The sequence below is a fragment of the Bacillus sp. FSL K6-0042 genome (assembly GCF_038006685.1).
In the GTDB taxonomy this organism is placed as follows: domain Bacteria; phylum Bacillota; class Bacilli; order Bacillales; family Bacillaceae_G; genus Bacillus_A; species Bacillus_A pseudomycoides.
On record NZ_JBBOVS010000001.1, the window covers coordinates 461,371 to 519,041 of the forward strand.

Genomic DNA, 57,671 nt, shown 5'->3' on the forward strand with positions numbered 1-57,671 from the left:
TTTTATTAAGAAAGGAGACCGTATGTTCTGATTTGTAATTAGATATGAGTTTTTGTACTCTTTTGTTTAAATAACTTATCCATGTATTGTTTTAAATTCTCAATATAAAATTCTTGTTTTTCTACATCATTCACTCCAACAATTGGAGAAGGAAGTTGATATTTTTTTCCAGAAAGATGGACAACAACATCAAAAATATCAAATAGACGAATGAAGCAGAATAGGCCATCTTTGTCACTTAATAAGATAAAGTAGTGATTATCACTAGTTGTATTAAGGGTATTCCACAATGAACTTTTACTTAAATCACGAACAATACTTCGTTCTTTTAATTCGATAAAGTCAACATTAGATATAATAGTAGAAATATCAATCGCATCTGGATCATTAAAATAACCGTCAATTGTATGTACTGCGAATGTATAAGCCATTTTTAAGATACTCATTTTATATTTACGGTTATCTAAAAGTAATTCACGTTGAATTGAGCTTGCTACTTTTGTTACGCGCTCTTCTTTCCAAATTTCATTATGTAATGAAATATCATGTTTTTTACATAGTTTCATAATTAACGCATTAGAATAATATACTTCGTCGTTTGTTTCAACTTCTTCAGTTTCCGCTGCAGCTAATTCTTGACCATATTCATTCGTATAAAGAGGGGAATCAATTTGTCGCTTCATTTGTTCGATTTTATATTGAATCAGTTTATGCCGAATTAATGGTCGATCCACGTTTGTTGTGAGATGTTCATAACAAGTATCACAAATTGAATTTGTAAAATAATGTCCACATAAAATCTCTGGGATAACATGTTGTTCACTAAGTTCTTTCGTTTCTTTTCTGCAAATAATACATTGCGTCATATTTATCACCTTTTACCCTGCAAATTTGTATGTAATCTCATTGTAGTGTATTTATTCGCATTTTGGAACATTGAAGGTGAAAATAGCATGTAAAATTCATGGATGTTTTGATACAATATAGGGAAGTGCTAGTTTAAAGGAGGACGTTTTTTTGAAATCGAAAGTGCACTTTTGGACATTAGAAGTGCTAATGGTTGTAGGAATTATATTTATTTGCACAAAAATATCATTTTTATTTCAACCGATTGGCATATTCATTTCCACTTTATTTTTCCCAATTTTAATCGCTTTGTTTTTATATTTCATCTTTAATCCAGTGTTAGTGTTTTTAGAGGCGAAAAAAGTTCCTAGAAGTTTAGCGATATTGTTGTTATATGTTTTTATCATTACACTGACAGCAGTTGCAATTGGTGTAGTCGTTCCAACGATTTCACAGCAGCTAATGGACCTAGTGAAAAACATGCCAACATATATTAAAGAGGGGAAAGTATACATACAAGAATTATCTCATCATAGGCTATTTGAATGGCTGGCTACACAAGATTATGTATCAATTGAAACGATTGAAAAAAACGCAATTGAGTATTTAAAAGAGATACCAAATACAATAACGTCGAGTGCAACGGCTTTATTCGGTATTATTACAAACGTTGCATTAGTCGTATTTACAGTACCATTTATCTTGTTTTACATGTTTAAAGATGGTCATGCATTTCCAGGAAAAGCTGTTAGTTTTTTACCAGAATCGTATCGTGAAGAAGGACTGCGTATTATAAAAGAAACAGGCGAAACGTTGTCTGCCTATATTCAGGGACAAGCGCTCGTTTGTTTATTCGTCGGTGCATTTACATTTATCGGATATGTCATCATTGATTTGCCATATGCTTTTGTTTTAGGTATTATAGCGGCATTTACAAATATTATCCCGAATTTAGGACCTTTTATTGGGGCAGCACCAGCTGTAATTGTTGGATTATTTGTATCTCCAATGCAAGCATTTTGGGTAATTGTTATCGTAACAATTGTACAACAATTTGAGAGTAACATCATTTCACCGCGTATTATGAGTTCGAAATTAAATATCCATCCTTTAACAATTATTGTGTTAATTCTTGGTGTAGGTAATTTCGCGGGTATTGTTGGGATGATTTTAGCAGTACCAGCTTACGCTGTGACAAAAACAGTTGTTTCAAACTTGGTGAGATTATTTAAGATGAAAAGAAATAATCGGAAATAAAAGTATCAAAAAAGATACATTGCTTTTTAAGTGATGTATCTTTTTTTAATGTGTAATTTTTACTTGTTTTTCAAAGAAACTAGTGCTTTAAAACATCACACATTGGACTATGATGAGAAAGTGATAGCTTTTGTTCATTCCTGATCAAAATGGGAAGATCAAGAAGAAAAATATTTTCTGCATGATGACGCCAGTATTCATAATTTTTTGTTTCATCATGAAGTGTTGAATGGAATTATTGATCCTTCGCCGATGGTGGGGTCATTATTTTATGATTTTACATACGCATTTTGTTCCTCACCAAATAATCTAGACACAGAGACGTTATTTACGGCATTTTCGCAATTGAACGATTTGAAGGTCGAAAACTCAAGATTAATAGAAGGGGTAATTGTACAATTATATACCCGCATTGGGGTGGGATCTGTGCGAAAGTTCATCCGCATGATTTAAAAGATTACTTGAAGACGTGGGAATACTAGAGAAAATTACTACCTTGTTATAAATGAGGATGAAAGTTAACTTTAGGTATCACAATAAAAACACCTAGTTTTAAATGGAAATTAGGCGTTTTTATTGTGTGATTTTTTCGTGTTTATTTGAAAAAAATAGCCTTTTAAAATATCATACATTGGACTATGTGGAATCCCTCTCAATAATCCAAATCATTTCTTTGCAACGCGCCATTAACATCTTAATCCTCTCCTCTCATAAGATTTAAATTGCATCATTATAGATGTGTATAATATTTGCTTCTACGATCTCGAATGTCATCCATAATCTTTTTATATTGCTGTTCTTGCACAATTTCAGCTTCAGATAATCGCATCTTTTGAATGGTAATCGTTAAAAAGAAAACATGAAATTTCATAAATGAATTCCTCCTTTTGTAAAGGAATTATAGGTGACTACAATAAGGGACTTGACGTTCTTTCACTTCATCCATAGCATTTTTAATGTGTTGATCGTGTAACATTTCGAACTCAGAAAATTTGTTTTTGTGAATTGTAATCGTTAAAAAGAAAACTTGGAATTTCATAAGGTGATTGCTCCTTTTTATATAAATTTTTAGTACATATGGTTGTAATAAGAAACTTGACGTTCTTTCACTTCATCCATCATTTTTTTGATTTGCTGTTCTTGTAAAATTTCAGTTTCAGAGACTTTACTTTTGTGAACAGTAATGGTTAAAAAGAATACTCGAAATTTCATCAGAAGATTGCTCCTTTTATAAATTAATTTTTAATACATTTGATTATAATAAGAACTCTTGCGATCTTTTACTTCGTCCGTAATCGCTTTTAATTGTTGTTTACGTAAAATCTCAGTTTCAGATAAAGATTTTTTCTGAAGAGCAAACGTAAAAAAGAAAATATGAATCGTCATAAATGAATTCCTCCTTTCGTAAAGGAATTATAGGTGACTACTGTAAGGACATTGACGCTCCTTTATGTCATTCATAGTCTTTTGAATGTGTTGATCGTGTAACATTTCAACTTCAGATAATTGCTTTCGTTGGATTGTAATACTGAAAAAAAGTACGTGAAAAGTCATTGAATATTTGCTCCTTCCGAAAAGAAATAGTGTTAGAGATTAAAAAATCGCACAAAAAAGCCACAGGAAGATATAATTCTCCTGTGACAGGCATGAAAAAGCCACAGGAAAGTATACGACCTCCTGTGGCGAATTTGCTAATTAAAGAAAATACCGAACGATTTTCAATTCTCCATTAGGGTGGTCGAATTCATATTTAATTGTAAAATAGATGCAACATGTAATTGTAATTTCATCATTTTATTCGACCTCCTTTTAGAATTTTTTTCTTACGTTAGTAAGTATATACAATTAATGGATAATTGTAAACTAAAAAAGTGAAAATTTTTAATTTTTATTAAAATGTGTATATTTTGGAAGGGAATTTTGATAAGGCGATGTATTAGTTATAGGGGAATTGAATGGAGGATAAAGATGGAACTATTTTATAAGATTGCCTATCACCGAATGTATGACCACTATTTACCTAAATTACTGCAAACAATTGGGTATTTAAATGAAGAAGAGTTGTGGAAATCAGACAGGACAGTAAATTCAATTGGCAGCATTGTATTACATATTTGTGAGCATATAAAAAGAAATAGCAGTCGTTATTCGAATCCGAATATACATTTTGAAAACGGGATTGAAGAATATTTTCCAATTATGCATTTGAGTCCAGCAATGTTATCTGAAACTGTACAAGGAACATTTGATGAATGGAAAAAAGAGTATGTTAAAGCTTGTAATGAAAATACTCGTATAGACATACATTGCTTGTTTCATTTAGTTGAGCATACAAGTTATCATCTAGGACAGGTAGTAGATCGAACAAAATTATTAAAGGGAAAGAAGTTTGATTTTTGTCAAAATGGTTTGAATGAAAAGAACTTGAGGTTCAGTATAGAAAATACAACGGTTTTATAAAGAAGTATCATTCTTTAAGGTATGATACTTCTTTTTTGCGAAAAAATTATGGGAAAATATTGAATGGAAATATATTCTTGTGATATGGTTAATTACATAAGTAATGAACCTATGAACCTAAGGGGGAAGGTATGAAACAATCTCTTGAACAAAATAAGTTAATATACATACAAATTGCAGAAACCATTGAGTCGGATATTTTAAAGGGAATACTGCTTGAAGAAGAAAAGGTTCCGTCAACAAATCAATTTGCAAAATTGCTGCAAATCAATCCGGCGACAGCGGCGAAAGGAGTAAATTTGTTAGTCGATGAAGGTATTTTATATAAAAAGAGAGGGATTGGGATGTTTGTTGCAAAGGGAGCGAAGGAAGTGGTACTAAAGAAGCGACAAAGTGCTTTTAGGAATGAATTTTTGCCTAAAGTGTGGAAGGAAGCGGAGGTACTTGAAATCTCTAAAGAAGAGCTAATCAAAATGATTCAAATGGTTACAAAGGAGGGAAAAGAATGACAATTGTAGTGAAAACTGAAGAATTGACAAAACAATATAAGAAAAAGATGGCTATAAATGGATTAACCTTTTCATTGGAAGAGCATAAAATATATGGTTTGCTTGGTAGAAATGGAGCGGGGAAAACAACGCTACTTCACCTTCTTACTGGACAAATCGTTTCAAGTAAAGGTAGTGTATCTATATTTAATGAAAATGTGTATGAAAATAGTCATGCATTACAAAATATTTGTTTTGTAAAAGTGAAAGAAGAGATTTATTCGAATTATAAAGTGAAAGAAATTTTTAAGTTATGTAACATGTTTTATAAAAATTGGGATCAGAAGTTTGCGGAGGAACTTGCAGTAAAGTTTCAAATAGATGTAAACCAAAAGTACGATAAATTATCACATGGCATGCAGACTGTTGTCGGAATCATTAAAGGATTAGCAAGTAGGGCACCTATTACCATTTTTGATGAGCCGACTACCGGTTTGGATGCAGCGCACCGAGAATTATTTTACAGTATGTTGTTAGAAGACTATGGCAATCATCCCCGAACAATTATTTTATCAACGCATTTAGTAGAAGAGGTAGCGCATTTAGTAGAAGATGTGCTGATTTTGAAAGAAGGAGAAGTAGTTGTTCAATCAGCAGTTGAAGATTTATTACAGCAAGGCCATTACATATCAGGGCGAAAAGATAAAGTGGATGAATTTATGATAAATAAAAATGTTGTATACCGAGAATTGTTTGGAAATAAAGGGATTGGTGTTATATGGGGAGAGCTTTCTAAAGAAGACTATAAATATCTTGAAAGTGAAGAGTTAGAAATTGAGGGAGTGTCGCTTCAGAAATTATTTATTTATATAACGGATGGTGACGTGAAGTGAAGATGCTAATGAATCAGTTAAAATTACACATTAATTATCATTATAAAGCTATTTTAATATTTTGGATTGTAGCGTTAATCATAAAAGGTTCAACGAGTTTAATAGATATAAAAGATATACGAGTTGGCTTTTTACAAGATGTTTTCAACAATCCTTCTATTGCCATTATGTTTTTTATTGTAGTGAGTACTTTCTTTATACAGCTAGATGTATTTCGCTTAGCTGTTTCGTTTGGGACAACAAGGTTACAGTTTTTCATTGGATCAGTTTGTTATATTGCTTTACAATCAGCGTTTTTTTCACTGTTTCAAGTTCTTTTCTTACAGGACTTATTTTATCGTGTGGAAAGTGCTAGTTTGTTAGGAGGTTCAATTGAGCAGTTTTTTGTACAGTTTTTACTTTATGTTACTATAGCGAGTCTTTTTCAAGGAATTGTTATTTTTCAGCAGAGATTTAATTGGGTTGGATGTGGAGTTGGTTCAATCTTTTTTATAGGCTTAACAAGCGTATGTTATGACAGCGGGCTAAAATTGACCCTTACAAAAACTGAAGTTTTGATGAATATACCTTCGTTCATAATCATTTCCAGTGGGCTAATTGTGTTTTACTTTGTGATTAGTGGCATATGTATTCGAAAAATTTCTTTAGAACAAACGGTTTAATAAATTGTATAGCAGTGTTAGATAAAATATTTTAGGAGAGAAGGAAAACATATGGGAGATACATCTTCGTTAATAACGATGTTTTTATGTATTGCATTATTGATTTTATGGCGGCGTTACCGCTCTATGCATAGACCGATAAAGGGAAATGGTAAACGAATTTTATTACCACTGCTTTTTTTATCACCAGGAATTTTAATGTTTTTTGGTCCTATTCATCCGGCCGCAGTATACATTGACTTTGCGATGTTATTTGGAATTCTTTTCGCGATTCCACTTATTATACTTACAAATTATGAGAGAAGAGAAGATGGGAATATCTATACGAAGAAAAGTGTAGCTTTTCTCATTACTTTTATCGGGATTGTAATTTTAAGGTATGGTTCTAGGCAATATATAATTGATTTGGATCAGCAAACGATAGGGTTATTGTTTTATGTTGTTGCTATTTCTTATATTGTTCCATGGAGAATTGCTTGTTATATGAAGTTTAGAAAAGTTTTTCGTACAGTTTCATAGAGCTGAGTTTTTTTGTTTCGTTGGAGGGAGGTTGGAATATGCGTACTATTTTACTTTTTTTAGGTGAGGCACAAATAGATGAAATTGAAGCAATTAGAAAAAAGCATGATCCTTTATTTGGATTCATTCAACCACATATTACACTTGTTTTTCCTTTTGAAAGTGCACTTTCTAATGATGAACTAAGAGCGCATATAGCCCGGAAATTGGAAGGGGTTCATCCAATAGAAGTTGAGCTTATCGATTGTATAAGTCATGAAGGTGATTATTTGTTCTTACGCATTGAAAAAGGAAGGGAACAGATAAGGAAGTTGCATGATGAGTTATACAAAGGGCCTTTGGCGAAATTTTTGCGAAGTGATATACCCTATATACCACATGTTACAATTGGACGAAAAGAAAATGAAAAACGGGCAATAGAAATCGCAGAGAAGATGCCGAGATTAAGTACGCGATTGCAATGTATACTTGAAAAAGTAAGTGTTGAATGTATTGGAGAAGGTGGAGAATCAATAATAGAATTTGAAGTGGAACTTTCAAAATAAAAAGGAGATACAAATTTGTATCTCCTTTTTATTGTTTTTTCATATATATATGTGTTAAAATGGAAAAACGCTCACTGTTTATTTTTATAAAACTCAATAATTACCCAATTTAATTATAACAAATTAAATGCTTGTTTGTCAAACTTTTTATTGAATTTATTATAGCATCAAACAATGAGAATCAGAACGATTAGTTGATAAGGAGTGGCGATATGGAGAAAACAGATCAAGAGTGGAAACAGGAACAACATCGTGTGAAAGAAGTAGTTGGAAAGATTGAAAAACATATTGATACATTAGAGCAATATACAAGTGCAGCAACAAAAGATGTTGTCCAGATTCGAAAACATTTTTGGGACGATGTAACTGTGAATGTTGATAATACAGAAGAGGCTATCGAAACGGCAGCAAGTATCAAACAACAAGCGGAGTTATTATCTGAACGAGAGCAAAGTCACCGCCATGCTTACAAGCAACTAAAAGGATTACAAAGATTACAGCAATCACCATACTTTGGAAGGGTAGATTTTTTAGAAGACGGTGAAAAAAGTGAGGATGCTATTTATCTTGGTATTCACTCATTCTACGATGAACAGACAGAACAATTTCTTGTGTATGACTGGCGAGCCCCTATATCAAGTTTGTATTATGACTATTCTGTAGGAAGAGCTAAATACGAAGCACCTAATGATACGATTTCGGGTGAAATGACCTTAAAAAGGCAATATGTTATTCGGAATGGTCGAATTGTAAGTATGTTTGATACAGGAGTGACGATTGGCGATAAATTGCTACAAGAAGTATTAGGAAATAACGCCAATACACAAATGAAAAGCATTGTTTCAACAATTCAAAAGGAACAAAACCAAATTATCCGGAATGAAAAGAGTCGTTTACTTGTTGTTCAAGGAGCTGCGGGGAGCGGTAAAACATCGGCAGCACTTCAGCGCGTTGCATATTTATTATATCGTTATCGAGAGACATTACATGCAGATCAAATCGTTCTCTTTTCTCCAAACTCGATGTTTAATAGCTATGTATCTACAGTATTGCCGGAACTTGGTGAAGACAATATGAAGCAAACGACATTCCAAGAATACTTAGAGCGTCATATTGATAAGAAATTTGAATTAGAAGATCCATTTACACAAATGGAATATGTACTGACAAGAATGGAAGAAAAGAGTTATGAAACACGATTAGAAGGGATTAGATATAAAGCAAGTTCTGATTTTATTGAAGTAGTAGATCAGTATGTATCTTATTTAAAACGAGAAGGTATGTTATTTAAAGATATAAAATTTAGAGGGGAAGTATTAATCTCTAAAGAACAAATGAAAGAACAATTTTATAAATTTGATCCTTCAATACGGATTCCGAATCGAATAAAGTTAATTTCTGAGTGGTTGTTAAAAGAGTTAAGAAAACAAGAAAAAATAGAGAGAAAAGAGTTATGGGTGGAAGAAGAAATACAGTTATTAGATAAAGAAACATATGCGAAAGTGTATCATCAATTGCAACGAGAGGAAGAACATTCAAATGGTGCATTTGATGATTTTGAGCGGGAACAGAAGATGCTAGCAGCGATTGTTGTAAAAGAGCATTTTAAACCGCTTAAAAGACGTGTGAAAAAATTACAATTTATGCATACACCAGCACTCTATATGCAGTTATTTAAAGATCCGCAGTTTGCTAAGCAACTTGTAGAAGAAAATGAATTACCGCAAAGATGGAATGAAATATGCAAAGAAACTATAGAAAAAATACAAGATTTTTATATGTCATATGAAGATGCAACGCCTTATTTATACATGAAAGACCAACTAGAAGAATTACAAAGAAATACTTCTGTGCAGCACATATTTATTGACGAAGCACAGGATTATTCCGCATTTCAATATGCATTTTTGAAACGAGTATTCCCGCATACAAAAATGACGATACTAGGCGATTTTAATCAGACTATTTATGAACATGCGTCAGAGAATGAATTTTCACAGTTAAGTACGCTGTACGGGGAAGAACTGAGTGAAAGAATCGTTCTTACACGTAGCTATCGCTCCGCAAAACAAATTATTGAATTTACGAAGCAGTTAATTACAGATGGGCATGAAATTGAACCGTTTCAGCGTGAAGGCAAACAACCAATTATAACGGAAGTGAAAGAAGGGAAAGTGCATCATAAAAAGATTGTGGATCAAATCGAACAGTTGCAGCAAAGTGGTCATAAGACAATTGCAGTTATTTGTAAAACAGCGGAAGAAAGTGAAGAAGCTTATCTTGCATTACAAACATCATTACAAGTTCGTCTTATTAAGAAAGAAACGAGTTCGTTTGATGCTGGTATTTTGATTATCCCGTCATATTTATCGAAAGGGGTAGAGTTTGATGCAGTTATCATTTATGATGCATCAAAGAAAAAATATAGTAGAGAAAGTGAACGGAAATTATTTTATACTGCTTGTACGCGTGCAATGCATGAGTTATATATTTATTCTGTAGGGGAGATGAATGAATTTTTACAGTCTGTTTCTCCAAAAACGTATTGTTACAAGAAAATGTAGAAGCGGAATAAAAGAGGGTGTTACATGTTAATGTACCTAAGTTTTCTTTAAAGGGGCGGATTACATGGAATTGATAAATATTAATGGGGATACTTATAAAATGGAATGTATACCTTTTGAAGACAAGAGTGAACAGGATGAAGAGGGATATTATGAATATTATTATAAGGGAATATATATATTGTTTCATTCGGACAAAGATATAATAAAAGCTAAAATTTATGATGGAGAAAAAACAATCTCGTTTTTGAAAAACCCTATTCCTTATTTTGGTGAAGGGATTGAAGCGATAAAATTATATGTAACGAAAGAGTTTGGTGTAACTGACTTTCAGTATCTCGGTGGAGAAAAAGGGTATGTAGAGTTATAGTTCATAAAAAAAGCTGGTTTATACCAGCTTTTTATTGTGTGAAAATTTTACGAAAATATCCAATTGAATATTGTATATAATCCAATGCAGGCAGTTATAATCAATATTAGCAAGATAGAAATACAACCAATTGTAACTAGGGTATCCTTCCAAGTTTCTTCAGGTCCTTGGACAATCTGGCTTATGACACGATGTTGTATATTAGAGCTAGTATAGTTTAATGATAATTTATTAATTATTGCAGAATCACCTTTAAATTTTAAAGCTCTTACAATCTCATTAGGACTGTTGCCCATCGATTTTTCAAATCGTTGGCATGCTTGAAGCATTTCAGGTGTTTTGTTTTCTTCAAGATACCAATAGCGTCCGGCCATTGTTGGATATTGTAACTTGAAATAAATATCACCTAATTTTTTGCGAAGTGAAAGGTCCTCAGGGTAAGCCTGAATTAAGCCATGAAGTCGATCTCTTGCTTTTCCTAAGTCGTGATTTTCGATATCTTTTTCAATTTTGATTAATGTTTTCTCTTTCACAAAAGTCCCCTTTTTGTGATGAATTTATTTTACCGCACTCAATAAAGCCCCAATAGCCCCGCTAAAACCGTGATCTTCTAAGAAGATAGGTTTTTTATTTTGATACAAAGTATAACTACCTATAATTTCTTGTAGATGTGTATTATTTGATAGTGTAGATCCAATATAAACGATATGATCCATATCTTTTGCTTCTGCAAATTGAAGGCTTAATGCAGTAACTACTTCACCAACAAGACCTTGAAGGGTGGCGAGTAAATCGGGTTTGTTATAATCAGCTTCACTAATAGCAGCTTTCCCGAAATTACTAGCTGTTAAATTACTATCAATAGGAGATAGAATTCCGCTATAAATATCTCCAACTGTTATATCGAGATTCTGCCTAGAACCTAGTTTTGTCTGCTGGATTACTTCTTCAAAACGATCTATATTCGCTAATAGTTTCGACAAGCCCATGATAGTGCCTCCACCAATACCAGTTCCTCCAGCACGAATATAATTTTTATTATGGACATAATGAATGGATGTTCCTGTACCGATATTTGTTAAAACAAAGTTATTTATGGAATCATTTCCGTTGTTAATAAGATAGTGAACGCCTGCAAGTGTGGCATCGAATTCTGCAACATACTCTATAGTGTACTTTTCTAAAAATAATGTTTGTAACTGTTCAGCTTTACCACCAGTCAGAGACAATCTATTTATATACTTATTTTTATTTAACCACTTTTGAATTTTGTTTTGTTCATGAGAGTAAAATTTTTTAAAATGTAATTCATTGTCTTCATTAAAATAAGCAATTTTTGTTAGTGTTCCTCCAGCATCAATACCGACGGCGCTCTTCATTTTTGTACTCCTTATCATTATGTAGTTATCATAACGGATATCTATAATTAAATCTTTATTTAGTGATGTAAACTAATAACTTTTCAACTATAACAATTGGTTTACCATTTACAGAAGCGATTCCTTTGCCGAGAATAAATCCTCGTTTGTTCCGTAGAACTTCATATTGTAAATCTAGCTTATCACCAGGAGTAGCAGTTCCATTAAATGTTACGCCGTCTAATGAGGAGAGAAATCCTAATCCATTAGACTTGCTTGTTCCCACGAATGCTCCAAGCTGCGCAAGTGCCTCTACAATTAGCATGTGAGGCATACTGTTTTGATTCTCATTTATAAACCATTCGTTAGTTGTTATTAATTTATATCCTTTTACGGATTTTTCATTTTCAATTTCTGTAATTCTATCAATCATTAAAAATGGGTGACGATGGGGAAGTGTATCGTTAATAGCTGTGATATTCATATGTACCTCCTAATTTCTAAATGAAAAGTGAATATAAAATAATAACCCCTGCTAAAAGGAAGCAGGGGATTTGTAATTAATTCTTGACTAATGCATTTGCTTTTTCAAGAGAGAAAATACCGCTATTTTTAATGTTTTCAACAACTTGTTGTAATACTTCTTTATCTTGGACAAGTGCGATGCGAACAAAACCTTCACCATGTGGTCCAAAAGCATGACCAGGGGTTACAACAACATGCGCACGATCCATTAATGCATAAGCAAATTTTAATGAAGTCCAGCCTTTTGGTATTTCAGCCCATATGAACATACTGCCGGCTGGTTTATCAACATGCCATCCGAAAGAAGCAAATCCATCAACTAAAGTATCTCTACGTTCTTGGTAGATGATGCGGTTTTTTTCACAGAAATCGGCCCCTTTACGTAAGGCAACTGATGCGGCCTTTTGAATTGGCAAGAACACGCCGTAGTCTGTGTTTGATTTAAATTGTGTAAGTGCACCTACAATTTCTTCATTTCCAATCATATAACCAATGCGGCTACCAGCTAAGCTATAGCTTTTGGATAGGGAATTAATTTCAACACCAACTTCTTTGGCGCCAGGAACAGATAAGAAACTGATTGGTTTCTTTCCATCATAATAAAATTCTGCATATGCGAAATCATGTACCACAATGATATTGTGTTGTTTTGCGAAGATGATAACTTCTTTGAAGAAATCTTCATGTGCCATTGCTGGAACTGGATTTCCAGGGAAGTTTAATATCATCATTTTTGCTTGTTTAGCAATTTCTTCAGGAACGTCTTGTAAATTAGGTAAAAAATCATTTTCCTTCTTTAAAGGCATGAAGTAAGGCTTTGCACCTGCCATTTGAATACCCGTCTCATATGCTGTATATCCAGGATCAGGTACTAAAATAAGATCACCTGGATTTGCAAAAACCATAGGTAAGTGAACAAGTCCATCTTGGGAACCCATTAATAATAAAACTTCATTGTTTGGATCTAATTTAACATTGTGATTGTTATCGTAATATTCAGTTACTGACTCGTGAAATTCTTGAATACCTGTTAAAGTATAACCGTAATTTTCTTTTCCGCTTGCTGTATGTACCATAGCTTCTCTTACAATATCAGCAGGAGGCATATCTGGATTGCCAATACTTAAATCGATCATTTTGTGACCTGCTGCAATTTTTTCCTTTTTATAAGCTGCTAATTCACTGAATATAGAAGATTGAAATGCTTTCATTCTAGCTGCTAACGTATAAGTCATCAAAACCCCTCCTAAAAAACTGTGCTTTCATTTTTCTAACTTTTATATTCTTTTATTATTCTGAAAACACATAATTGTATTTTATCACTTTTGAGCCAGAATTCAAAACACAGTTGTGTAAAAAGAAAAAGAAGGGAAGGCTAAAGAGTATGAATACTACCACATAATGAAGAGGTGTTAAAGGTGAAACAAATTCCAATTGGTGTATCAAATCGGCATATTCATCTGACAAACGAAGGGTTAGAAAAGCTTTTTGGAGAAGGATATGAACTCCTGGTTGCAAAAGAGCTTTCACAACCGGGAGAATTTGCAGCGAAAGAAACAGTAACAATCAAGACCGAAAAAGCAGAAATCTCAAAGGTCCGTATCCTTGGTCCTATTCGAAAGTTTACACAGGTTGAAATTTCAAAAACAGATGCACGTAAATTAGGAGTGGATGCTCCGATTCGAGCATCAGGCAATATTGATGGAACACCAGGGATTACTCTTATTGGTCCAAAGGGTTCTTTAAAAATTGAAAAAGGTGTAATCATCGCTGAGCGCCATATCCATATGACACCTCAAGATGCTGAAAGATTTCAAGTGAAAGATGGACAATATGTAAGTGTGAAAGTAGAAGGAAACAGAGGATTGATTTTTAATCAAGTGTTAATTCGTGTAAAAGATACATACGCCTTAGATATGCATATTGATACAGATGAAGCAAATAGTGGGAATATAACAACAGGAGACTTAGGTCATCTCTTACAATAAGAGAAAAATCCATCTCAATTTGGAGATGGATTTTACATGTTCGATACTTGGGAAGTGTTTTTACTTGCCTGCTTGTGCTTTGATAACGACATAAAAATAATTAATAATGAAATAGCGCCAAAAATAAGAACCATATATCGTAACCCAATTGTGTCTAAGAAGAACCCAGTTCCAAGTAAGACAATTTGGAACATTACCCTTTCAAACATATTACGGAATGAGAAAAGACGTCCATGATAACTTTTTTTAACTTTCGTTTGGAAAATTGTTGACATGATAGGGAAGAAACAACCAACGCTAAATCCAAACAGACCAAATGATACAAGTGCCATCCATTTCACATCACTAAAGAACAATGAGAGATGTGCAAAAGCAGTACAGAAGGCGAAGAAATAAAGTAATTTATCAGGTGGGAAATGATCAGATAAACGCTTAATTACGAAAGCTCCTAACATAAAAGCCACACCTTCAATGGTATAAATAAACCCTTTAATTGTCGGATCATGTTGCATTTCGCTAATATTAATAACCATTAAATTGAAACCAGCGATGAATAAAAGGGGAATAATACTTAAAATAAGTGCCCGAAATGCAACCGGGATTCCTCTTAAAATCCGAAATACTTCCATAAAGCTATTATCTTTTGCTGCTTTTTTACTTGATGTATTTGATTTTTGATCTTCAAATTGTAGGAAAAAGGTCGACAGGAATAATAAAGCGTATGCTGCCATTGAGAACGCGTACATGTACTGTAAACTCATAGCGACAAGAAGAACACCACCTAGTGAGGTTCCAGCAATACGAGCGATTGTTCCGATATTCATATGGACACCATTCATCTGTAATAGTTCATGTTCACGAACAATAAGCGGAATAACAGACTGCAATGCAGGGAAATAAAAAGCCGCTGAAATTTGAAGGGCAATCATAAAGGCAATCATAAAGGCGATACTTTCATATTGAATAGCGAAGAACATAAAAATAACACTGATAACACGGCCGAAACCAGCATAAAGAAGGACTTTCTTTTTTTCGTATTGATCGATAACACGACCAGCCATCGGACCAACAAGAACACCGGCTAATAATCCAATAAATAAAATAACCGACTTCATAAAATCAGAAGGTACATACTTCTGCATAAATTCTAGATTGCCAAGAATCCCAAGCCACAAACCAAGCCCAGCGATAAACTCACCGATTAGAACAATCCAGACATTTTTATTACGCCACATAACAAAACCTCTCAGTCTTATAAAATAGGAAAAATCGTATATAAATCCTCCTTTTTATTCATACATTTGAATCATTATTTTTTAGAGTCAGAGTCTATATTACGTGTTTGATAATGGAAATTCAATCTTTTTGATTTGGATAAAACTTTGTTTTTATAGAGCCGAAAAATCAAATTTACATATTAGAAAATAAATTGGAATAAATTTAAAATGTATGAGGGAGGGATACTTATGATTCAACAATTTTTTAAAAAATTGTTCGACCAGTTCTTACAGGAGCAGGAAGAGGAAATAATAGCAAAGCTTTGTTTTTGGATTGTCTATTATTACATATCAGTCCCAAAATATATGGTGAACTCTAGTGGTATTTTAGTACATATGAATCAAACACATGAAGGCTATACGTATGATACAATTGGAGATTTTTTACGGGAGTATAGTGGGAAAACAAGAGGAGCGTTCTATTTTGAAAGTAGAATATACCATATTAAATTTGAGGAAATGATTAGGGAGAAGTGCCGTGAAATGATTTATGCTTATTACTTTCCACGCTTTATTGATGAACATTCGTTATTATGTAAAGAGTTATTAAGAGAAATAGGTGTAGGTAAAACAGAAATTGAATGCGAAAGTTTCTATACGTTGATTTTTAATTATTGTGCAGAAACAAAGGATTGGGTTGATGAATACGAAGAGAATGTGTTAAAAGAACTATTTGTATTGTCACTTCCCTTCATTGTACAAGCATATGGTATAAATGTATGTAAATATATAAAACAAGAAGGAAATCGGAAGGAAATAGAGTGCCTAGTTCATTGAATAAAGAGGATATTTATATATTCTTGCTGAAAAAGAATATGTAAATATATGTAGAAAGAAGATGATTGAAATGAGTAACGAAGAACTTGTGAAAACACAATTTGGTAGTAATGCTGAAAAGTATGTGAATAGTCAAATTCATGCAAAAGGGCCAGATTTACAGTATGTCGTTCAACAAGTGAAAAATCGTAAAAATATTCGTCTTCTTGATATTGCTACAGGTGGCGGTCATGTTGCTAATTTATTAGCCCCGATATTTAAAGAGGTTGTTGCGCTCGATTTAACAGAAAAAATGTTAGAAAAAGCGAAAGCATTTATCCAGACAAACGGACATGAAAATGTATCATTTGTAGTAGGAAATGCAGAGGATTTACCATTTTCTAATCAATCGTTTGATACGATTATTTGTCGCATTGCAGCGCATCATTTTTCAAACCCTTCTCAATTTATTTTTGAAGTACATCGAAAGTTAGAAGAGAACGGATTATTTATATTAATTGATAATGTCTCCCCAGAAAACCTAGAATATGATACATTTTATAATTTTATTGAGAAAAAGCGAGATCCAAGTCACAGGAGAGCGCTTAGAAAAACAGAGTGGATTTCATTATTAGAAAAGCAAGGTTTACAAATGCAATCATGTTTCACATTTGAAAAACAATTTAATTTTGATTGGTGGTGTAACATGATGGATGTCCCATCGCCAACACGCTCCAAGTTAACGGATTGTATGATGAAAGCGTCAAATGAAATGAAGGAGTTCTTCAACATACAATTTAACAATAATAAAGTAGAATCATTTTATACGGAGATGGCACTGTTTGTATGTCATAAAAGTTCAACGCTAAAAAGATAATTTTCTTGCAGTCTTTTCTCAGTACGCTATACTTAGTACAGAGAAATAGAGAATTGAGGAGTAATAACAATGATTCGTGTACGCGTTGAGGGAACTGAAAAAGAGATTGTTGAATTTTTGGAGAAAATGCCTGAAATTCCTGGGTTTGAAAAGACACATGTTAGAGAGCCGAAAAAAGGAAACAATCCTAAATATGATACAAGTAAGAATGTATTAGCATATTTGTCGTATAAAAAGATGGAAAATGCTGTTCACAAATAATAAAGTCCTTTAAAAACAATAAAATTGTTTAATGAAAGAGAGCCGAAACGACACAAAATACAGTGTCGTTTTTTCTATTCATGTATAATAGAAATATAAAAAGTTCCTTTAATTAACAGGGAATGTTTTTTAGTGAAAGGTATATTTTGAATATTTAGACCGATCTTATATAATTTGTTAATCTGTATAAAAAAATAACTTAATGAAATGATTTTTATTTATAACTACATATATTAAATTAGCATACAGAGGGTCTGTTTTTATGTGCTTTTTTACTGTAGAGAGTGAGAATGTGATCCTGAAGTATCTAATTGTTATATTCTTCTTTTGACCAGTTATTGTGTGAAAACGACCGATTATCGAAAATCCATTTACAGTAACTTAAATAGCTTTTATATTTAGAGCGAGTGAAAGGGAAGTGGTGAAGTGAAGTTTGAAGTGTCGATTGATCCATCTTATAAAGAGCCGAAAATTATCATTCTAACGGATAAAATGACAGATGAGATATCTGATATTATGAAGCGACTATCGGAGACTCATATGGATTCATTAGCTGTATTTTCAGAAAGAGGTGTTGAAATTGTTGAATGTAAAGATATCATTAGAATCTATACAGAGAAACAGAAGGTATTTCTCCAAACCGCTGCTGGTATTTATCCCGTTCGCTCAAGGTTATATGAACTGGAAGAGAAATTAAATAGTCAATTTTTCGTTCGTATTTCAAATTCAGAGTTTGTTAATATTAAAATGATTACGAATATGGATATTAGTATGACAGGAACAATTGGCGTGTCATTAACAGGGAATATCAAAACGTATGCTTCTCGACGCTATGTTTCAAAAATTAAGAAACTGTTCGGAATATGAGGTGGGAATATCTTGAAAAATATAATTAGTCGAGTTGTTGGTGGTTTTGTTATTGGTGTGATTATTGGACAAATCGTACAACTCCTTATTTCGCTCACATTAGGTCAAGGAGAATATATGCCAGTTGTGGAACAGTTTCGCTCTTTATTTGTTAGTGAGATGTCAGCTGTCATGGTACAAATACTGTTAACAGGGCTGATTGGGGTCACATTCGCTACAAGTTCGCTTGTTTTTGACATAGTGAAGTGGAGTCTACTAAAACAGTACATCGTACATTTTTGTATAACAGCACTAGTATGGGGGCCGATTGTAACGCTACTGTGGATGCCTAAAACATCTATAGGCACACTGATTTTTTTTATTGGCTTTTTAGGTACGTATGTCATCACATGGACTATTCAATACATGATTTCAAAGAATGATATAAAAAAAATTAATGCTGCGATTCAATCAAGGCAATTTGAAGGGAAAAGTGATGAATAATGGCCATAATTATAAAAAATCTAACGAAAAAATTTAAAGAGCGCACAGCTGTTGACAATCTTTCACTGACGATTAAGAAGGGAGAATTCTTCGCACTTTTAGGGCAAAATGCTGCTGGAAAAACAACAACGATTAAAATGCTTAGTTGCTTACTTACACCTACAAGTGGCGATGCACTGATGTTAGGAGATAGTATCATCAAAAAACCTACCGCAGTAAAACAAAAAATAAACATTTCTCCGCAAGAAACTGCGGTAGCTCCGAATCTTTCTGTAAAGGAAAATTTAGAATTCATCGCGAGTATCTATGGAAGTAATAAGCAAGAGGCTAAGCAAAAAGCGGTGGAAATGATGACAAAGTTTGGACTTTCGGAGCGAGCAAAAAATAAAGCAAAAACATTATCAGGTGGATTGCAGCGCCGGCTAAGCATTGCGATGGCACTTATTTCGTCTCCCAAAATCATTTTTTTAGATGAGCCAACACTAGGACTTGATATTCGTGCTAGACATGATCTGTGGAAGACTCTACTTGAATTAAAGGGTAAAATCACGATTATTTTAACGACGCACTATCTAGAAGAAGTAGAAGCACTTGCTGATCGCGTCGGTATTATGCATGGTGGTAAATTGCATGCACTTGGAACGATTGATGAGTTAAAAGAAAATACGGGACAATCTTCTTTAGAGGATATTTTCCTTACACTAACTGAAGAGGGGGACGGACTATGAGATATTTAGCATTTGCTTCACGTAATCGTAAGGAGATTTTACGAGATCCTCTGACGCTTCTTTTTGGGATTGTGCTTCCGGTTATTATTATGTGTCTTTTTTCAATCATGCAGAAAAATATGCCTTTGGACCTTTATCATATAGAAAACTTAACACCAGGTGTAATCGTTTTCAGCTTTTCTTTTATTACGTTATTTTCAGGGATGCTGATTGGTAAGGATAAAAGCAGTTCGTTTTTAATGCGGATTTTTGCTTCTCCTATGTCTGCCTCTGATTATATTACTGGGTACGCTCTTCCACTATTACCGGTTGCCATTCTTCAAATTGTTATTTGCTTTATTTCAGCATTCTTCTTAGGTCTATCATTTAATGCGAATGTATTAGGTGCCACTATTCTACTCATTATCATTGCAATGCTTTATATTGGATTTGGTCTACTACTTGGTACGTATTTTACGGATAAGCAAGTTGGTGGGATTTTTGCGATTTTTGTTAATCTCACAACATGGTTAAGTGGCACTTGGTTTAAGTTAGATATGATTGGTGGTACGTTTAAAACAATCGGTTATGCATTGCCATTTGCTCATGCGGTTGATGCTACACGATTTGCTTTATCTGGTGAATATGGTGATCTTGTTGTACCTTTATTATGGATAGTTGGTTATATAATCATTATCTTCGTAATCGCTGTTTTGGGCTTTAAGAGGAAAATGAAAAGTTAAATAAATTGTATTCATATTAAAAAATACACGATAGTTGAATAAAATATAAACAATTTTATTATCTCCATATAACCGCCAGTAAATAGGCGTTTTTTTATTTGATACTGTTTCACCGCCTTGTCTTTTTCGCATAATAATAATAGTAGAAAATGATGAAGAGGAGTGAGAGGAGTTAATAAAAAAATAAACTTTTTTGGAGATTTTGGTATCAATGATGCATTTGCTTTAATTTATGCCGATAAAACATGCAACATTATTTCTTTTGTATCCAGATGTAATGGACCAAGTATGCGCTTATTATATAATGGGTGGCACATTTTTATTTCCAGGTAACGTTACTCCTGTTTCAGAAGCTAACTTTTACCCCGCATTAACGGGCAGTAAGACCCCCACCTCAAAGTTCAGCGAAAGCAAAGAAGTTAGGTGGGGGATCAACTGCCCATAAAAGCCCGATTCGTTCAACTAATAATCAGAGGAGGATGAAGAAAACCCCCACTGATTAAAGTTTCACTTTATGGAGATCCAATTGCAACTAATATTGTCATGAAATATGCCAAGAATGTTAGTGTTTATCCGTTAAATGTAACGCAGCAGGCACTTATTACTCCTGAAATGGAAACATTATTAATGAAAAGGGAACAGGGCTAGCAAAACTAATTAAGCCAATGATTGATTTTTATTATGAGAACTTTTATAAAAAAGAATACCTTGGAATTGGTGGAAGTCCCATTCATGATTTATTACCGTTTATTTCATTAATGAATGATAATATCTTTGAATATAAAAAGTCTGCTGTATGGATAAGTACAACAAATGACGAAACTCCAGGACAAAGTGTAGCTGATTTTAGAAAGATTGCTGAACCCATAAGATTTGATAATCGGTCTGTACAAAGAATGGCCATTGATTTTAACTATCAAACGTTTTAAAAAAATTTATGAGAACAATGTTGAAACCAGATTGTTCTTAGGGAATAAGGCTATGAGATCATCGAGGAATAATATGGTTTGGAAAAATAATTTATTTTGAATGGATACAAAACTGTATTAATTCAATTGTATAAAAAGCTATACGTGGCATTTAAGGTATAACTTATCAAAAATAGTAGCATAACTAATGGTAAGCAATAATTTATAGGTATTATTTTTGTTTTGTAAAATTAAGGAGGTATAGTGATATGGCATTTATATGGTCTTTAATTGTTGGTGGTATTTTAGGATGGCTAGCAAGTTTAATCGTTGGTAAAGATGTACCTGGTGGTGTGATTGGAAATATTATTGCTGGGATAATCGGTTCTTGGCTTGGCACATTGTTATTGGGTACGTTTGGACCGGTTATCGGAGGGTATGCAATTATTCCAGCATTAATTGGTGCCATTGTTTTAATTTTTATTGTCAGCTTATTACTGCGTGCAATGCGAAAATGAAATTAGGTGGATCGCTGAAAATTGTCAGCGATCCATTTTTGTATTATTTGTCCTAATCTGTTATGCTACTGTTATACAATCAGGAGGTGTAAGCATTGAAATCATTTACAGTAAACTTTCATCAAGAAGACAATGCAAAAGCAACAACAGTACATAAGTTAAGTGAAGAGGACTTCAATAAAGTAACAGAAAACGGTACTCGTCATCTATTTGATCTAGATACAAATGTTGGTTTCTTTGTATTCTTTGATGCAGAAGATGCAGAAGGCAATGAACAATACTTAATGTTGCAATATGAAGGAGATCATGAAGAGCCAAGTGCTTGCTACGGATTTGATTTGAAATTATTCTATCAATTTTTAGCACTTTACTTAAATGACCTTGAATTCCAAGGTGAAACAGATGAAGAAGAGGAAGAATATGGTCCAATTCATCATTTAGCTCATTTACTTTACCACATCGTTGAAGATGGAAAAAGTATTGAAGTATAAATACATAGCTAAAGCTGCCTTTAATAGGGCGGCTTTTTTATTTTGGATAAATTTCATAAAAATGGTTATGCAAATTGTTAGCAGAAATCTAAAAAAATAACAATTTATGAATAAAGAATATATACATGTAGAGTTTTACCCAGAGGATAGTGTTAATAATATGGCAGGGTAGTTGATATAAGAAAAAGAGCTGTTCTGTTATAAGGACAGCTCTTTTGATTTATTACGCTCTACTGAATATACAAAGTAAGTTTGAACAATTCCTCCGATTATTAACAAGCAGGCACAAATATAAAATAGAGTGCCGCCGCTTACATGACTTAATATAACTGCACCTATAGCAGGGCCGCACGTTCGAGAAATATCCCAGTGTATGCCGTAGATAGAAAAATATAATCCCCGCTTGTGACTTGGTGCTATTCTGGAAACAAATCGTAGTAAGTGATTTAAAGCAATACTTTCACCAATTGTCAGGAAAAGCAATGTGAAGAAGAGTGACCATAATGTTGTAGAATAACCATAACCAATAGCAGCGAATGTATAACAAATATATGAAATTACAATTATTTTAGGCATTGAAAATCGTTCAGACCATTTGACAAGACCAACTTGCAGGATGATTTCCATTACAGCTTTACAAGTTGAGATAAATGCGAGAACGAATAAGAAATTTGGAAAGATATTTTCTGCAAATACACGATAATTCGTTTCAGTTTGGGCATAGAAAAAGCTAATCGGAAGAGTAGATATCATGAGTCCAAATATAGCATAATGCTTAAAAATAAACTGTGTACGTGTTGTTACTTGTGCTGATCTTTCATTAGTTTGAAGAATTGGAGCTGTTTCTGGCAGTTGTGTCCAGACGAGAATGGCATACAGCAGGAGAGTTACAGCTTGAATGATAAATAAGTATTCAGGGTGACTATTGTAAAAAAAGGCACCGATGAATGGACCAATCACAGCACCGATAGCTCCTACTGTTTGAAGAACAGCGAATATTTCTGCTTGTTTTTCTTGCTTTGTTAAATCTGCAATTTGTGCACGTTGAGCAGGAATATATAAGGAGCGGCCAATACCATTCATCACATATAACAAAGCAAAGAATAGGACTGATTCAGCAAAAACAAATCCGCCTATTGCAATTGCCTGCACGAATAACCCGAGTAACATAATTTTCTTTCTACCGTAGCGATCTGTTACACCTCCAGCAATGATTGTGAACACAATATCAGAAAGTGGCTGCAATCCAAACAGAAGCATTGTCAGAATCACATTACCTTCCAAAGCTTTATTGACATGTACAATAAAAATAATCGCTAACATCGCTTCAGTTGTTCTTGTTAACAATTCACCTAGTAATCGAATCCAAATAGGTTTGCTATAACGTTTTATAAGATGATTCATTCTTCATTTCCTCCTTTCTATATGGAAATCTTAAGATAGAAGCAAGAAATGAAAAAGGGTAGAATGAAAGAGTGGGATTTTTCACCTTTTAGGGGGATGGATATGGTTATTTTGGATCAGTATGTTCAGCTGTGGCTCCGGTATGGAAAAGGGAGAACAGAGGGAGAAAAAATAGAAATATCATTACAAAATATATCAGAAACAGTGTTTTGTACGGATCGTAATAGTAAATTTATTATAAAAAAATTAGAAGAGCTAACTTGGATTTGTTGGTTTCCAGGACGCGGGAGAGGGAATCTGTCAAAGTTATCGTTTCAAAAAGATCCTGCTTCCTTAATTTTAGAAAAGGGGAAAGAAATAACGAAACAGGGGGATGTAAAGGGTGGAAAAGCATTTGTTGAGCAATATAGCTCATATTTCTCCGTATTAGAAAAACAATTCCAAGCTTGGATAGATTCGATATTTGGTTATCAAATTGAAATGACTTCTCGAGGAAGACAAGATGTACTGCGTTTACAAGTTGAAATGAACCTGAAAATTTCTTTAGATCCTGTATATGCTACAATGCGTTCGGAGTGTCATATGGTAAAACATCTATATGACACGCTTATTTATGTTAATGAGAGCACAAATACAATAGAGCCGAGACTCGCTTTTCATTGGGAATATAATGACAATCTAAAACTATGGACTTTTTATTTACGAAAGGGGGTTCGATTTCATAATGGAAAACGATTTACAGCTCATGATGTTGTATATACATTTGGTAGGTTTATGAATAAAGAGGATAATCCGTATTCATGGATGCTTCAACATGTTGAAAGTGTTCGTATTGTAAATGAATATATTGTAGAAATGCACGTGCATACGGAAAATCAGTTATTGTTACATGCTTTAAGCTCAGAACAGTGTTCTATTGTAATAGAAGATGAGGAAGACAACCTAATTGGAACAGGACCGTTTAAACTGTGTGAAAATGATGAGTCTATTTTTGTATTAGAAGCGCATGATTTGTATTTTCGTGAACGGCCCTTTCTCGATCGGATTGAATTATGGAATGTGCCACAAAGTATAGATACATATGATGTGTTGGTGAAGGCGCAACATAAAGAATTAGAAAAGTATCATAAGGAACTTTCTATATTGGAATCCAATGTAACATATATAACGTTAAACACTGAGAAACAAGGACCTATGCAAGATGTTACATTTCGAAAAGCATTGTATAAAATTATTCATAGTAACAAAATAATAGATGAGTTAGAGGGAGAGCGTGGCGAGGTAGCAGAGGAATTAGTATTAACGAATAGCTCTGTCCCGGGAATTGAGGAGGATATTCATACCCTTATTGGAAATAGCAAATACAATGATGAAACATTATATTTATATACATTTAAAGAGAAGGATCATGTAGAGGATTCATATTGGATCCAAAAAGAATGCGCCAAATATGGAATTGTAATTGAAATAAAGTTTCTGGTAGCAGAGGAATTATTACAGGTTCAAATGATAAAGCAAGCAGATATCATTCATGATAGTGCTACCATTAGCGAGCAAACAGAAAGCAGTTTTCTGTATATGTTTCTTTCAAAAAATAGCTTTATTTATCAGCATAGCTCTCTGGATTTTAATGAGCAATTACATTCATATTTTATTGAACCTAATTTTGAAAAGCGGATTACACTGTTACGCGATATAGAGGACACATTGTTACGTAATATTCATATTGTTCCTTTATATCGTAATAAACAACACATACGTACACATGAAAAAGTGCAAAATATAATCATCAACGCTCAAGGGTGGATTGATTTTTATAATATATGGTTTAAACCTTAATATATAAGCATTTAATAAAGGTTCTTTTGAAAAATCAAAAGGGCCTTTTTGTATGGAAGTACATTTTGATTTTGAACATTGTTTCGCACATTTTTATAAACATCCATTTACAATGTAACAGTGTTATGTTACATTGTTGTTAGGAAGGAGTGTTATACAGTTGAGTACGGATTTAATTTCAAAAAAGGATTTATTGGAACTGACTGGTATTTCATACGGACAGCTATATAGGTGGAAAAGAAAGAATTTAATACCAGAAGATTGGTTTGTAAGAAAATCAACTTTTACAGGGCAAGAAACATTTTTTCCGAAAGAAAAGATATTAGAGCGTATTGATAAAATTCAAACAATGAAAGAGGATTTGTCTCTTGATGAATTAGCGAATATGTTTTCACCAAGTGTAACAGAGATTTCTTTAACGAAAGAAGACCTGATACGAAAGGGTATTGCCTCCGAACCGGTTGTACAGTTTTTTATAGAACAAACGAATAAACCGGCAGAATTTCAATTTCTTGATATTCTTTATGTATACATTTTAGAAGAATTACTGCAATCTGGAGAAATTAGTTTAGAAGAAGGTAAGATGATACTGCAAGTGCTGCATGAGCATTATGAAATCATGAAACAAAAGAATAGTGAATTAGTTATGGTTCGAAAACTAGGTATTGCTACATGTTTCTTAGTTTCAAATGTGGAAGATCTATTTTTTGAAAAAGGCACGAAGATAGTCGTACGTTTAACAATCATGCAATATACAGAAGCGTTAAAATCAAAACTATTGTAGTGGAGGAGAAATAATGCATACAGAAAATTTAATTATAAATGGCTATGGTTCTTCAAATGGTGGAGAGTTCCATAAAGTACAGTTAAATGGAAAAGGAACTGTTAATGGAAATGTTGACTGTGATGATTTTGAATGTAATGGGTCAGGTAGTGTAAATGGTGATTTAAAAAGTGAGCGTACAAGAATTAGTGGCTCCGGAAAAGTTGACGGGCAAGTAAATACTGAAAACATGCGAATTGATGGAAAAGCAACGATTACAAAGAATGTAAGTGCTAATAGTATGAAGATTTCAGGTAAAGGTACAGTTGGTGGTACTTTAACTGGAGAAGAATTAAAGATTTGCGGGCAAGCGATTATAGATGGTAACTGCGAAGTGGATGTCTTTTCATCAGAAGGGCAGTTTACAATCGGTGGCTTACTGAGCGCGGATGAAATTGATATCGACATTCATGGTACATGTAGAGCGAAAGAAATAGGAGGTCAAACAATTAAAGTAAGACACAGACCAACAGCATTTAGTAGACTTTTTAAAACGGTGTTCGGATCACATTTAGAAGCTGAATTGTTAGAAGGTGACAATATTGATATTGATTACGTGCAAATTAAAACTGTAAGAGGCAACAATGTTACAGTGGGGCCGAATTGTGAGATTGGACTTATAGAATATACGGGAGTTCTTCATGTCGATAAAAATGCAAAAGTAAAAGAAATTCAGCAAGTTTAATTTTTTATGGAGAGAGGAATGGAAATGGAAAAGCAAAATAGTCTCACTTTGAATGGTTCGGGTAGTTCATCAGGTGGAGCCTATAATAAGGTGAAAATTCGGGGCGAAGGAACAATTTCAAATAATGTGAATTGTAATGAATTTAAAGCATATGGAACGAGCGATGTTCATGGTGATATGACGACAAAGTCGTATATTGTGTATGGAGATAGTGAAGTACAAGGTGGTTTGCATGCTGAGTATGTGAAAGTGTATGGTAACACACAAGTGCAGAATGATTGTCACATTAACAAAATAAAAATTCGAGGAATGTTCGAAGTGAATGGAAAGTTATCCGGAAACTTTGTGGACATTAAAGGAGGACTGACTGTAAAAGAAGATATTGAAGTTGAAGAATTTTTATTAACGGGTGGTCTTGAAAGTGAAGGGCTTTTAAATGCTGAAAATATTAACATTATCTTGCGTTATGAAGGAAGTAAAGTAAGAGAAATTGGTGGAAAAAAGATTACAGTACGAAAAAAAGCTAGATTTATTCCTTTTACAAGCCATACTGGTAATCTTCAAACATCAATTATTGAAGGTGATGACATTTATTTAGAGCATACAATAGCTGAAGTAGTGAGGGGAAACAATGTTACAATTGGCCCTGGCTGTGAAATAAGTGTTGTTGAATATCATACTAGCTTTAATCAAAAAGGAAAATCAGTTGTAAAAGAACATAAACAAATATAGTTGTAAGAAGGAGAGCAAGATATATGGTTGCAAAGAATAGTAAACTTAGCTTGGTAGTTGCTGGTTTATTGCTAGGGATTTTAATGGCATCAATGGATAATACCATTGTTGTTACAGCGATGGGAACAATTGTTGGCGATTTAGGTGGATTAGAAAACTTTGTTTGGGTTGTATCGGCGTATATGGTAGCAGAAATGGCAGGAATGCCGATTTTCGGAAAACTATCAGATATGTATGGTAGAAAAAGATTCTTTATTTTCGGTTTAATTGTCTTTATGATTGGTTCGGCACTTTGTGGTACCGCAGAAAATATTACGCAGTTGGGTATTTATCGTGCGATCCAAGGTATTGGTGGCGGGGCACTTGTTCCAATTGCCTTTACCATTGTTTTTGATATTTTCCCGCCCGAAAAGCGCGGGAAAATGGGTGGATTATTTGGTGCGGTCTTTGGATTATCTAGTATTTTCGGTCCTTTACTTGGCGCATATATTACAGACTACATTAGCTGGCACTGGGTGTTTTATATTAACTTACCGCTTGGTATTCTATCATTTATTTTTATTGTATTCTTTTATAAAGAATCGCGCGTTCATCAAAAACAAAAGATTGATTGGTTTGGTGCAATTACACTAGTCGGTGCAGTTGTTTGTTTAATGTTCGCATTAGAACTTGGTGGACAGAAGTATGATTGGGATTCTACTTTTATTTTAAGTTTATTTGCGGCATTTGCTATTTTAATTATTATGTTTATTTTTATTGAAAGAAAAGTGGCAGAACCTATAATATCGTTTGAAATGTTTAAACAGCGCTTATTCGGGATGAGTACAATTATCGCTTTATTTTACGGGGCAGCTTTTATGTCAGCAACTGTATATATTCCTTTGTTTATTCAAGGTGTATATGGCGGATCGGCAACGAATTCTGGCTTATTACTATTGCCAATGATGTTAGGATCAGTAGTTACAGCACAGTTAGGTGGATTTTTAACATCAAAGCTAAGTTACCGTAATATCATGATTATTTCAGCTGTGATTATGCTGGGTGGATTGTTCTTATTAAGTACATTAACACCAGAAACGAGCCGTGTATGGTTAACCATTTATATGATTATTATCGGTTTTGGCGTAGGTTTCTCATTCTCTGTATTAAGTATGGCTGCAATTCATAATTTCGGTATGAACCAGAGGGGGTCAGCAACTTCAACGAGTAACTTTATCCGCTCATTAGGAATGACACTTGGGATTACAATATTTGGTATGATTCAAAGAACAGGTTTTCAAGATCAATTAGAAGAAGCATTTAAAGGAATGGACGGCGGAATAAATAGCGACGCTCTAGGGGATTCAAGAGCAATTCTTTCAGAAGGCGCAAGATCTCAAATTCCGCCACAAATATTAGATAAAATTATTGAAGCCCTTTCAAGTTCTATCGTTCATACTTTTATGTGGGCGTTAGTTCCAGCAGGTTTAGCATTCCTGTTCATCTTTTTCATGGGGAATGAGCGAATGGTATATAAGAAAGAACAAGGTAAGATAAAGGCTGAAACATCAAAAGCATAGAAGAAAAAAGCTCCTTTCTCAAATAGAAAGGAGCTTTTTTGTATGTAACTTTACAAATTAACCTTCGATTACTTCATATTCTTCGTCTGCTAATAATAAAATCTGTGTTTTTTTACCTTTGTTTTGTACTTCAATTACATCGTATGTACCTAGGTCTCTTAGTTTGTTTTGAGAAACGTTTACCATTACTTCAATAGAATCGATTAAAATATCTTCTTCTATATATGATTCAGGCAATGCCATATCCTCAGTATCTAATACACATGCGTATAGATTTTGTAAATCTGCAGTAGATGGGTTTTGTTCCTGGGCATCAATGATGTTTTTTACTGCATCCATATTTTCTTCTTTTACTTGATACACTTTAATTTTAGCCATTTTTTAATCTCCTTTATAACGTAATCGTAGAAGCTACAGTTTATTATAACGTTTTTTAGTGGAAAGATGAAATTGTTTCCTTATTATCATTCTCAATTATAATATTCGCATCCCAAAGTTCGGATAGGAGAAGTGCTATTCAGTGAAGGGAAAGGAAATCCTTGCTGATTCAAAATCAGTTCGAATTTATTACAAAAGTGTAAGGTTTTTGTAAGGAAAATAGATAAATAGATCATAAGGTTTCTGATAGTATACGAGGTGTCACAATTGCCACTTTATCTTTTTTCAAATCACTCGGTACAAATCCAACTGTTTTATATTGATGATTAATCCATTCTAAATCCTCTGATGAAACAAATTTTATTTTCATAAAAATACACTCCTTGAAAAATTCTGATATTTCTATTGTATAGGAAACAAAATGATTTGTAATGAAATAATAGTACTTGATTCAATTAGATATAACTCGTTTGAGAAATTGATTTAATCATGAAGTTAATTTCTCTACATTCCGTGCATAGAATGTAGAATAGTTTAATAATACTTTCTCTTTCTTCATTCCTGTTTTACGTATATAATTTAAAGGTAATTGTTCTTATTTTAGTATACTTATAACAGAATAGAGGTTTAAAAATGAGCGTTAAAATCATTACGGATAGTGCTGCTGATTTACCAAAAGAATTGCTGCAAGCTTATGATATAGATTTGATTCCACTTCGTGTATATGATGAGGCAGAAACAGAGTATTTAGATGGAGTAACATTAGATTCGGTCCAATTATTACAAAAGATGAGAGAAGGCGAGGTATTTAAGACATCGCTGCCATCATTAGAAACATTCCAAGAAAAGTTCGTTACATATGCAAAGCAAGGTACACCTTGTATATATGTAGCTTTCTCTTCTGAACTTTCGGGTACATATCAATCTTCAGTAGTGATTAAAGAAGAAGTACAAGAAACATATGCAGATTTCGATTTAGAAATTATTGATACAAAATGCGCTTCACTTGGTCAAGGTCTTGTTGTATTAGAAGCTGCGAAAATGGCTAAAGAAGGTGCATCAAAAGAAGAAATTTTGAAACGAATTGCTTTTCTAACAAAACATATGGAGCATATCTTTACTGTGGCTGATTTGCAGTATTTAGTAAGAGGTGGGCGTTTAAGTAAGGTTGCTGGATTTATTGGTGGTTTATTAAACATTAAGCCGATTTTAAATGTAGAAGAAGGTAAGCTTGTACCACTTGAAAAAATAAGAGGAAGAAAAAAAGTTCTAGGCCGAATGGTTGATATTATGGAAGAGCGTGGGAAGAACCTTAAAGGTCAAACGATTGGAATTACCCATGGTGATGATTTAGAAACTGCGAATGCATTAAAAGCATTAATTACTGAAAAATTTGGCTGTGAAGTATTTATTGTAAATACAATTGGTGCAGCAATCGGAGCGCATACAGGACCGGGCGTATTAACATTGTTCTTCTTAAATGAAGTAGAGTAAAGGATTGATCTTTTTGATCAATCTTTTTTGTTATACAATTATAAATAGGCATAACATGTTATCTTGCAAAAAAAAGCACCTGAGGTCAATTTAAAGTGAACCCTATTAATGGGGTTCACTTTAAATCCTCAAGTGCTTTTTTATTATTCATTGATTTGCTTTTTTACAGGCAAGAAGCTCGAAAGGAAAGTAGTGAGAACTAGTATTAAACCAATGTCCTCATTCGTATCAATCACTAAATTATTATTCCATTGATATATATAGGATGCTAGTATTAAAAGCAAAGCAAGTCCTGCAACATATCTTACTGTTTTTCGCGCCTTTTTGTTATGTGTTCTCCAAATCATAATCATCCCTCTTTCTTATTTAATAAAATATTTTTGATTTCAATCATCGATAAACTGTAATAAAACAATTATTATTTTATCTATTACGTTTTCTGAATTTTATTATGAATAGGTAATAGACTGTCCATATGTAATAAGTTAGAGTGATAAATTGAATATCAATTTATTGCATGAAATTCATTCATCATATTTGTGTGAAAAATAAGTGCAAGCTGCTAGAGATAGGATAGAAATAACAATTGTTTATATTTGCTTCAAATTTTTTCTAGCAAGTTTATCGTACTTAAAATATACAATGTGGTTTATGTTAATAACAAGTAGTTGAATTTTATAAAAAAAATGACGGAAAAATTGGATTTTTTACCAATTTTTTTAACAAATGGATAGAAATTATAGAATTACAACGGTACAATTAAAATAGAGTACATCAGTATATAAAACGTTATTTCATTATTAGGAATGTTTAAATAAGGGGTGGGAACATGCAAATTGGGGAAAGAATCCGTCAAATTCGTATACATAAAGGAATGACACAAGGAGAACTTGTATCAGGAATATGCTCTGTCGCTTATTTAAGTAGAATAGAAAATGGACAAATTAAACCGTCTTTTTCATTTTTAAAAAAGGTTTCTCAAAAGCTGAATCTTGATTCGGATTTTTTAATAGACAGGAAGAACGAGAGTATAGAATCTAATATTTTTAAAATATGTGAACGGTATAAAAAAGATGAAAGGATAACGGAAACAGAATTATCTTCATTAGAACTGTATGTTCGTGATACGGACTCAATGCCTTTATTACTAAAGGCTTACGGTGTTCTTATATATTATCATGCTCGAAACAATAACTTATCATATGTAGCACGACTTGTCGATCAAGCTTCACAAGTGATTCCGAATTCAGTAGCAACACAAGATATGGACGATTATACATATTATTTAATGGCTAGAGGGCTATATTTTTCTAATAAACAAGATTATGTTGTAGCATATGAAATTTACAAGAAGCTCGAAAGTATGCTTGGCCCTAAAGAAATAAAGCAACACGCTCATATATATTATAACTTAAGTCTAACGAGCCAAAGTTTATTTAAAGATATAAGCATAAGTCGTTTGTATGCAAAAAAAGCCTATAAATTGTATAAGAAATTTAATGATGAACAACAAAAAATATATGTGTTAATCATTTTTGCGATGCAATATAACATGGATAAACTACCTGAGCAAGCACTTGAATCCTTAAAACAGGCCGAAATGGAAGCAAAGACTAGTAACAATCCTTTGAATTCATGTTTGATTACATATAATTATGGGAAAATCTATCAAGGTTTAAAAGAATATACCAAAGCAATTAAATATTATGAAAAAAATTTAGAGCTCGCCACTTTTCTCCCACAAAATGCCGATAGAATATACATATTACGAAATTTAATAGAGATTTATATAGAACTAAAAGACTGGACAACTGTTAATCGGCTTATGGAAGATGCATTTGATATTCTATCTATTTGTGATGTACCTTACGCACATGTTCAACTCTATGGATTTAAAGCCCAAATATCCAAATTACGGGGGAATTATGATAGTTTTGAAAAAAATATGGGAAAAGCAATTGAAATGGGACTAGAAAAAAGGCAATATCCTTTAGTTCGAGAGTTTGCCCTTGAACTAGGAAAGTATTTTTATAATAATCGAGCGTATAAACAATCTGCAAAATATTTCGAAATGGCAGCTGAGAATACAATAAACTAGGAAAAAAATTTAATTCATTGAAAAAGTAGAGGGGAAGAAACATGCAAATTGGAGAAAGAATCCGTCAAATTCGTATACATAAAGGATTGACACAAGGGGAACTTGTATCAGGAATATGCTCTATCGCTTATTTAAGTAGAATAGAAAATGGACAAGTTAAACCGTCTTCTTCTTTTTTAAAAAAGGTTTCTCAAAAGCTAGATGTTGATTGTGCTTTTTTAATAGAGGGGCAGAATGAGGGAGTCGAATCTAATATTCTTAAAATATGCGAAAAATATAAACAAGATGAAAGTATCAGTGAGACGGAATTATCTTCATTAGAACTGTATGTTCGTGATACGGACTCAATGCCTTTATTACTAAAGGTCTACGGTGTTCTCATATACTACCATGCTCGAAACTATAAATTAATATATGTAGCGTCACTTGTCGATCAAGCGTCACAAGTGATTCCGGATCAAATAGAAACACAAGATATGGAAGATTATATATATTATCTAATGGCTAAAGGACTTTATTTTTTTAATAAAGAAGATTATGTTACTGCATTTGAAATTTACAAGAAGATAGAAAATATGCTTGGTCCTGAAGAAACGGTGCAACATGCTCATATATATTACAACATAAGTCAACTACGTATGAGCCTTGATAAAGATCAAAGTATTAGTCGCATGTATGCCAAAAAAGCCTATAAACTGTATGGGAAATTTAATAAAGAACAAGAAAAAATACATGTGTTAATCAGTCTTGCGATGCAATACAACAGGGGGAAACTACCAGAACAAGCCATGAAATCTTTGAAACAAGCAGAAAATGAAGCGAAGACGAATTACAATCCTTTGAATGTATGTTTGATTGCGTATAATTACGGGAAAATCTATCAAGGCTTGAAAGACTATGCGAATGCGATTCCATATTATGAAAAAAGTTTAGAACTGAGTGAGTATCTCCCGCGAACAGCTGATAAGGTGTATATACTCCGGAATTTAATAGAAATTCATATGGAGCGAAAGGACTGGCATACTGTTAATAAACTGATAGATGATGCATTTGATATTCTATCTATTTGTGATATACCTTACGCACATGTTCAACTCTATGGATTTAAAGCCCAAATATCCAAAATACGGGGGAATCATGATAGCTTTGAAAAAAATATGGGAAAAGCAATTGAAATGGGACTAGAAAAAAGGCAATATTCTTTAGTTCGAGAGTTTGCTCTTGAGCTAGGAAAGTACCTTTATAATAATCGAGCGTATAAACAATCGGCAAAATATTTCGAAATAGCAGCTGAGAATGCATTAAATTAAGAAAAATATTTGATTCATTGATAAAAAGTAGAGGGGAAAAGACATGAAAATCGGGGAAAGAATCCGTCAAATTCGTATACATAAAGGATTGACACAAGGGGAACTTGTATCAGGAATATGCTCTATCGCTTATTTAAGTAGAATAGAAAATGGACAAGTTAAACCGTCTACTTCATTTTTAAAAAAGGTTTCTCAAAAGCTCAATTTTGATTCGGATTTTCTAATAGACGGAAAGAATGAGGGAGTAGAATCTAGCATTCTTAAAATATGCGATAAGTATAAAAAAGATAAAAGGATAACGGAAACAGAATTATCTTCGTTAGAACTGTATGTTCGTGATACAGACTCAATTCCCTTATTATTAAAGACTTATGGTGTTCTCATATACTATCATGCTCGAAACCATAACTTATTATATGTAGCACCACTTGTTGATCAAGCTTCGCAAGTGATTCCGGAACAAATAGAAACACAAGATAAGGAAGATTATATATATTATTTAATGTCTAGAGGGGTATACTTTTTTAATAAAGGAGACTATGTTACCGCATATGAAATTTACAAGAAGATTGAAAATATGCTTGGTCCTGAAGAAACGGTGCAACATGCTCATATATATTACAACATAAGTCATGTACGTCAGAACCTTGATAAGGATCAAAGTATTAGTCGCATGTATGCCAAAAAAGCCTATAAATTGTATGAAAAATTTAATGATGAGCAAAAAAAATATATGTGTTAATACTTCTTGCAATGCAATATAACAAGGATAAACTACCAGAACAAGCTATTGAATCTTTGAAACAAGCAGAAAATAAAGTGAAGACGAATAACAATCCTTTGAATGTATGTTTGACTGCATATAATTATGGGAAAATCTATCAAGGCTTGAAAGATTTTGCGAATGCGATTCCATATTATGAAAAAAGTTTAGAACTGAGTGACCATCTCCCGCGAACAGCTGATAAGGTGTATATACTACGGAATTTAATAGAAATTCATATAGAGCGAAAAGACTGGCAAACTGTTAATAAACTGATAGATGATGCATTTGATATTCTATCTATTTGTGATATACCTTATGCACATGTTCAACTCTATGGATTTAAAGCCCAAATATCTAAACTAAGGGGAAATGATGATAGTTTTGAGAGAAATATGGAAAAAGCAATTGAAATAGGGCTAGAAAAAAAGCAATATTCTTTAGTTCGAGAGTTGGCTCTTGAACTAGGAAATCATCTTTATGATAGCCGTGCATATAAACGATCTGCAAAATATTTTAAAATAGCAGCCGAAAATGTATTAGATTAAGAATAGCATTTGATTCACTAAAGGTAGAGGGGAACAGACATGCAAATTGGAGAAAGAATCCGCCAAATTCGTATACATAAAGGATTGACACAAGGGGAATTCCTATCAGGAATATGTTCTGTCGCTTATTTAAGTAGAATAATGAAATGGTTTCTTAGCTAACGTGTCAGAAGATTAAAAACGATAGGTACTCTCGTTTTTAATCTTCTGTTTTATATTTTGTTACATAGAGATTTTTCTTGTGAACTGTTTCTTTATTTTAGCTAGTAATTAAATATGTATAATTGCATAAATAAATTGAAATACATAGGTTATTATTAAATTACATTTATAATGTAAAATGGTATCTTTGCTTAAAGGTGAAATCGTTTACGTTATTGATGAAATTAAGATTTAGGAGAATCGTATGAAAAAGAAATTATGTACAATGGCTCTTGTCACAGCGATAGCTTCTGGTACTGTAGTAATCCCAGCAGAAGTACAAGCTTGTGGAATAGGAGAAGTAATGAAACAAGAAAACCAAGACCATCAAGAACACAAACGTGTGAAAAGATGGTCTGCAGAGCATCCGCATCATTCAAATGAAAGTACACATTTATGGATTGCACAAAATGCGATTCAAATTATGAGTCGTAATCAAGATAAGACAGTTCAAGAAAATGAATTGCAATTTTTAAATACTCCTGAATATAAGGAGTTATTTGAAAGAGGTCTTTATGATGCCGATTACCTTGATGAATTTAACGATGGAGGTACAGGTACAATTGGCATTGACGGGCTAATTAGGGGAGGATGGAAATCACATTTCTATGATCCTGATACGAGAAAGAACTATAAAGGGGAAGAAGAACCAACAGCTCTCTCGCAAGGAGATAAATATTTTAAATTAGCAGGTGAATACTTTAAGAAGGATGACCGAAAACAAGCTTTTTATTATTTAGGTGTTGCGACGCACTACTTCACAGATGCTACTCAGCCAATGCACGCTGCTAATTTTACAGCTGTCGATATGAGTGCCTTAAAGTTTCATAGCGCTTTTGAGAATTATGTGACTACTATCCAGACACAATTTGAAGTGAAGGATGACAAGGGAACATATCATTTAGTCGATTCTAATGATCCGAAACAGTGGATACATGAAACCGCTAAACTTGCAAAAGCAGAAATTATGAATATTACCAATGATAATATTAAATCTCAATACAATAAGGGAAACAATGCTCTTTGGCAAGAAGAAGTTATGCCAGCTGTTCAGAGAAGTTTAGAAAAAGCTCAAAGAAATACAGCGGGATTTATTCATTTATGGTTTAACACATTTGTTGGCAAAACTGCTGCTGAAGATATAGAAAATACTATAGTGAAAGACTCTAAGGGAGAAGCAATACAAGAAAATAAAAAATACGTCGTAGCACCAAGTGAGTTTCTAAATAGAGGTTTGACCTTTGAAGTGTATGCAAGGAATGACTACGCACTATTATCTAATCACGTAGATGATAATAAAGTGCATGGTACACCAGTTCAGTTTGTATTTGACAAAGATAATAATGGTATCCTTCATCGAGGAGAAAGTGTACTGCTGAAAATGACGCAATCCAATTATGATAATTACGTATTTCTTAATTACTCTAACATGACAAATTGGGTACATCTTGCGCAACAAAAAGCAAATACTGCACAGTTTAAAGTGTATCCAAATCCGAATAATTCAGCTGAATATTTCTTATATACAGATGGTTATCCAGTCAATTATCAAGAAAATGGTAATGGAAAGAGCTGGATTGTGTTAGGAAAGAAAGCAGATACACCAAAAGCTTGGAAATTTATACAGGCTGAATAGAATTTTCTAACGTATAGAGAGAGAAAATGTGTATGTAGTTTTAAATTAATTCATGTGTTTAGAAAGAAATTTTTTCGTTCATTAGTTAAAATTAAATTTTAAAGGGGATATGTTTATATGGTGTTCCGAAATACAAAACTTGCTATTTTTACTATTTCTTCATTTTTTATTCTAGGTTCTTCATCCCTATCATTTACAGATACCGTATATGGTGAAGGAGCTTCTTCATCTTCAAAAGTAAATCAAGCGGTAACTGCAACTAATTATGATGATACATATTATAATAGCGCGAAGGGGAAAACGGGTTCAGAATTAAAAAAGGAGCTTCATAACATTATTGATCATCATACAAAGATATCATACAGTGCGGTTTGGGAAGCGCTAAGGGATACTGATGAAGATCCAAATAATAAAAATAATGTGCTCCTTTTATATACAGGGCGTTCGCAAGGGAAATTTACAAATGGTTCAGGAGTAGATAATTGGAACCGAGAACATGTTTGGGCAAAATCGCACGGTGATTTTGGGACGGCTGCAGGACCAGGGACGGACTTGCATCATTTAAGAGCTACAGATGTATCTGTCAATAGCTCACGTGGCAACTTAGATTTTGATAACGGTGGTGTGAATCATCCAGAAGCGACAGAATGTAAATACGATAATGATTCTTGGGAACCTCGTGATAGTGTAAAAGGCGATATTGCGAGAATGTTATTTTACATGGCTGTTCGTTATGAAGGGGATAGCGGTGAAGTAGATTTAGAACTTAATGAGCGAGTGAATAACAATAAAGATCCATATATGGGAAAACTATCTGTTTTGCTAAAATGGAATGAGCAAGATCCTGTTGATGACATTGAGAGAAAGCGTAATGAAATTATTTATACAAAGTATCAACATAACCGGAATCCATTTATCGATCATCCTGAATGGGCAAATGGAATTTGGAAATAAATAAGGTTATATATGTTAAAAGAATGGTAGAGCGGTTAGTTAATTTATTTATCAGTAAATGATGTACTAAAAAGGAGTGATTATAATCACTCCTTTTTGTGTTTACATTTGTTTTTAAAATACTATCTCTAAGGCATCTAAATAGATGATGAAATCTTTTTATACTTTAAAATTTGTAAAATAAAAAGGTTAAATCGTGTGGTAATTTGCAATTTTTTTAATCGAATTTTACTAATTGTTTTTAACATAAATGAACACGTATACTTTAGGTACAGAAAGTCAAACAGTAAGGAGGGAGTTAAAATGATGCTAGAAACAAAAAATTCTATAAATATGATAAATAATATAAATTATCATTTGGATCATAGTAGGAGGAACGATCAACATATAAAAATCTTTTCAAATAAACCAAACGTATTGCCATATCGTGTTTACAAACATCCATTGAATAAACAAATACCCCAAAAAGAAGTGATGAGTCTAGTTAAGCCGTTTATCCATATTGATACGTTAGCACAAATTCTATATGAAGTATTTCACAATCAAACATTGACAGCTTTAGTACCTATTCTGTTTGTTTTCCAACCGAATGCTATAAATGGTATATCTACACCTGGTGCTTATTCAATTGATTTTAATAATGATTATTTTATTCATTTAAAAGATATTAATATTCAAGAATTTAAATCAGGAATTGGTGAACAAAAAGGTCCCTTAGCTATTGGATATTTGATAAATAAAAACAAAAGTATCCAATATTCGAAAATATTTATGTACCAAAAATTACAAGAGCAAACTATAGAATGTATACTTGGGCTACAAAAGAAATTATATTTACATGGGGAGTTAGAAGAACAAATTCAAGTATCATTTAATTTCAATAAAATAATGTTGCCTTTAATTGTCTTACAGTGGATGAAACAAACAGTTTTACATGAAAGAAGTAACAAAAGATAATTAGTACAGCTGACGTGTGTCCAGAAACAATTCTGGCTACACCTCAAGTTAATACATGTAACTTCGTAACTAGCTTAATTGCATCAGCATTACCTGGGTTATCCAAAATGGATAGTAAGGAAAAATTTATAGGTAAAATTAACGGAAAATTCAGACGATAGGTGGTTGATTTTGTGAATAATCAAGTTTTAAACATTAAAGGTCTGCATAAAAAATATAAAGACAAACATGTTTTAAAAGGGATTGATTTAACTATAAAAAAGGGTGAAATATTTGGATTATTAGGCCCGAATGGAGCTGGTAAATCTACATTTTTTAAAATCATTTTAGGATTAATAGAAGCTGATGAGGGAACTGTAGAAGTATTGGGAATGGATATACAAAAGAATAGAATAGAAATCTTATCTAAAACAGGTTCATTAATTGAAGCTCCAACCTTTTATGAGCATTTATCTGGATACGAAAACTTATTAATTGCTTCTAAAATGAAAAATGTTCATGATAAAGAACATATAAAAGAACTTTTGAATTTATTTAAACTATATGAAGATCGAAACCGTGCTTTTAAAAAATATTCTCTTGGTATGAAACAACGTTTAGGATTAGCTGCTGCTTTCATAAATAACCCTGAATTATTAATATTAGATGAGCCTACTAATGGCTTAGATCCACAGGGAGTTTATGAAGTGAAAGAATTCATAAAAAAAGCTCCAAAAATGTTTAATTCTACTATAATCCTTTCAAGTCATATTTTAAGCGAAGTTGAACAAATGGCTGATCATATCGGGATTATTCATCAAGGAGAAATAAAATATCAAGGTTCGTTATCTTCTTTAAAAAATAAACAATCATTAAATATTGTTGAAGTTAGTGTTAATAATATAACTCTTACTGATAAACTACTTAAACAATCCAATTATACATTCAATGTAAAAAATAATATCTTTAGTATTGAATATTATGATGAGAAAACTCTGAATAATATTCAACAACTATTAGTAACGAATCAGATTTTTATTCAATCTTTCCAAACTAAAAAGCAGAATTTAGAGGAAGCATATTTAGATATTGTTGAACAAGGTGCTGTAAGTGTATGAGAAATGTATTAGCCACTGAGTATATAAAATATAGAAAAAGTCATTTTTGGTTTTTGGTTATCTTAGGACCTATTATACTTGCATTAGGTGAATTTGCTGGATTAAATTACTATAGTAATTCTCATACTATTAAATTAGAAACTATATTCGGCATAAATTTGCAACTTTTAAAATACATCTTAAACTTTTTTATTGTGTTTATTATAGCTAGTGTAAACAATGTCGAATATAAAAATTCTACGTGGAAAAGAACATTTACGTATCCAGTACAGAAATTTAGTGTGTATGTAAATAAGTTCCTTATTGTTATGGTTGCTCTTATTATTACAACCGTAATACATATGATTTGTACAGTGTTATTAATTCCAGGTTTAGGTATTTCTTTGGATGCGGTTTCAATGCAGCATGTGTTTGTTTTTACGTTATATCCATTTCTTATTAGTATTCCATTTTGTGCCTTGGCGTTCATTATATCCATTAATTTATCGAATCAATCAGTGATCGTTGCACTAGCTCTAGCTTCGTATCTTTTCGGTGATATATTAAGTTCAACTAAGCTTTGGTGGTTTCCTATTTCATATCAAATCTTATATTTTCCAATCAATTATGTGAATAATCTAGATGTTTTTAATACATTATGGTCATATGATAAATGGTACATGCTAGCAGGAATTCCTATTACCATTCTCATTTTAGGAATTGGATACATCTTATTTATTAAAATGAATAATAAAAACTAACAAAGGAGATCTCAAATGATAAATTTAATTTATTCCGATTGGATAAAAATAAGAAAACACCCGCAACAAATTGTATTATTCATCCTAGCACTTTTTCCGATTATATATTCAATGATTATGTATACTAAATATGTAGTAAAAGAGTATAATCATGGTTTGGATAATGATTGGATGGGCGTATGGATGTTGGCATCTTTCTTCTATGTTGGTTTTTTTCTTCCTGTTATTTCAGGGATGGTAACGGCCTTCCTGTGTCAGTTTGAAAACAAAACCAATTGGAAAATAATGCATCTATCTCCAAATACTAATTTTAAAATTGTTTTATCTAAAGTTGTATCCAGTGTATTATTATTTTCTGCACTACACTTAATAGTTTTAATAAGCTTATATTTATTTGGAATGTATTTTGATTTTACAGATCCATTTCCTTTATTATTCATGATTAAAGTATTTTTACTTTCTGTAGTTGCGACACTTCCACTTATTACAGTGCAACTCTTATTATTCTTATTTATTAAAACATCTATCACTTTTACATTTGTTAATATAATCCTATCTTTAATCGGTTTATTTCTTTTTTCAGAAGTAAAGTGGGGATTTGGATATATATGGTCTTTACCATTCAAGTCTATAGAATTAGTTGATCAAGGTATATTATCTATTGCTATATTATTGGTATCAATAGTTGCATTTACCATTGGTATGATTTTAATTACAGTACATTATGTAAAGTCATTGAGAAAGACAGTGTAAAATGAGAGTTGGAGCGTAGAGAAACTTAGTATTATCCCATATATGGGATAAGTATCTATTTTAATAAAATAGAATGAAATTTGGAAATAAATAAGGTTATATATGTTTAAAGAATGGCAGAATAACGGTTAGCCAACTTACATATCGGTAAATTATGAACGGAAAAGGAGTGGTTATGATCACTCCTTTTTGAGTTTATTTTACAATAATTGATTTGCACAGGATTGGTGGATTCACGGATTAAAATTCGGAATATTTGAAGATATGAAAATTGTTCCAAATCATATATAATTAGCTAATGAATGCGAGATTGTAACTATTTGTAAAAACAGGAGGCTATAATATGAATCAAATTATCGATCATCCAACGAGATGGGATTTGAAAAGGCTATATCCTGAATCAAAAGACCCTATGTTTTCTACAGAAATAGGGATAATAGAGCAATTAATAGAAACATATAAAGAAAATAGAGACTCAGTAATCCTCTCAAGAATTATACAAAGAATTGAAAAGGCAGAGTATTACTTTTATTGTCTTTCTGCTGAACACGCAGATGAATCTACAGCTGCTTTACCTCACACAAAAATAAATACTTTGAAAACAGAGGTTCGTTTATTACTACAAGAATCGAATCATGAAAAAAGTGACTTCTTCGAAAATCAAAATATCAACTTTATAGAAAATGAATTAAAAGCTTGGGAAGACATGTACATACAATTACGAAATAGATTAGAAGTACATCATAATAACGAGATATTATCATTTGGAAAAGCAAACTATCTTGCGATGAATGGTGAAACTCATCATGAAAGATTAGCGGCATTTTCTTCTCTTACAGAGGCATTGGAAAAGGAGAAAACAGTATTTGCTAGCGTACTTAATCAAATAGGTAGATTGCGTAACTTAAAAAGTAACCTGTTACAAGAACAGGAGGTATTGTCACAATCTCTTCAAGCAAACGGTATTTCTAAAAATGCATTATTGGAAATGTGGAATGCTATTGAAGGGAATCTTGAAAAGTTATCGAGTGTTATAGCGTTTCATAAAAGAAGTAAGGAGACGTTTACTTGGCATGATTTGATGATATTGGAAGAAAATAATCAGGTTCAAATTCCGTTTTCAATAGCAGTAGAAAATATATATGAGGCCTTAAAGGATATCGATGAAGAACTAGCACAATTTGCACAGCGCGCCATTACGAATAGGTGGGTTGATGCTGAGCCAAGAGATAATAAGCCTCCTAGTGGATTTTGCGCTCCTTTTTTAAGTGAAGGAGAATCTCGAATTTCATTACGGTATGATGGAACAATTGATAGTGTAAGAATATTAGCTCATGAATTAGGGCATGCATGGCATTTTTATGTAATGAGCAATGAGCAGTCTACTGCTTTTTTAGATGACTACCTTCCAATGTGTATGGCAGAATCAGCATCTATTTTCTTTGAGATGGTACTTGTAGATTACTTAGTTAAAATAGCAGAAAGTGAAAAACTGAAAAAATTATTGCTTAGTTGGAAAATCAGAAACAGCTTTAATTATGTAATGGCCATTCGAGCTTCATTTCAATTTGAACAAACATTTTATGAAGAAAGTCAAAAAGGACCTTTAAGTGCGGATGAATTAGAGAGATTATCTATACTTTCACAAAAAGCAGCTTATGGAAATTGTCTAACAGAATATCAACCTTTTGTTTGGATGAAATATGGTCAATTTTATACAGCGAATGTTCCATTTTACAACTATCCATATACATTTGGTTATCTACTAAGTTTAGGATTATTAGAAATTGCAAAACAAGATGGCGGTGAGTTTCATTTCAAATATAAAAAATTCTTGTGTGAGACAGGAAAGCGTCCAGTCGAAGAGTTGGTGAAACAATACTTTCACATCGATCTTGCCGATAATGAATTTTGGAAGAAAGCATTGCTTCAAATAAATAAGGATGTTGATGAGTATTTACAGCTTGTACAAGAGGAAGTTTAAGTCATTTATTATAAGAGAACACATAGGGGAAGTGTATGTAAGAAATGGAACAACAGTATATAAAAGGCATACCATTTTGTAGTTTAGAGTATAAGAGAGTAATAGATATATTAAAAAATTGGTTATCTGAAAAGGAAAATAAACCAAAGTTTATTGTTACAGCTAATCCTGAAATTGTGATGTCTGCTAAACAAACTTCAGCTGAATCTGTACGTTTCAAAAATATTTTACTATCCGCGGATTTAATAACAGCAGATGGAATAGGTGTGATACTCGGTTCTAAAATTTTAAAAGGAACATTGAAAGAACGTGTTACCGGTGCGGATTTGACTCATGATTTAATAGAGTATTGTAATCATGAGGGGTACCGGGTGTTTCTTTTTGGTGCTGCACCAGAAAGTAATGAGAAAGCATTAGGAAATTTGAAAATACGTTTTCCACATGCGGTTTTCGAAGGACAGCATGGCTTTGTGGAAAATGAGCAGATAGAAGAAGTCAAAGTTCGAATTCAACAATTCGAGCCACACTTGCTATTGGTAGGATTAGGATCGCCTAAGCAAGAGGTGTTCATCTATGAAAATCTTCAAAAATTAAAAGTCCCTCTATCTATTGGTATTGGAGGTATGATTGATATTTTATCCGGCACGGTAAAACGAGCTCCAAAACTAATGAGGGATTCTGGTACAGAATGGTTATATAGGTTAGTAACACAACCTAAAAGAATAAAACGACAGTTGATACTTCCAAAATTTCTAGTATCAGTTATGGCAGAGAGAGTCAGAAAAAGTGTCCATTAACTTTTTATAATAGAAACTTCATATATAATCGAGAAGAGGTAGACGACCAATGAAAAAAATCGGTATTATTGGAGCAATGCAAATCGAAATAGACTTACTTTTAGAAAAATTAGATATTTATGAGGAATATACAATTGCAAGAATGCCTTTTTATAAAGGAATATTTATGGATAAAGAGATTATTGTCACTCGCTGTGGTATTGGGAAGGTCAATGCCGCTTCGTGTGCACAAATTTTAATAGACAAATTTGATAATTGGAATTGGTGGCTTAAATAAAGATCCGTATACGAGAAATGAAACAATTGGACGGTTACGAAGGTTTTATATGTCGAAAGCATATCGAAGGAAAGGGCTAGGAAACTTATTATTAAAGAGGATACTATCTGATGCGAAAGAGCACTTTCAAATTGTCGTTCTGTATACAGACACAGAACGAGCTAGTCAATTTTATACTTCAAATGGATTTCTGAAAAGTGAAGAACATAAAGGATCAACCCATTATGTGAAATTATAAAAAAAGATTCCGTAGACGATGCTTTATGGAATCTTTCTTTTTTATAAGTAATTATGATTTTACCTTTAAATGCCTCAATAAATGTTCAGGATGACCTTGCACATAATAAAAATGTGGATTGTTTTCGTCATCAAAAATCATGATATAGGGTTTTTCGTTAAGTGGAAGGAGTACAAGAACTTCATCTATTGTTGTATGTATCCATTGATTTGTAATGACTACAGGTTTAGACAACGGGATTTTTATCATATGGCCAGTTTTAGGGACAACGTTTAGATTTTTAAATGCTCCGGTAATTGATTTTGCATATTGTATTGCTTCTTTTTGAATTTCTATGTCTAGAGACTGTTTTTGTATAACCATTTCCTTTTGACAATCAAACACTTCAATTTGTTTATTTGTTTCTGCGAGAACAGTTGTTGATAATAAAAATGAAAACAGAAAAATGAATCCTATTTTTTTAAACATGGAACAACACCTCATATTTACTATTCCCTCAAATCCTATAAATATTTTTTGTCATATTCATGTAACAAAAATGTTGTACCATAACAAAGTAAAATAAGAAATTTATGTTACTTTGTTATGAAAATGATTACAATTTATAAGGCACATATAGATCGTTAATGGAGGAAGGTACGAGTGAGAGTATTAATCGTAGATGATGAGCAGGATATGCTTAAAATTTTAAAAGCTTATTTTGAAAAGGAAGGCTTCCAAGTTCTTTTAGCAAAGGATGGAGAAGAAGCACTTGAAATATTTTATGAAGTAAAAATTGATTTAGCAATTTTAGACTGGATGATGCCAAAAAGGAATGGGATCACTGTATGCCAGGAAATAAAAAAGAACTCGAGTGTGAAAGTATTGATGCTTACTGCTAAAAGTGAAAATGAAGATGAACTTGCGGCCTTACAAAGCGGGGCGGATGAATATGTGAAAAAGCCATTTCATCCAGGGATTTTACTTACAAGAGCTAAAAAACTACTGAATCAAGATGAAGTCATACAAGTTCAAAATCTAAAAATAGATTTGATAAAGAATAAAGTATATAAAAGTGATAAAGAATTAGAAATTACAAAAACAGAGTTAGAATTAATTAAATGTTTTTTAAATCATAAAGGTACAATATTAACACGTAAAAAGTTACTAGATATCGTATGGGGATTTGATTATTTTGGAGATGAGCGGACAGTGGATACACATGTTAGAAGGTTGCGGAAAAAAATAGGTGAGGATATTATAAAAACGCATCGTGGTTTAGGTTACAGTCTGGAGGATGAACGTGAATAAGCTTGGTAAAAAGCTCTTTGTCAGTATATCGTTAACAATCATTCTTATATTTACTATTTCATTATTATTGATGAACTATTTTTTACCGAAATATAATATATATAAAACGCGGGAAAAGTTAAATACAATTACAAATCAAATTCAGTCTTTGCCTGTTGAACAATTAACAGATACTATAAATCAAATCGAGAATGAGAATAACGTAACAATTGTTTACACGCCAATAAAAAATACAGAAGATGAAATTAATGAATCGTTACGCTCTGGGCTTATAAAAAAGAGAGTGACATTGAATAAACTTTGGATTACAAAAGAAGAAGTAATAAAAGTAAAGAGTTCTGGACAAGCAAATAAATTATATGATCAAGAGAAGCTAAAAGCGAGTTTTTTTGCGAAATTTATTTCAAAAAATGAAATGTTAATCTTAGTGGGAGTATCTATTGCTCACTCGAATGAACTAATTGAGACACTTAATACATTTAATATATATATTTTTGGTTTTTCAATATTTCTTGTCATTGTACTTGTTTGGATATTATCAAAAACGATTACAACACCGTTGAAAGAATTAAGCGATGTTGCAGAAGATATTTCTCATCTTGATTTTAAGAGAACAAATGTAAAAACAAATGATGAAATTGGTGATTTAGCTAATAGTATTAATATTATGAGTGATAAATTACATGAAGCTCATCAAGACTTAACGAATAGAAATGAACATTTGAAGCGATTTATGGGGGATATTACCCATGAATTAAAAACACCTATAGCTTTAGTAAAGGCATATTCTATGGGAATTAAAGATGGTCTTGATGATGGGACTTATGTAGATACGATTATTAAACAAACAGATCAAATCACAAATTTAATAGAAGAGTTGTTACGATTTTCGAAATTGGAAAGAGATGTATTACAGAAGGAAGAATTTCAGGTAGTGCAGCTTATTCAAAGCGTTATTGATAAGTATGAAATTGAATTTCGTGCTAAAAATATACATTTACAAATGGATTTTAGAATGGAAGAACCTGTTGTTTATGCGGATTTGGATAAAATGAAAATGGTATTTAATAATTTAATTTCAAATGCAATCAAATATACAACAAATCAAAATATCAAGATTGTATTGGAAGAGAGAAAAGATTATGTATATTTTAGTATTCAAAATGGAATTAATCCTGAAGTAAGTCAAGATATTGAAAAAATTTGGGAACCATTTTATGTATTAGAAGCTTCACGTAATAAAGAAATATCAGGAACTGGATTAGGATTAGCCATTGTAAAGAGTATTTTAGAACGACATGGTTTTGAGTATGGTGTCTCTATTATAAAAAATGAAATACAATTTTATATGTATATAGAAAAGAACTTACGAAAGTTAAACATACTATAATTTGAAGAGGATGCTATGTCTAATATAAATTAATTTAGAAAACAACCTATATTAAACAAGTCATTATCCTGATCAATAAACAATACTATAAAGAGAAAAATATAATGGAGGTGGAGTCATGGGAGTTGTTAACGCTACAGATGCAGATATTGCACTTTTAGCAAGATTACTCAGAGCAGAAGCCGAAGGAGAAGGAACTCAGGGTATGTTACTCGTCGGAAATGTAGGAATTAACCGACTAAGAGCAAATTGTTCTGACTTTAAAAACCTTCGTACCATTAGACAAATGATTTTCCAAGAACATGCATTTGAAGCTGTTACGCATGGATATTTCTATCAAAGAGCAAGAGAAAGTGAAAAACGTTTAGCTCGTCGAGTTATCAATGGAGAGAGGTACTGGCCTGGGAAATTTAGTTTATGGTATTTTAGGCCACCAGGCGATTGTCCTCAACAATGGTATAATCAGCCCTTTGTAGGACGTTATAAAAAGCACTGTTTTTTTCAACCAACAGCCGCAACCTGTGAACAAGTTTATAACACATTTTAAACACTGATAAAAAAGTCTGTAATTACAGAAAAACCAATCAAAAAATGAACTGCACCCTATAAAAAGACCTTTAGAAATTAAGCACTTAAAAAATGGTTCCGGTATTGTACGAAGGCACTGAAAAAGTGTTTGCTTTGAAAAAATAACACGCATTTTATCAATATGATGAAAAGAAAAAGGAGTCCATTACCTGTATATAGTAGGTGATGAACTCCTTTTTCTTATGAAGTGGACTTTTTCAGTGGCCTATATTGTACCGGAGCCATTTTTTTGAGTGTCCACGATTAGGGGGACAATTCAGATAACTTTCGTAAGCCCTTTTTATTTTTAAAAATTTTATTCTGTCAAATAGATGTCACATGAACATTTTATATTAAAAGTATACAGAATTAAACATAACCGATATAGGAGATGAATCTATGAAACAATTATTAAAATATATAGTAGTAATTTGTACTTTAACGCTTTTATGTTATGCAGCTTATATGAAATATGAAAAACAAAAGGAAATTGAAAATAATAAATTAATAATTACTGAAATCTCGAAGCAGTACGGTATACCAGAATGGATTCCACTTACAATTGCTAATCATGAAACGAAATTTAACCGAAAAGTAGTAGGTGATAACGGAACATCTTTTGGATTATTTCAGTTACACCGAGGTGGATTAGCACCTGCGCAACTATCAGAAGAAAATTTAACAGATGCGAAAACGAATGCGACAATAGCAATCTCACATATGGTGAGTTCCTATAAACGTGGAGTAAACAAAGGATTAACAGAATTAGCTCTTTTAAAATATGTTGCCAATACATCGGGATGGCCTGGAAATTTAGGAGAAGATTGGACAAATAATAATACGAAATATAATGTTGGGTTAGAGAAATCTTATAAGCTATATAAGAAAGATTAAAATATTACAAATTTCTCAAGTTTTCACCTATTTATAAACTGAATTTTCTGTTATTTTGTTGTATAGTGAAAGAAGTGGTAGAAGAATATAAAGGGGGAAGGAATTTGAGGAAAAAACAGTTTGTAATTGCGCTTTCAGCAATGTTTTCTCTAACACTTACATCTGGCATATCTAGTATTACGGTACATGCAGAGCAGAAAGAAGAGAACTCAAAGAAATTTACTTTACCGCTAAATGGGAAAGTACCAGAAACGTTAGCTCAATCGACAAAGATTGAGTTAGAAAATGGAATGACGAAACCAATTTATTCACTTGATGAGGCAATTGTAGAAAATTTATTTGTAGAAACAGAGATTGATAGTGACCGAGATGGTAAAAAAGATCGTGTATCAATAAAAGTAATGCGACCGAAAACAGAACTAGGTGTGAAAGTTCCCGTTATTTATGAAATGAGTCCTTACCGTTCGGGAATAAAAGACGTACCAGTTTATAATGTAGATGAAGAATTACATCCTACTGGAGGCAAACCTTATGCAGGACCAGCTAATCTCGGTTCATACGGAAATTACTATGTTCCTCGTGGATATGCCGTTATTTTAGGGGAAAGCATTGGTACTGGAAAATCAGATGGATGTCCAACAACTGGTGATGAACAAGAAATCCTTGGTACAAAATCTGTCATTGATTGGGTAAATGGAAGAACAAAAGCATTTACAGAAGATGGTAAGGAAATAAAGGCGGATTGGTCTACAGGAAATGTGGGGATGACAGGTGCTTCATATAATGGCACATTGCCGAACGCTGTTGCAACAACAGGAGTTGAAGGGTTAAAAACAATTATTCCTATTGCCGCGATTAGCAGTTGGTATGATTATTACCGTGCAAATGGGGCAGTTGTTGCACCAGGTGGTTATCAAGGTGAAGATACAGATAATATGGCCGAAGCAGTATTAACGAGAAAAAATCCTGAAGTTTGTCAAAAAATCATTAAAGAGCTTACCGATGGGCAGGACCGAAAAACAGGAGATTATAATGATTTTTGGGACAAGCGTAACTACGTGAAGGATGCAAAAAATGTAAAGGCAAGTGTATTTGTTGTACATGGTTTAAATGATTGGAATGTAAAGACAAAACAGTTTTCACAATGGTGGGAAGCTTTAGGAGAAAATAATGTGCCACGTAAAATGTGGTTACATCAAGGAGGGCATGGGGGAACATCTAGTAATAACTGGCAGCAAACACAAAATAAATGGTTTGATTATTGGTTATACGGAATTGAAAATGGAATTATGAATGAACCGATGGTAGATGTACAGCGAGAAAATAAAACGTGGCAAAAATTAAAAAATTGGCCAGACCCTGCAGCAGCTCCGTCTAAAATACGTATGCTTTTAAGTAATAAAGCAGTAGATGTACCGCTTCGAATGGGTGCGGTACAACAAGTGTCTTCATTGTTAGATGATGCAAAAATTAAATCGAATCAATTACTAACAAATCCAGAATTAGAATCACCAAATCGGTTAGTATATGTAATGTCTAAGCTCGAAAAAGAAATGAGAATAAGTGGTACACCAAAAATTTCATTTAAGGGGAGTATTGATCGTCCAGTTTTAAATTTAACCGCATTACTTGTTGATTATGGCGGTGCGGAACCAGAAATTGTGACTAGAGGATGGATGGATCCACAAAACTTGAATGGAAAAGAACAGTCAACGCCAATTATACCAGGAAAAGATTACACATTTACATGGGACATGCAGCCAGATGATTATGTATTCCAAGCCGGCCATCAAATCGGAGTAGTATTAATTGCAAGTGACTATGACTATACGATTCGTCCAAAAGCAGGGACGAAACTTACAGTAAAGTTAAGTGAGTTAACACTGCCAATTGTAAAATAGAAGGAAGCCTCCGAATGTGGAGGCTTTTTTTGTACTGAAAAAAGGGGATGGATTCTAACATCAAATTGCCGAAAGGATGTTAGAAAGGGAATGAAAGAAGCGAAGAGAGTATTTCTAACTAGAAGAATACCCTACATTCTAGTATAAGTATTATGTTATTTTGAAATAACAACAGATTTATTATATAATATTTTCGTATTAATAATGGGTAATTGTGATTTTTAAAATAAGGAGAATGTATATCCTATGAAAGATGTAGATTTTATACTAGAAAGTGACGAAACATTAAAGCCATCTGAACGATTAGTATTATTACTATTAGAAAAACATAGAATTCTATATACAAATGATCTGTTAGCACTATCTAATTTATCATATAAAACATTAACGGATTCATTAACTGAACTCGTAGTAAAATCATATGTATTAAAAGATACAGGGAAGGGTAGAAGGCAAAATTGCTATAGGTTAATTTGAAAGTTATTGTATCTATAAAAGAATATAAAAATCATTTTTCGAATAAAATATAAAAATCATTTTTATATTTTATTCGAAAAATACAATTTGAATAGGTGCCTAATAATGATTGTTTTTATATTAAAACTAATTAATCATTTTTGTATTTTCAAAAAGATATTCGAAATAGAAAAATAAAAATAAAATGTAATAAAGTCACTGCGGTACGGAGATTTTTTATTTCTATATAAATGTGGTATTTTATTTTATAGAAAGATACAAAAATATATTTTTGATTAAATCCAAAACAGTCCATTATAAAAATGAATTATTTTTTTATTTGTAACAAAGTAAGTAATGAAAATTAGGTTAATATTTATAATATTATTATGTAAACTTAAGTGGATTAAAAAGGAATTTCACATGCTTAATAGAATTATTTCATAGTTAGAAAATGAAATGAGTTTATGTAAAAGGGGGATAACAATGAATCCAATTGTAGTAATTACAAATGCTGTAATGAATGGAGAACAGGAGAAGGTAGTAGAATTAATAAATAAAGATCAAAACCTTGTGCATTCTTATACTGAAGATGGCTGGACACTGCTTCATTTGGCTGCTTATTTTGGTCATAAAGAAATTGCAAATCTTCTTCTGAAAAATGGTGCCAATTTACATGTAAAAGCGAAGAATCAAAATGAAAATACACCGCTTCAAGCAGCAATTGCAAACAAGAAAATTGAACTCGCTACATTTTTAATTAAGCAAGGATCGGATGTTAATGCTGTACAAAGTGGTGGTTGGACAGGACTTCATGAAGCAGCTTTATTAGGCGATGAAAAAATTGTAACATTACTTATTCAAAATGGAGCAGATAAAAGTATTAAAAAAAATGATGGTAAAACAGCATATGATATCGCATTAGAGAAGGGACATCAGCATCTTCTATACCTTGTATAAGGGAAATCGAAATAAAAAATACATATAAAATATGAGAATAATAGAGTAACAAAAAAGATTGGCAGCAATTCAATGCTACCAATCTTTTTCTAGAAGTCTCGTATATATGCTAATTCTTCTTCTAATAGAAGTGGGCGTACAGAAGCAGCAGTATTTTCTGCTGCTTGATTAGCTGTTTTTGCCCCAGGAATAGCAACAGATACAGCAGGGTGTGAGAGTACATAACGGAGGGCCAATTGTCCCAAAGTTCGTTTAGGGTTTGAAAGGTATCTCAATTGCTCAACCTTTCGTAAATCATCTTGAAACCATGTTTCTTTTGGCCAATCTTGTCGTAAATCGCCCTCAGGAAATGTTGTTTGCTCTGTAAACTTTCCAGTTAATATCCCCATTTTTAATGGCCCACGAATAACAGCTCCTAAGTTTTGCTCTTGTAAGTAAGGTAAAATATCATTTTCAGGTGCCCGGTTAAGTATGCTGTAGTCAAGTTGTACAACATCAATTTCACCGTCTTTATTAAAGTTCTTAATATATTGTAAATCATGTGTAGAAACACCAACCGCTCTTACTTTTCCATCTCGCTTTAAAATTTCAAATGCGCGAAGGAACGCTTCGGTTTCTTCTTTTTTGTCCCACCAAATATGACAAAAGTAAACATCAATATAATCTGTTTGCAGGCGAAGTAAGCTGGTTTCGAATACTGCAATTACCTTTTCTACTGTATCGTAGACAGGTTCTCCATCAGGATCATAGTGATGACCAATTAAACCTCCCTTTGTGGAAAGGACGATATCATTTCGATGTTCTTTTATTGATTGGGCCACTAATTTTTCACTATGGCCTAACCCATATACATCAGCGGTATCAATAAAATTCACGCCGCATTCTATTGCCTTTTTCATTGCTGTGATAGAATGTTTGTCATTTACAGGACCCCATTCATCGCCACCAATTGCCCAAGCGCCAAATCCAATTTCCGAAACGGTTAAACCGGTTTTTCCTAATGTGCGATATTTCATTTGTTTACCTCCTTAATTAAAGCAATTCCTAATAAACTATTCAGTGAAAAAGCGAATGTGTTTGAGAGATACGTTTGTTAAGAGTGAATTAAAAACATAAAACACTATTTTAGAGCACAAAAAATAAATATTTAATCTGAAATATAGATATGCCGTCGAAAGCTATCTCTAATTGGTTAATTTATGAGATTTTTTTATGGAGGAGCTTATTTTACGAGAAGAGAATTTAGGTTAGTAAGAGAGTATACCTGTGGTAGTGAAATAAAATGGGTTAGGGGGATTTGAAAAATGAGGAAACTCAAGAAAGTAAATGTTCCTAATACACCACAACAAACACAGTCTAATGAATACCGAGTTATGAATAAGAGAAAATTGCGTCGGTTTATTTTAGCTTTTATTTTTATTTTTTCAGCAACTTTTTATGTTCAATATATCCTTACTAAGCAACAAGAAATGATTGTAGAAAAGCGAGATACGATTAAAAACCAGCAAAAGCAATTACTTTCTTTAGAAAAAGATTCGCGTTATTTAAAGAGTGAAGTTGAAAATTTGACAGATAATGAAGAAGAAATTTTAAAGTTTGCGAGGAAAAAGTATCAATTCTCTAAGCCGAATGAAACTATATTTGTACTACCTAAGTAGATATACAGTAATGAAAGGAAAACATCTGTAACAGTTAGCAAATAGCTAACTGTTTTTTTTTATATATTAAATATTTTTATTCGTTCTTTGTAGGCAGTAATACTTTCTTATTTTATAAAAAGATATGTCATAACTGAGAATCTTTAGAGATGATATAATTCTCAAAAAAGGAGAGGGTAATATGAAAAAAGCAGACTTTATATATGAATTAGAGAAACGGATTGAAAGTATAAACGGAGATGTAAGTGTCATGATACAAGGGGGAATTATGTATCGGTACAATGAACAATTGGTGCATCCATCAGCTAGCCTTATTAAGTTACCTATTCTTTCGTGTGCTATAGAAAACATAAAGGATGGAACCTTAAATCCATATGAATTAATTCCTATTTCATCCCTCGAAAAGACTGGAGGAAGTGGCATTGTTGCTGCATTACATACACCAAATGTAACGATACAAGACCTCATTACATTGATGATTACAGTTTCTGATAACACTGCGACAAATTGGCTTATAAATAAGTTGAAAATAAATGATATTCAAAAACATATTGATTCACTGCAGCTAAATGGAACGAAACTACAACGATATATGATGCAAACATCTAAAGAAACGGGAAAAGATAATTTCGCAACAGCTGAAGATATTGTAACTCTACTAAAGCATTATGAAAACGAAGAACAATTTTATAACCCACTTCAAATGCAGCAATTTACCCATAAATTATGTGGGAAGTTAGAGGGGATAGAAGGACTTTCCATAGCAAACAAAACAGGAGAACTGCAAACTGTTACACATGATGTTGCACGATTGAACATAAATAACCACATGGTATATGTAGCTGTTTTAAGTTCAAATGTTGAATGTGTAAATCATACGAATTATATATTTTCAGAGATTGGACATTTAATTGTACAATATTTACTGAAATAAATATTGTTAAAATTCTGTAAATTGTATATAATATACAGTAAGCGAATACATTTCTTAATTAACGATGAGTCTACAGCTTATTCGCCTGTTAAGAAAACCGTTATCCTTGTATAAGAAAGGAAGATTTATGTGTACGCTTCTAATACGATTTATATCGTAGGGGACGCAAAAGCACCTCAAAACAATCCAATTACAGAAAAATTTAAAAGCTACTTTGTTGCATTTGTTGTTGAAAAAGATACAGGGAAAATTGTGGATACAGATTGTTCAGCAACAATTTCATTAACGAGCCAATTTGTAAAACATTTATTTCTACATAGAAATATGAATGATCCACAATTAGTAGAAGAAATTAACAATCGTTATTTCGGATCGTCTCAAAAAGCATTACTTGTAGCATTAAAAGATGCACAAAAAAAATATAATCAAATCGCTGCTTTGTCTACACATTCATAGACAAAATCCAGCCATAAGATTCATTCTTATGGCTGGATTTTTTTATTGGACAGAAAGGATGAATGAAATGAAAATCATGGATCTAACAGTAAAACGTCGCTATATCAAGCTTCATACACCATTTAAAACAGCTTTGCGCACTGTAACCGAGATTGAGAGTATTGATGTTTTTATTCACACAGATGAAGGGATTGTAGGAAAAGGGGCTGGGGCTGCGACTCCGGTTATTACTGGGGATTTTGCAAGTGGAATGGAAGAAGCTATTTTAGGACCAATTCGCTCTGTGTTAGTCGGGAAAGAATTGCAGCAATTTCAAACGTTGTTGTTACAGGTTCAAATGAGCTGTATAGGAAATACGAGTGCGAAGGCAGCGGTTGATATGGCTTTATATGATGTATATTGTCAGTTTCATAATATTCCATTATATGCGTTATTAGGTGGAAAGAAAGAGATTCAAACAGACATTACAGTAAGTGTTGATGAACCTTTATTAATGGCGAAAGAAGCAAAAAGTCATGTAGAAAAAGGCTTTAACACATTAAAAGTTAAAGTTGGTAAATCAACAGAATTGGATTTAGAACGTATTGAAGCGATCAAAAATGTTGTGCAGGAGGATGTAACTTTGCGATTAGATGCAAATCAAGGATGGAGTCCAAAAGAAGCTGTATCGATTATTCGAGAAATGGAAAATAGAAATTTAAATATAGAATTTGTAGAACAGCCCGTTCATGCGAAAGATTGGGAAGGAATGAAATATGTAAAAGATCATGTGCAAACACCAATCATGGCTGATGAAAGTGTTTTCTCGGCGCAAGACGCTTTAAAGCTTGTTCAAGGACAGTACGCTGATTTATTAAATATTAAATTAATGAAATGTGGCGGGATACGGGAAGCATGGAAGATTGCCGATATTGCTGGCGCTGCCGGTGTAAAGTGCATGGTTGGTAGCATGATGGAATCATCGCTTTCTGTGGCGGCAATTGCACATGTAGCAGCCGCTCATCCAAATATTCACTACTTTGATCTTGATGCTCCTTTATGGTTAATGGAAGAGCCAAGCGGAATCACATATAACGGACTAAGGGTAAACCTGCATCACGCAGTGAATATAGAATAAAGTTTCAGCAGAAGAGTTGTTTTTGAGGTCACGTTTTGTTTGAGCAGGGAAAAATATGAATAAAAAGGAGGATGTGTTTATGAGGAAACGCATTACTGTGCTTTTTAGTTGTTTGTTAGTATTTTCATCTATTTCTGTTGTGAATGCTGAAGAGGTAAAAAGTAATCAAGCGTATGTAGATGTGGCAGCAGCAACATTATGGACTGGGCCAAATTTGCTTCGTCCAATTGATGAACCAAGTGCGATGAATCCTGTTAATCTATGGAAATGGACGAAATCGATGACGCTCGATGAAAAGCTTTGGTTAACAAGTACAAATAAATTAGAAACACAAGCTTTATTGGGGCAAGAAGTAACAATTATTGATCGGCAAGGTGAGTGGGCAAAAGTAGTTGTTCATGGTCAGCCAACGCCAAGA

General features: G+C 32.7%; 63 protein-coding genes and 6 pseudogenes (1 of these 69 running past the window's edge). 52 read left to right on the top strand and 17 right to left on the bottom strand.

The features are described 5' to 3' along the window. Positions 1-38: 38 nt before the first annotated feature. Entirely contained in the window at positions 39-866 is an 828-nt protein-coding gene (locus MHH45_RS02435) for an HNH endonuclease (RefSeq protein ID WP_088094123.1), read from the bottom strand. 151 nt (positions 867-1,017) lie between these two features. Between MHH45_RS02435 and MHH45_RS02440 the strand changes: the two genes are divergently transcribed. After that, the gene (locus tag MHH45_RS02440) at positions 1,018-2,103 is read left to right on the top strand and encodes an AI-2E family transporter (protein WP_016131501.1); all 1,086 of its coding nucleotides are present in this window, start codon (positions 1,018-1,020) and stop codon (positions 2,101-2,103) included. Positions 2,104-2,833: 730 nt separating this feature from the next. On the opposite strand, the gene MHH45_RS02445 is transcribed toward MHH45_RS02440, so the two are convergent. The 5 genes from MHH45_RS02445 to MHH45_RS02465 are packed head-to-tail and all read right to left on the bottom strand — an operon-like array spanning position 2,834 to position 3,657. After that, on the bottom strand, positions 2,834-2,974 hold the full coding sequence (locus tag MHH45_RS02445; RefSeq protein ID WP_016115193.1) for a YrzI family small protein: 141 nt from the start codon (positions 2,972-2,974) through the stop codon (positions 2,834-2,836). Positions 2,975-3,001: 27 nt separating this feature from the next. After that, positions 3,002-3,142 carry a YrzI family small protein gene (locus MHH45_RS02450; RefSeq protein ID WP_003198148.1) on the bottom strand — a complete coding sequence of 47 codons (141 nt, stop codon included), beginning with the start codon at positions 3,140-3,142 and terminating at the stop codon, positions 3,002-3,004. A gap of 29 nt (positions 3,143-3,171) precedes the next feature. After that, positions 3,172-3,315 carry a YrzI family small protein gene (locus MHH45_RS02455; protein ID WP_003198150.1) on the bottom strand — a complete coding sequence of 48 codons (144 nt, stop codon included), beginning with the start codon at positions 3,313-3,315 and terminating at the stop codon, positions 3,172-3,174. 30 nt (positions 3,316-3,345) lie between these two features. Further along, entirely contained in the window at positions 3,346-3,489 is a 144-nt protein-coding gene (locus tag MHH45_RS02460) for a YrzI family small protein (protein WP_003198152.1), read from the bottom strand. A gap of 27 nt (positions 3,490-3,516) precedes the next feature. After that, entirely contained in the window at positions 3,517-3,657 is a 141-nt protein-coding gene (locus MHH45_RS02465) for a YrzI family small protein (RefSeq protein ID WP_016115192.1), read from the bottom strand. A gap of 414 nt (positions 3,658-4,071) precedes the next feature. On the opposite strand from MHH45_RS02465, the gene MHH45_RS02470 reads away from it, so the two are divergent. From MHH45_RS02470 to MHH45_RS02505, 8 genes are all read left to right on the top strand, one after another. Further along, positions 4,072-4,563 carry a hypothetical protein gene (locus tag MHH45_RS02470; protein ID WP_088094122.1) on the top strand — a complete coding sequence of 164 codons (492 nt, stop codon included), beginning with the start codon at positions 4,072-4,074 and terminating at the stop codon, positions 4,561-4,563. Between the two features lie 131 nt (positions 4,564-4,694). Continuing rightward, positions 4,695-5,072 (top strand): GntR family transcriptional regulator, encoded by a 378-nt coding sequence (locus MHH45_RS02475; protein ID WP_006095115.1) that lies wholly within the window; start codon positions 4,695-4,697, stop codon positions 5,070-5,072. Next, complete coding sequence (locus MHH45_RS02480; RefSeq protein WP_016115190.1) at positions 5,069-5,944, top strand: ABC transporter ATP-binding protein; 876 nt, start codon at positions 5,069-5,071, stop codon at positions 5,942-5,944. Before MHH45_RS02475 ends, MHH45_RS02480 begins: the two co-directional genes overlap by 4 nt. A gap of 2 nt (positions 5,945-5,946) precedes the next feature. Beyond that, positions 5,947-6,606: a DUF4052 family protein gene (locus tag MHH45_RS02485; protein ID WP_033671903.1), complete on the top strand. Its 660-nt coding sequence runs from the start codon at positions 5,947-5,949 to the stop codon at positions 6,604-6,606. Between the two features lie 51 nt (positions 6,607-6,657). Continuing rightward, a complete protein-coding gene (locus MHH45_RS02490; protein ID WP_016115188.1) occupies positions 6,658-7,125 on the top strand; it encodes a CcdC family protein in 468 nt (155 codons plus the stop codon). A 38-nt stretch (positions 7,126-7,163) separates the two neighbouring features. Then, positions 7,164-7,670, top strand: coding sequence for a 2'-5' RNA ligase family protein (locus tag MHH45_RS02495; RefSeq protein WP_088094121.1), 507 nt, complete (start codon positions 7,164-7,166; stop codon positions 7,668-7,670). 212 nt (positions 7,671-7,882) lie between these two features. Beyond that, complete coding sequence (gene helD / locus MHH45_RS02500) at positions 7,883-10,234, top strand: RNA polymerase recycling motor HelD (RefSeq protein ID WP_016131495.1); 2,352 nt, start codon at positions 7,883-7,885, stop codon at positions 10,232-10,234. A gap of 64 nt (positions 10,235-10,298) precedes the next feature. Continuing rightward, on the top strand, positions 10,299-10,604 hold the full coding sequence (locus tag MHH45_RS02505) for a hypothetical protein (protein WP_016115185.1): 306 nt from the start codon (positions 10,299-10,301) through the stop codon (positions 10,602-10,604). Between the two features lie 47 nt (positions 10,605-10,651). Here MHH45_RS02505 and MHH45_RS02510 read toward each other — a convergent pair whose 3' ends face one another. The 4 genes from MHH45_RS02510 to MHH45_RS02525 form a co-directional block, all read right to left on the bottom strand. Beyond that, complete coding sequence (locus MHH45_RS02510) at positions 10,652-11,137, bottom strand: DUF6584 family protein (RefSeq protein ID WP_077294112.1); 486 nt, start codon at positions 11,135-11,137, stop codon at positions 10,652-10,654. 24 nt (positions 11,138-11,161) lie between these two features. Beyond that, positions 11,162-11,983, bottom strand: coding sequence for a type II pantothenate kinase (coaW, locus tag MHH45_RS02515; protein ID WP_016115183.1), 822 nt, complete (start codon positions 11,981-11,983; stop codon positions 11,162-11,164). Positions 11,984-12,038: 55 nt separating this feature from the next. Beyond that, positions 12,039-12,446 (bottom strand): 3-hydroxyacyl-ACP dehydratase FabZ family protein, encoded by a 408-nt coding sequence (locus tag MHH45_RS02520; protein ID WP_016131492.1) that lies wholly within the window; start codon positions 12,444-12,446, stop codon positions 12,039-12,041. 76 nt (positions 12,447-12,522) lie between these two features. Beyond that, positions 12,523-13,722: an LL-diaminopimelate aminotransferase gene (locus tag MHH45_RS02525; protein ID WP_140386049.1), complete on the bottom strand. Its 1,200-nt coding sequence runs from the start codon at positions 13,720-13,722 to the stop codon at positions 12,523-12,525. A gap of 183 nt (positions 13,723-13,905) precedes the next feature. Here MHH45_RS02525 and pduL point away from each other — a divergent pair, with 183 nt between their 5' ends. Then, positions 13,906-14,475, top strand: a complete 570-nt coding sequence (gene pduL / locus MHH45_RS02530) for a phosphate propanoyltransferase (protein ID WP_088094119.1) — start codon at positions 13,906-13,908, stop codon at positions 14,473-14,475. A 32-nt stretch (positions 14,476-14,507) separates the two neighbouring features. Here the strand turns inward: pduL and MHH45_RS02535 are convergent, their stop codons facing one another. After that, positions 14,508-15,710, bottom strand: coding sequence for an MFS transporter (locus tag MHH45_RS02535; RefSeq protein WP_088094118.1), 1,203 nt, complete (start codon positions 15,708-15,710; stop codon positions 14,508-14,510). A gap of 231 nt (positions 15,711-15,941) precedes the next feature. On the opposite strand from MHH45_RS02535, the gene MHH45_RS02540 reads away from it, so the two are divergent. The 10 genes and pseudogenes from MHH45_RS02540 to MHH45_RS02590 all read left to right on the top strand — a co-directional run bounded on the left by MHH45_RS02540 (position 15,942) and on the right by MHH45_RS02590 (position 22,363). Continuing rightward, positions 15,942-16,529 carry a hypothetical protein gene (locus MHH45_RS02540; RefSeq protein ID WP_088094117.1) on the top strand — a complete coding sequence of 196 codons (588 nt, stop codon included), beginning with the start codon at positions 15,942-15,944 and terminating at the stop codon, positions 16,527-16,529. A gap of 70 nt (positions 16,530-16,599) precedes the next feature. Further along, complete coding sequence (locus tag MHH45_RS02545) at positions 16,600-17,385, top strand: class I SAM-dependent methyltransferase (protein ID WP_033671902.1); 786 nt, start codon at positions 16,600-16,602, stop codon at positions 17,383-17,385. A gap of 69 nt (positions 17,386-17,454) precedes the next feature. Then, complete coding sequence (locus MHH45_RS02550) at positions 17,455-17,646, top strand: YvzF family protein (protein WP_003198184.1); 192 nt, start codon at positions 17,455-17,457, stop codon at positions 17,644-17,646. Positions 17,647-18,072: 426 nt separating this feature from the next. Next, positions 18,073-18,513: a LytTR family DNA-binding domain-containing protein gene (locus MHH45_RS02555; RefSeq protein ID WP_016115176.1), complete on the top strand. Its 441-nt coding sequence runs from the start codon at positions 18,073-18,075 to the stop codon at positions 18,511-18,513. Between the two features lie 12 nt (positions 18,514-18,525). Next, positions 18,526-18,996, top strand: coding sequence for a DUF3021 domain-containing protein (locus tag MHH45_RS02560; protein ID WP_088094116.1), 471 nt, complete (start codon positions 18,526-18,528; stop codon positions 18,994-18,996). Continuing rightward, positions 18,996-19,724 carry an ABC transporter ATP-binding protein gene (locus MHH45_RS02565; RefSeq protein ID WP_016115174.1) on the top strand — a complete coding sequence of 243 codons (729 nt, stop codon included), beginning with the start codon at positions 18,996-18,998 and terminating at the stop codon, positions 19,722-19,724. The genes MHH45_RS02560 and MHH45_RS02565 overlap by 1 nt, the downstream gene beginning before the upstream one ends. Continuing rightward, entirely contained in the window at positions 19,721-20,446 is a 726-nt protein-coding gene (locus MHH45_RS02570) for an ABC transporter permease (protein WP_088094115.1), read from the top strand. The genes MHH45_RS02565 and MHH45_RS02570 overlap by 4 nt, the downstream gene beginning before the upstream one ends. Before the next feature lie 247 nt (positions 20,447-20,693). Next, positions 20,694-21,416 (top strand): annotated as a pseudogene (locus MHH45_RS02580) (nucleoside hydrolase); the annotation flags it as partial. A 207-nt stretch (positions 21,417-21,623) separates the two neighbouring features. Then, positions 21,624-21,872: a GlsB/YeaQ/YmgE family stress response membrane protein gene (locus tag MHH45_RS02585; protein WP_003197984.1), complete on the top strand. Its 249-nt coding sequence runs from the start codon at positions 21,624-21,626 to the stop codon at positions 21,870-21,872. Positions 21,873-21,967: 95 nt separating this feature from the next. After that, positions 21,968-22,363, top strand: a complete 396-nt coding sequence (locus MHH45_RS02590; protein WP_003197987.1) for a hypothetical protein — start codon at positions 21,968-21,970, stop codon at positions 22,361-22,363. Between the two features lie 198 nt (positions 22,364-22,561). Here MHH45_RS02590 and MHH45_RS02595 read toward each other — a convergent pair whose 3' ends face one another. Beyond that, positions 22,562-23,767 (bottom strand): MDR family MFS transporter, encoded by a 1,206-nt coding sequence (locus MHH45_RS02595; RefSeq protein ID WP_088094114.1) that lies wholly within the window; start codon positions 23,765-23,767, stop codon positions 22,562-22,564. Between the two features lie 63 nt (positions 23,768-23,830). On the opposite strand from MHH45_RS02595, the gene MHH45_RS02600 reads away from it, so the two are divergent. The 5 genes from MHH45_RS02600 to MHH45_RS02620 all read left to right on the top strand — a co-directional run bounded on the left by MHH45_RS02600 (position 23,831) and on the right by MHH45_RS02620 (position 29,405). Continuing rightward, positions 23,831-25,606, top strand: coding sequence for an ABC transporter substrate-binding protein (locus MHH45_RS02600; RefSeq protein ID WP_088094141.1), 1,776 nt, complete (start codon positions 23,831-23,833; stop codon positions 25,604-25,606). A gap of 160 nt (positions 25,607-25,766) precedes the next feature. Then, on the top strand, positions 25,767-26,390 hold the full coding sequence (locus tag MHH45_RS02605; RefSeq protein ID WP_088094113.1) for a YhbD family protein: 624 nt from the start codon (positions 25,767-25,769) through the stop codon (positions 26,388-26,390). A gap of 13 nt (positions 26,391-26,403) precedes the next feature. Then, the gene (locus MHH45_RS02610) at positions 26,404-27,114 is read left to right on the top strand and encodes a polymer-forming cytoskeletal protein (RefSeq protein WP_016131487.1); all 711 of its coding nucleotides are present in this window, start codon (positions 26,404-26,406) and stop codon (positions 27,112-27,114) included. A gap of 24 nt (positions 27,115-27,138) precedes the next feature. After that, a complete protein-coding gene (locus MHH45_RS02615; RefSeq protein ID WP_033671249.1) occupies positions 27,139-27,846 on the top strand; it encodes a hypothetical protein in 708 nt (235 codons plus the stop codon). Between the two features lie 23 nt (positions 27,847-27,869). Beyond that, entirely contained in the window at positions 27,870-29,405 is a 1,536-nt protein-coding gene (locus MHH45_RS02620; RefSeq protein WP_088094112.1) for an MDR family MFS transporter, read from the top strand. 57 nt (positions 29,406-29,462) lie between these two features. Here MHH45_RS02620 and MHH45_RS02625 read toward each other — a convergent pair whose 3' ends face one another. Next, the gene (locus MHH45_RS02625; RefSeq protein WP_088094111.1) at positions 29,463-29,783 is read right to left on the bottom strand and encodes a hypothetical protein; all 321 of its coding nucleotides are present in this window, start codon (positions 29,781-29,783) and stop codon (positions 29,463-29,465) included. A gap of 259 nt (positions 29,784-30,042) precedes the next feature. Then, positions 30,043-30,153: pseudogene (locus MHH45_RS02630) on the bottom strand (GNAT family N-acetyltransferase); the annotation flags it as partial. A 263-nt stretch (positions 30,154-30,416) separates the two neighbouring features. Between MHH45_RS02630 and MHH45_RS02635 the strand changes: the two are divergent. Next, positions 30,417-31,277: a DegV family protein gene (locus tag MHH45_RS02635; RefSeq protein ID WP_016115162.1), complete on the top strand. Its 861-nt coding sequence runs from the start codon at positions 30,417-30,419 to the stop codon at positions 31,275-31,277. Between the two features lie 143 nt (positions 31,278-31,420). Here the strand turns inward: MHH45_RS02635 and MHH45_RS02640 are convergent, their stop codons facing one another. Then, complete coding sequence (locus MHH45_RS02640) at positions 31,421-31,624, bottom strand: hypothetical protein (RefSeq protein WP_016115161.1); 204 nt, start codon at positions 31,622-31,624, stop codon at positions 31,421-31,423. A 482-nt stretch (positions 31,625-32,106) separates the two neighbouring features. On the opposite strand from MHH45_RS02640, the gene MHH45_RS02645 reads away from it, so the two are divergent. From MHH45_RS02645 to MHH45_RS02705, 14 genes and pseudogenes are all read left to right on the top strand, one after another. Further along, positions 32,107-33,375, top strand: a complete 1,269-nt coding sequence (locus tag MHH45_RS02645) for a helix-turn-helix domain-containing protein (RefSeq protein ID WP_088094110.1) — start codon at positions 32,107-32,109, stop codon at positions 33,373-33,375. Between the two features lie 41 nt (positions 33,376-33,416). Then, positions 33,417-34,685, top strand: coding sequence for a helix-turn-helix domain-containing protein (locus tag MHH45_RS02650; RefSeq protein ID WP_088094109.1), 1,269 nt, complete (start codon positions 33,417-33,419; stop codon positions 34,683-34,685). A 43-nt stretch (positions 34,686-34,728) separates the two neighbouring features. Beyond that, positions 34,729-35,996: pseudogene (locus MHH45_RS02655) on the top strand (helix-turn-helix domain-containing protein). Between the two features lie 39 nt (positions 35,997-36,035). Beyond that, a pseudogene (locus MHH45_RS27980) lies at positions 36,036-36,137 on the top strand (helix-turn-helix domain-containing protein); the annotation flags it as partial. A 265-nt stretch (positions 36,138-36,402) separates the two neighbouring features. After that, positions 36,403-37,833 (top strand): zinc dependent phospholipase C family protein, encoded by a 1,431-nt coding sequence (locus tag MHH45_RS02660; RefSeq protein ID WP_016115157.1) that lies wholly within the window; start codon positions 36,403-36,405, stop codon positions 37,831-37,833. 117 nt (positions 37,834-37,950) lie between these two features. Next, positions 37,951-38,787 (top strand): endonuclease I family protein, encoded by an 837-nt coding sequence (locus MHH45_RS02665; RefSeq protein WP_016115156.1) that lies wholly within the window; start codon positions 37,951-37,953, stop codon positions 38,785-38,787. 306 nt (positions 38,788-39,093) lie between these two features. Further along, entirely contained in the window at positions 39,094-39,744 is a 651-nt protein-coding gene (locus MHH45_RS02670; RefSeq protein ID WP_033671901.1) for a hypothetical protein, read from the top strand. 173 nt (positions 39,745-39,917) lie between these two features. After that, the gene (locus MHH45_RS02675; protein ID WP_016115154.1) at positions 39,918-40,841 is read left to right on the top strand and encodes an ABC transporter ATP-binding protein; all 924 of its coding nucleotides are present in this window, start codon (positions 39,918-39,920) and stop codon (positions 40,839-40,841) included. Further along, the gene (locus MHH45_RS02680) at positions 40,838-41,581 is read left to right on the top strand and encodes an ABC transporter permease (protein WP_016115153.1); all 744 of its coding nucleotides are present in this window, start codon (positions 40,838-40,840) and stop codon (positions 41,579-41,581) included. Before MHH45_RS02675 ends, MHH45_RS02680 begins: the two co-directional genes overlap by 4 nt. 15 nt (positions 41,582-41,596) lie before the next feature. Then, positions 41,597-42,334: an ABC transporter permease gene (locus MHH45_RS02685; protein WP_016115152.1), complete on the top strand. Its 738-nt coding sequence runs from the start codon at positions 41,597-41,599 to the stop codon at positions 42,332-42,334. Between the two features lie 343 nt (positions 42,335-42,677). Further along, positions 42,678-44,318: a M3 family metallopeptidase gene (locus MHH45_RS02690; RefSeq protein ID WP_016115151.1), complete on the top strand. Its 1,641-nt coding sequence runs from the start codon at positions 42,678-42,680 to the stop codon at positions 44,316-44,318. Positions 44,319-44,362: 44 nt separating this feature from the next. Next, complete coding sequence (locus MHH45_RS02695) at positions 44,363-45,115, top strand: WecB/TagA/CpsF family glycosyltransferase (RefSeq protein ID WP_088094108.1); 753 nt, start codon at positions 44,363-44,365, stop codon at positions 45,113-45,115. A 49-nt stretch (positions 45,116-45,164) separates the two neighbouring features. After that, positions 45,165-45,368: pseudogene (locus tag MHH45_RS02700) on the top strand (phosphorylase family protein); the annotation flags it as partial. Then, positions 45,367-45,630, top strand: a pseudogene (locus MHH45_RS02705) (GNAT family N-acetyltransferase); the annotation flags it as partial. The pseudogenes MHH45_RS02700 and MHH45_RS02705, both read left to right, overlap by 2 nt. A gap of 51 nt (positions 45,631-45,681) precedes the next feature. Here the strand turns inward: MHH45_RS02705 and MHH45_RS02710 are convergent. Continuing rightward, positions 45,682-46,098 carry a hypothetical protein gene (locus MHH45_RS02710; RefSeq protein WP_016115147.1) on the bottom strand — a complete coding sequence of 139 codons (417 nt, stop codon included), beginning with the start codon at positions 46,096-46,098 and terminating at the stop codon, positions 45,682-45,684. A gap of 174 nt (positions 46,099-46,272) precedes the next feature. On the opposite strand from MHH45_RS02710, the gene MHH45_RS02715 reads away from it, so the two are divergent. From MHH45_RS02715 to MHH45_RS02745, 7 genes are all read left to right on the top strand, one after another. Next, positions 46,273-46,920, top strand: a complete 648-nt coding sequence (locus MHH45_RS02715) for a response regulator transcription factor (protein ID WP_016115146.1) — start codon at positions 46,273-46,275, stop codon at positions 46,918-46,920. Continuing rightward, positions 46,913-48,310 (top strand): sensor histidine kinase, encoded by a 1,398-nt coding sequence (locus MHH45_RS02720; protein WP_016115145.1) that lies wholly within the window; start codon positions 46,913-46,915, stop codon positions 48,308-48,310. Before MHH45_RS02715 ends, MHH45_RS02720 begins: the two co-directional genes overlap by 8 nt. Before the next feature lie 118 nt (positions 48,311-48,428). Further along, a complete protein-coding gene (locus MHH45_RS02725; RefSeq protein WP_003198028.1) occupies positions 48,429-48,857 on the top strand; it encodes a cell wall hydrolase in 429 nt (142 codons plus the stop codon). 419 nt (positions 48,858-49,276) lie between these two features. Then, complete coding sequence (locus MHH45_RS02730) at positions 49,277-49,771, top strand: transglycosylase SLT domain-containing protein (RefSeq protein WP_016115144.1); 495 nt, start codon at positions 49,277-49,279, stop codon at positions 49,769-49,771. A gap of 104 nt (positions 49,772-49,875) precedes the next feature. Beyond that, entirely contained in the window at positions 49,876-51,672 is a 1,797-nt protein-coding gene (locus MHH45_RS02735; protein WP_088094107.1) for a Xaa-Pro dipeptidyl-peptidase, read from the top strand. Between the two features lie 246 nt (positions 51,673-51,918). Next, entirely contained in the window at positions 51,919-52,149 is a 231-nt protein-coding gene (locus tag MHH45_RS02740) for a hypothetical protein (protein ID WP_016115142.1), read from the top strand. A 465-nt stretch (positions 52,150-52,614) separates the two neighbouring features. Beyond that, a complete protein-coding gene (locus tag MHH45_RS02745; protein WP_016115141.1) occupies positions 52,615-53,088 on the top strand; it encodes an ankyrin repeat domain-containing protein in 474 nt (157 codons plus the stop codon). Between the two features lie 89 nt (positions 53,089-53,177). Here MHH45_RS02745 and MHH45_RS02750 read toward each other — a convergent pair whose 3' ends face one another. After that, positions 53,178-54,104 (bottom strand): aldo/keto reductase, encoded by a 927-nt coding sequence (locus MHH45_RS02750; RefSeq protein WP_088094460.1) that lies wholly within the window; start codon positions 54,102-54,104, stop codon positions 53,178-53,180. A 288-nt stretch (positions 54,105-54,392) separates the two neighbouring features. Here MHH45_RS02750 and MHH45_RS02755 point away from each other — a divergent pair, with 288 nt between their 5' ends. From MHH45_RS02755 to MHH45_RS02775, 5 genes are all read left to right on the top strand, one after another. After that, positions 54,393-54,746 carry an FtsB family cell division protein gene (locus tag MHH45_RS02755; protein WP_077294133.1) on the top strand — a complete coding sequence of 118 codons (354 nt, stop codon included), beginning with the start codon at positions 54,393-54,395 and terminating at the stop codon, positions 54,744-54,746. 181 nt (positions 54,747-54,927) lie between these two features. After that, positions 54,928-55,680: a serine hydrolase gene (locus MHH45_RS02760; protein ID WP_016115138.1), complete on the top strand. Its 753-nt coding sequence runs from the start codon at positions 54,928-54,930 to the stop codon at positions 55,678-55,680. Between the two features lie 129 nt (positions 55,681-55,809). Then, a complete protein-coding gene (locus MHH45_RS02765) occupies positions 55,810-56,136 on the top strand; it encodes a DUF3870 domain-containing protein (RefSeq protein WP_016115137.1) in 327 nt (108 codons plus the stop codon). Positions 56,137-56,203: 67 nt separating this feature from the next. Next, the gene (locus MHH45_RS02770; RefSeq protein WP_077294165.1) at positions 56,204-57,253 is read left to right on the top strand and encodes a dipeptide epimerase; all 1,050 of its coding nucleotides are present in this window, start codon (positions 56,204-56,206) and stop codon (positions 57,251-57,253) included. 79 nt (positions 57,254-57,332) lie between these two features. Next, positions 57,333-57,671, top strand: the beginning of a protein-coding gene (locus tag MHH45_RS02775) for a C40 family peptidase (protein WP_016115135.1). 663 nt of this gene lie beyond the right edge of the window; 339 of the gene's 1,002 nt are visible here — the first part of the coding sequence; it begins with the start codon at positions 57,333-57,335; its stop codon lies off the right edge, out of view.

What these genes read in the sequence shown, in the direction of transcription:
- MHH45_RS02435 (WP_088094123.1), bottom strand. Translation starts at nt 866, where the DNA reads ATGACGCAATGTATTATTTGCAGAAAAGAAACGAAAGAACTTAGTGAA.
- MHH45_RS02445 (WP_016115193.1), bottom strand. Translation starts at nt 2,974, where the DNA reads ATGAAATTTCATGTTTTCTTTTTAACGATTACCATTCAAAAGATGCGA.
- MHH45_RS02450 (WP_003198148.1), bottom strand. Translation starts at nt 3,142, where the DNA reads ATGAAATTCCAAGTTTTCTTTTTAACGATTACAATTCACAAAAACAAA.
- MHH45_RS02455 (WP_003198150.1), bottom strand. Translation starts at nt 3,315, where the DNA reads ATGAAATTTCGAGTATTCTTTTTAACCATTACTGTTCACAAAAGTAAA.
- MHH45_RS02460 (WP_003198152.1), bottom strand. Translation starts at nt 3,489, where the DNA reads ATGACGATTCATATTTTCTTTTTTACGTTTGCTCTTCAGAAAAAATCT.
- MHH45_RS02465 (WP_016115192.1), bottom strand. Translation starts at nt 3,657, where the DNA reads ATGACTTTTCACGTACTTTTTTTCAGTATTACAATCCAACGAAAGCAA.
- MHH45_RS02470 (WP_088094122.1), top strand. Translation starts at nt 4,072, where the DNA reads ATGGAACTATTTTATAAGATTGCCTATCACCGAATGTATGACCACTAT.
- MHH45_RS02475 (WP_006095115.1), top strand. Translation starts at nt 4,695, where the DNA reads ATGAAACAATCTCTTGAACAAAATAAGTTAATATACATACAAATTGCA.
- MHH45_RS02480 (WP_016115190.1), top strand. Translation starts at nt 5,069, where the DNA reads ATGACAATTGTAGTGAAAACTGAAGAATTGACAAAACAATATAAGAAA.
- MHH45_RS02485 (WP_033671903.1), top strand. Translation starts at nt 5,947, where the DNA reads ATGCTAATGAATCAGTTAAAATTACACATTAATTATCATTATAAAGCT.
- MHH45_RS02490 (WP_016115188.1), top strand. Translation starts at nt 6,658, where the DNA reads ATGGGAGATACATCTTCGTTAATAACGATGTTTTTATGTATTGCATTA.
- MHH45_RS02495 (WP_088094121.1), top strand. Translation starts at nt 7,164, where the DNA reads ATGCGTACTATTTTACTTTTTTTAGGTGAGGCACAAATAGATGAAATT.
- helD (WP_016131495.1), top strand. Translation starts at nt 7,883, where the DNA reads ATGGAGAAAACAGATCAAGAGTGGAAACAGGAACAACATCGTGTGAAA.
- MHH45_RS02505 (WP_016115185.1), top strand. Translation starts at nt 10,299, where the DNA reads ATGGAATTGATAAATATTAATGGGGATACTTATAAAATGGAATGTATA.
- coaW (WP_016115183.1), bottom strand. Translation starts at nt 11,983, where the DNA reads ATGAAGAGCGCCGTCGGTATTGATGCTGGAGGAACACTAACAAAAATT.
- MHH45_RS02520 (WP_016131492.1), bottom strand. Translation starts at nt 12,446, where the DNA reads ATGAATATCACAGCTATTAACGATACACTTCCCCATCGTCACCCATTT.
- MHH45_RS02525 (WP_140386049.1), bottom strand. Translation starts at nt 13,722, where the DNA reads ATGACTTATACGTTAGCAGCTAGAATGAAAGCATTTCAATCTTCTATA.
- MHH45_RS02535 (WP_088094118.1), bottom strand. Translation starts at nt 15,710, where the DNA reads ATGTGGCGTAATAAAAATGTCTGGATTGTTCTAATCGGTGAGTTTATC.
- MHH45_RS02540 (WP_088094117.1), top strand. Translation starts at nt 15,942, where the DNA reads ATGATTCAACAATTTTTTAAAAAATTGTTCGACCAGTTCTTACAGGAG.
- MHH45_RS02545 (WP_033671902.1), top strand. Translation starts at nt 16,600, where the DNA reads ATGAGTAACGAAGAACTTGTGAAAACACAATTTGGTAGTAATGCTGAA.
- MHH45_RS02550 (WP_003198184.1), top strand. Translation starts at nt 17,455, where the DNA reads ATGATTCGTGTACGCGTTGAGGGAACTGAAAAAGAGATTGTTGAATTT.
- MHH45_RS02565 (WP_016115174.1), top strand. Translation starts at nt 18,996, where the DNA reads ATGGCCATAATTATAAAAAATCTAACGAAAAAATTTAAAGAGCGCACA.
- MHH45_RS02570 (WP_088094115.1), top strand. Translation starts at nt 19,721, where the DNA reads ATGAGATATTTAGCATTTGCTTCACGTAATCGTAAGGAGATTTTACGA.
- MHH45_RS02585 (WP_003197984.1), top strand. Translation starts at nt 21,624, where the DNA reads ATGGCATTTATATGGTCTTTAATTGTTGGTGGTATTTTAGGATGGCTA.
- MHH45_RS02595 (WP_088094114.1), bottom strand. Translation starts at nt 23,767, where the DNA reads ATGAATCATCTTATAAAACGTTATAGCAAACCTATTTGGATTCGATTA.
- MHH45_RS02600 (WP_088094141.1), top strand. Translation starts at nt 23,831, where the DNA reads ATGAAAGAGTGGGATTTTTCACCTTTTAGGGGGATGGATATGGTTATT.
- MHH45_RS02610 (WP_016131487.1), top strand. Translation starts at nt 26,404, where the DNA reads ATGCATACAGAAAATTTAATTATAAATGGCTATGGTTCTTCAAATGGT.
- MHH45_RS02615 (WP_033671249.1), top strand. Translation starts at nt 27,139, where the DNA reads ATGGAAAAGCAAAATAGTCTCACTTTGAATGGTTCGGGTAGTTCATCA.
- MHH45_RS02620 (WP_088094112.1), top strand. Translation starts at nt 27,870, where the DNA reads ATGGTTGCAAAGAATAGTAAACTTAGCTTGGTAGTTGCTGGTTTATTG.
- MHH45_RS02625 (WP_088094111.1), bottom strand. Translation starts at nt 29,783, where the DNA reads ATGGCTAAAATTAAAGTGTATCAAGTAAAAGAAGAAAATATGGATGCA.
- MHH45_RS02635 (WP_016115162.1), top strand. Translation starts at nt 30,417, where the DNA reads ATGAGCGTTAAAATCATTACGGATAGTGCTGCTGATTTACCAAAAGAA.
- MHH45_RS02640 (WP_016115161.1), bottom strand. Translation starts at nt 31,624, where the DNA reads ATGATTTGGAGAACACATAACAAAAAGGCGCGAAAAACAGTAAGATAT.
- MHH45_RS02645 (WP_088094110.1), top strand. Translation starts at nt 32,107, where the DNA reads ATGCAAATTGGGGAAAGAATCCGTCAAATTCGTATACATAAAGGAATG.
- MHH45_RS02650 (WP_088094109.1), top strand. Translation starts at nt 33,417, where the DNA reads ATGCAAATTGGAGAAAGAATCCGTCAAATTCGTATACATAAAGGATTG.
- MHH45_RS02660 (WP_016115157.1), top strand. Translation starts at nt 36,403, where the DNA reads ATGAAAAAGAAATTATGTACAATGGCTCTTGTCACAGCGATAGCTTCT.
- MHH45_RS02665 (WP_016115156.1), top strand. Translation starts at nt 37,951, where the DNA reads ATGGTGTTCCGAAATACAAAACTTGCTATTTTTACTATTTCTTCATTT.
- MHH45_RS02670 (WP_033671901.1), top strand. Translation starts at nt 39,094, where the DNA reads ATGCTAGAAACAAAAAATTCTATAAATATGATAAATAATATAAATTAT.
- MHH45_RS02680 (WP_016115153.1), top strand. Translation starts at nt 40,838, where the DNA reads ATGAGAAATGTATTAGCCACTGAGTATATAAAATATAGAAAAAGTCAT.
- MHH45_RS02685 (WP_016115152.1), top strand. Translation starts at nt 41,597, where the DNA reads ATGATAAATTTAATTTATTCCGATTGGATAAAAATAAGAAAACACCCG.
- MHH45_RS02690 (WP_016115151.1), top strand. Translation starts at nt 42,678, where the DNA reads ATGAATCAAATTATCGATCATCCAACGAGATGGGATTTGAAAAGGCTA.
- MHH45_RS02695 (WP_088094108.1), top strand. Translation starts at nt 44,363, where the DNA reads ATGGAACAACAGTATATAAAAGGCATACCATTTTGTAGTTTAGAGTAT.
- MHH45_RS02710 (WP_016115147.1), bottom strand. Translation starts at nt 46,098, where the DNA reads ATGTTTAAAAAAATAGGATTCATTTTTCTGTTTTCATTTTTATTATCA.
- MHH45_RS02725 (WP_003198028.1), top strand. Translation starts at nt 48,429, where the DNA reads ATGGGAGTTGTTAACGCTACAGATGCAGATATTGCACTTTTAGCAAGA.
- MHH45_RS02730 (WP_016115144.1), top strand. Translation starts at nt 49,277, where the DNA reads ATGAAACAATTATTAAAATATATAGTAGTAATTTGTACTTTAACGCTT.
- MHH45_RS02740 (WP_016115142.1), top strand. Translation starts at nt 51,919, where the DNA reads ATGAAAGATGTAGATTTTATACTAGAAAGTGACGAAACATTAAAGCCA.
- MHH45_RS02745 (WP_016115141.1), top strand. Translation starts at nt 52,615, where the DNA reads ATGAATCCAATTGTAGTAATTACAAATGCTGTAATGAATGGAGAACAG.
- MHH45_RS02750 (WP_088094460.1), bottom strand. Translation starts at nt 54,104, where the DNA reads ATGAAATATCGCACATTAGGAAAAACCGGTTTAACCGTTTCGGAAATT.
- MHH45_RS02755 (WP_077294133.1), top strand. Translation starts at nt 54,393, where the DNA reads ATGAGGAAACTCAAGAAAGTAAATGTTCCTAATACACCACAACAAACA.
- MHH45_RS02760 (WP_016115138.1), top strand. Translation starts at nt 54,928, where the DNA reads ATGAAAAAAGCAGACTTTATATATGAATTAGAGAAACGGATTGAAAGT.
- MHH45_RS02770 (WP_077294165.1), top strand. Translation starts at nt 56,204, where the DNA reads ATGAAAATCATGGATCTAACAGTAAAACGTCGCTATATCAAGCTTCAT.